The 56,645-nt window shown below is 64.8% G+C and carries 52 protein-coding genes (1 of these 52 cut by a window edge); 23 read left to right on the forward strand and 29 right to left on the reverse strand.

The genetic code is table 11. From position 1 onward, the window contains the following. Positions 1 to 149 precede the first annotated feature (149 nt). The 4 genes from MTX21_RS23170 to MTX21_RS23185 all read left to right on the forward strand — a co-directional run bounded on the left by MTX21_RS23170 (position 150) and on the right by MTX21_RS23185 (position 5,137). Complete coding sequence (locus MTX21_RS23170; RefSeq protein WP_280966988.1) at positions 150 to 2,291, forward strand: methyl-accepting chemotaxis protein; 2,142 nt, start codon at positions 150 to 152, stop codon at positions 2,289 to 2,291. Between the two features lie 503 nt (positions 2,292 to 2,794). Next, positions 2,795 to 3,208, forward strand: coding sequence for an ABC transporter substrate-binding protein (locus MTX21_RS23175; RefSeq protein WP_280966989.1), 414 nt, complete (start codon positions 2,795 to 2,797; stop codon positions 3,206 to 3,208). After that, entirely contained in the window at positions 3,172 to 3,837 is a 666-nt protein-coding gene (locus tag MTX21_RS23180; protein ID WP_280971141.1) for an ABC transporter substrate-binding protein, read from the forward strand. Before MTX21_RS23175 ends, MTX21_RS23180 begins: the two co-directional genes overlap by 37 nt. 238 nt (positions 3,838 to 4,075) lie before the next feature. Next, positions 4,076 to 5,137: an MBL fold metallo-hydrolase gene (locus MTX21_RS23185; protein ID WP_280966990.1), complete on the forward strand. Its 1,062-nt coding sequence runs from the start codon at positions 4,076 to 4,078 to the stop codon at positions 5,135 to 5,137. A 19-nt stretch (positions 5,138 to 5,156) separates the two neighbouring features. Here MTX21_RS23185 and MTX21_RS23190 read toward each other — a convergent pair whose 3' ends face one another. The 5 genes from MTX21_RS23190 to MTX21_RS23210 form a co-directional block, all read right to left on the reverse strand. Beyond that, complete coding sequence (locus tag MTX21_RS23190) at positions 5,157 to 5,309, reverse strand: hypothetical protein (RefSeq protein ID WP_280966991.1); 153 nt, start codon at positions 5,307 to 5,309, stop codon at positions 5,157 to 5,159. Between the two features lie 140 nt (positions 5,310 to 5,449). Continuing rightward, on the reverse strand, positions 5,450 to 5,881 hold the full coding sequence (aroQ, locus tag MTX21_RS23195) for a type II 3-dehydroquinate dehydratase (RefSeq protein WP_280966992.1): 432 nt from the start codon (positions 5,879 to 5,881) through the stop codon (positions 5,450 to 5,452). A gap of 19 nt (positions 5,882 to 5,900) precedes the next feature. Then, positions 5,901 to 7,181, reverse strand: coding sequence for a TRAP transporter large permease subunit (locus tag MTX21_RS23200; RefSeq protein ID WP_280966993.1), 1,281 nt, complete (start codon positions 7,179 to 7,181; stop codon positions 5,901 to 5,903). Continuing rightward, a complete protein-coding gene (locus MTX21_RS23205; protein ID WP_280966994.1) occupies positions 7,178 to 7,726 on the reverse strand; it encodes a TRAP transporter small permease in 549 nt (182 codons plus the stop codon). Before MTX21_RS23205 ends, MTX21_RS23200 begins: the two co-directional genes overlap by 4 nt. Before the next feature lie 25 nt (positions 7,727 to 7,751). Then, positions 7,752 to 8,780, reverse strand: coding sequence for a TRAP transporter substrate-binding protein (locus tag MTX21_RS23210; protein WP_280966995.1), 1,029 nt, complete (start codon positions 8,778 to 8,780; stop codon positions 7,752 to 7,754). Positions 8,781 to 8,939: 159 nt separating this feature from the next. On the opposite strand from MTX21_RS23210, the gene MTX21_RS23215 reads away from it, so the two are divergent. The 3 genes from MTX21_RS23215 (at position 8,940) to MTX21_RS23225 (ending at position 15,026) form a co-directional block, all read left to right on the forward strand. Further along, positions 8,940 to 9,671: a GntR family transcriptional regulator gene (locus tag MTX21_RS23215; RefSeq protein WP_280966996.1), complete on the forward strand. Its 732-nt coding sequence runs from the start codon at positions 8,940 to 8,942 to the stop codon at positions 9,669 to 9,671. Between the two features lie 180 nt (positions 9,672 to 9,851). Then, positions 9,852 to 11,081 (forward strand): 5-aminolevulinate synthase, encoded by a 1,230-nt coding sequence (gene hemA, locus MTX21_RS23220; RefSeq protein ID WP_280966997.1) that lies wholly within the window; start codon positions 9,852 to 9,854, stop codon positions 11,079 to 11,081. A 435-nt stretch (positions 11,082 to 11,516) separates the two neighbouring features. Next, on the forward strand, positions 11,517 to 15,026 hold the full coding sequence (locus MTX21_RS23225) for a PAS domain-containing hybrid sensor histidine kinase/response regulator (protein ID WP_280966998.1): 3,510 nt from the start codon (positions 11,517 to 11,519) through the stop codon (positions 15,024 to 15,026). 47 nt (positions 15,027 to 15,073) lie between these two features. Here the strand turns inward: MTX21_RS23225 and MTX21_RS23230 are convergent, their stop codons facing one another. Then, complete coding sequence (locus tag MTX21_RS23230; protein WP_280966999.1) at positions 15,074 to 15,745, reverse strand: response regulator transcription factor; 672 nt, start codon at positions 15,743 to 15,745, stop codon at positions 15,074 to 15,076. A gap of 328 nt (positions 15,746 to 16,073) precedes the next feature. Here MTX21_RS23230 and MTX21_RS23235 point away from each other — a divergent pair, with 328 nt between their 5' ends. After that, positions 16,074 to 17,663: an MFS transporter gene (locus tag MTX21_RS23235; RefSeq protein ID WP_280971142.1), complete on the forward strand. Its 1,590-nt coding sequence runs from the start codon at positions 16,074 to 16,076 to the stop codon at positions 17,661 to 17,663. A 71-nt stretch (positions 17,664 to 17,734) separates the two neighbouring features. On the opposite strand, the gene MTX21_RS23240 is transcribed toward MTX21_RS23235, so the two are convergent. Together MTX21_RS23240 and MTX21_RS23245 are read right to left on the reverse strand one after the other, a co-directional pair. Continuing rightward, the gene (locus tag MTX21_RS23240) at positions 17,735 to 18,208 is read right to left on the reverse strand and encodes a secondary thiamine-phosphate synthase enzyme YjbQ (protein ID WP_280967000.1); all 474 of its coding nucleotides are present in this window, start codon (positions 18,206 to 18,208) and stop codon (positions 17,735 to 17,737) included. A gap of 146 nt (positions 18,209 to 18,354) precedes the next feature. Next, positions 18,355 to 18,891, reverse strand: a complete 537-nt coding sequence (locus MTX21_RS23245) for a hypothetical protein (RefSeq protein WP_280967001.1) — start codon at positions 18,889 to 18,891, stop codon at positions 18,355 to 18,357. Between the two features lie 359 nt (positions 18,892 to 19,250). On the opposite strand from MTX21_RS23245, the gene MTX21_RS23250 reads away from it, so the two are divergent. The 5 genes from MTX21_RS23250 to MTX21_RS23270 all read left to right on the forward strand — a co-directional run bounded on the left by MTX21_RS23250 (position 19,251) and on the right by MTX21_RS23270 (position 21,885). Further along, positions 19,251 to 19,625 carry an AtpZ/AtpI family protein gene (locus MTX21_RS23250; protein ID WP_280967002.1) on the forward strand — a complete coding sequence of 125 codons (375 nt, stop codon included), beginning with the start codon at positions 19,251 to 19,253 and terminating at the stop codon, positions 19,623 to 19,625. Positions 19,626 to 19,733: 108 nt separating this feature from the next. Then, the gene (locus tag MTX21_RS23255) at positions 19,734 to 20,483 is read left to right on the forward strand and encodes a F0F1 ATP synthase subunit A (protein WP_280967003.1); all 750 of its coding nucleotides are present in this window, start codon (positions 19,734 to 19,736) and stop codon (positions 20,481 to 20,483) included. Positions 20,484 to 20,536: 53 nt separating this feature from the next. After that, on the forward strand, positions 20,537 to 20,767 hold the full coding sequence (locus MTX21_RS23260) for a F0F1 ATP synthase subunit C (protein WP_007599451.1): 231 nt from the start codon (positions 20,537 to 20,539) through the stop codon (positions 20,765 to 20,767). A gap of 60 nt (positions 20,768 to 20,827) precedes the next feature. Next, complete coding sequence (locus MTX21_RS23265) at positions 20,828 to 21,394, forward strand: F0F1 ATP synthase subunit B (protein ID WP_280967007.1); 567 nt, start codon at positions 20,828 to 20,830, stop codon at positions 21,392 to 21,394. A gap of 5 nt (positions 21,395 to 21,399) precedes the next feature. After that, complete coding sequence (locus MTX21_RS23270) at positions 21,400 to 21,885, forward strand: ATP F0F1 synthase subunit B (RefSeq protein WP_280967008.1); 486 nt, start codon at positions 21,400 to 21,402, stop codon at positions 21,883 to 21,885. A gap of 212 nt (positions 21,886 to 22,097) precedes the next feature. On the opposite strand, the gene MTX21_RS23275 is transcribed toward MTX21_RS23270, so the two are convergent. From MTX21_RS23275 to MTX21_RS23295, 5 genes are all read right to left on the reverse strand, one after another. Then, entirely contained in the window at positions 22,098 to 22,754 is a 657-nt protein-coding gene (locus tag MTX21_RS23275; RefSeq protein WP_280967009.1) for a hypothetical protein, read from the reverse strand. Positions 22,755 to 22,895: 141 nt separating this feature from the next. After that, a complete protein-coding gene (locus MTX21_RS23280; RefSeq protein ID WP_280967011.1) occupies positions 22,896 to 23,483 on the reverse strand; it encodes a GNAT family protein in 588 nt (195 codons plus the stop codon). A 40-nt stretch (positions 23,484 to 23,523) separates the two neighbouring features. Then, positions 23,524 to 24,813: a pitrilysin family protein gene (locus tag MTX21_RS23285; RefSeq protein WP_280967012.1), complete on the reverse strand. Its 1,290-nt coding sequence runs from the start codon at positions 24,811 to 24,813 to the stop codon at positions 23,524 to 23,526. Beyond that, positions 24,810 to 26,228, reverse strand: a complete 1,419-nt coding sequence (gene thrC, locus MTX21_RS23290; RefSeq protein ID WP_280967013.1) for a threonine synthase — start codon at positions 26,226 to 26,228, stop codon at positions 24,810 to 24,812. The genes MTX21_RS23285 and thrC overlap by 4 nt, the downstream gene beginning before the upstream one ends. Positions 26,229 to 26,682: 454 nt before the next feature. Further along, entirely contained in the window at positions 26,683 to 27,327 is a 645-nt protein-coding gene (locus MTX21_RS23295; protein ID WP_280967014.1) for a response regulator transcription factor, read from the reverse strand. Positions 27,328 to 27,411: 84 nt separating this feature from the next. Here MTX21_RS23295 and MTX21_RS23300 point away from each other — a divergent pair, with 84 nt between their 5' ends. Further along, on the forward strand, positions 27,412 to 28,755 hold the full coding sequence (locus MTX21_RS23300; RefSeq protein ID WP_280967015.1) for a histidine kinase: 1,344 nt from the start codon (positions 27,412 to 27,414) through the stop codon (positions 28,753 to 28,755). Positions 28,756 to 28,852: 97 nt separating this feature from the next. Here the strand turns inward: MTX21_RS23300 and MTX21_RS23305 are convergent, their stop codons facing one another. The 9 genes from MTX21_RS23305 to coxB all read right to left on the reverse strand — a co-directional run bounded on the left by MTX21_RS23305 (position 28,853) and on the right by coxB (position 35,918). Continuing rightward, the gene (locus tag MTX21_RS23305; protein ID WP_280967016.1) at positions 28,853 to 29,218 is read right to left on the reverse strand and encodes a nuclear transport factor 2 family protein; all 366 of its coding nucleotides are present in this window, start codon (positions 29,216 to 29,218) and stop codon (positions 28,853 to 28,855) included. Between the two features lie 124 nt (positions 29,219 to 29,342). Further along, the gene (locus MTX21_RS23310; RefSeq protein ID WP_280967017.1) at positions 29,343 to 30,095 is read right to left on the reverse strand and encodes an SURF1 family protein; all 753 of its coding nucleotides are present in this window, start codon (positions 30,093 to 30,095) and stop codon (positions 29,343 to 29,345) included. Then, a complete protein-coding gene (locus tag MTX21_RS23315; protein ID WP_280967018.1) occupies positions 30,092 to 30,493 on the reverse strand; it encodes a DUF983 domain-containing protein in 402 nt (133 codons plus the stop codon). Before MTX21_RS23315 ends, MTX21_RS23310 begins: the two co-directional genes overlap by 4 nt. 100 nt (positions 30,494 to 30,593) lie before the next feature. Next, positions 30,594 to 31,490: a cytochrome c oxidase subunit 3 gene (locus MTX21_RS23320; protein WP_280967019.1), complete on the reverse strand. Its 897-nt coding sequence runs from the start codon at positions 31,488 to 31,490 to the stop codon at positions 30,594 to 30,596. A 78-nt stretch (positions 31,491 to 31,568) separates the two neighbouring features. Beyond that, positions 31,569 to 32,201 (reverse strand): cytochrome c oxidase assembly protein, encoded by a 633-nt coding sequence (locus MTX21_RS23325; RefSeq protein ID WP_280967020.1) that lies wholly within the window; start codon positions 32,199 to 32,201, stop codon positions 31,569 to 31,571. A 5-nt stretch (positions 32,202 to 32,206) separates the two neighbouring features. Beyond that, positions 32,207 to 32,371 carry a CoxF protein gene (locus MTX21_RS23330; protein ID WP_280967021.1) on the reverse strand — a complete coding sequence of 55 codons (165 nt, stop codon included), beginning with the start codon at positions 32,369 to 32,371 and terminating at the stop codon, positions 32,207 to 32,209. 7 nt (positions 32,372 to 32,378) lie between these two features. Then, complete coding sequence (locus MTX21_RS23335; protein WP_280967022.1) at positions 32,379 to 33,323, reverse strand: heme o synthase; 945 nt, start codon at positions 33,321 to 33,323, stop codon at positions 32,379 to 32,381. A 61-nt stretch (positions 33,324 to 33,384) separates the two neighbouring features. Further along, entirely contained in the window at positions 33,385 to 34,998 is a 1,614-nt protein-coding gene (gene ctaD, locus MTX21_RS23340; RefSeq protein ID WP_280967023.1) for a cytochrome c oxidase subunit I, read from the reverse strand. Between the two features lie 80 nt (positions 34,999 to 35,078). Beyond that, positions 35,079 to 35,918, reverse strand: a complete 840-nt coding sequence (gene coxB / locus MTX21_RS23345; protein WP_280967025.1) for a cytochrome c oxidase subunit II — start codon at positions 35,916 to 35,918, stop codon at positions 35,079 to 35,081. Between the two features lie 440 nt (positions 35,919 to 36,358). On the opposite strand from coxB, the gene MTX21_RS23350 reads away from it, so the two are divergent. The 4 genes from MTX21_RS23350 to MTX21_RS23365 all read left to right on the forward strand — a co-directional run bounded on the left by MTX21_RS23350 (position 36,359) and on the right by MTX21_RS23365 (position 39,895). Continuing rightward, a complete protein-coding gene (locus MTX21_RS23350) occupies positions 36,359 to 36,892 on the forward strand; it encodes an invasion associated locus B family protein (RefSeq protein ID WP_280967026.1) in 534 nt (177 codons plus the stop codon). Between the two features lie 111 nt (positions 36,893 to 37,003). After that, positions 37,004 to 38,431, forward strand: a complete 1,428-nt coding sequence (tldD, locus tag MTX21_RS23355; protein ID WP_280967027.1) for a metalloprotease TldD — start codon at positions 37,004 to 37,006, stop codon at positions 38,429 to 38,431. Beyond that, positions 38,428 to 39,222: a signal peptidase I gene (lepB, locus tag MTX21_RS23360; protein ID WP_280967028.1), complete on the forward strand. Its 795-nt coding sequence runs from the start codon at positions 38,428 to 38,430 to the stop codon at positions 39,220 to 39,222. The genes tldD and lepB overlap by 4 nt, the downstream gene beginning before the upstream one ends. Positions 39,223 to 39,328: 106 nt before the next feature. Beyond that, the gene (locus tag MTX21_RS23365) at positions 39,329 to 39,895 is read left to right on the forward strand and encodes a nucleotidyltransferase family protein (protein WP_280967029.1); all 567 of its coding nucleotides are present in this window, start codon (positions 39,329 to 39,331) and stop codon (positions 39,893 to 39,895) included. A gap of 227 nt (positions 39,896 to 40,122) precedes the next feature. Here MTX21_RS23365 and MTX21_RS23370 read toward each other — a convergent pair whose 3' ends face one another. From MTX21_RS23370 to MTX21_RS23380, 3 genes are all read right to left on the reverse strand, one after another. Continuing rightward, positions 40,123 to 40,686 carry a PAN domain-containing protein gene (locus MTX21_RS23370; protein ID WP_280967030.1) on the reverse strand — a complete coding sequence of 188 codons (564 nt, stop codon included), beginning with the start codon at positions 40,684 to 40,686 and terminating at the stop codon, positions 40,123 to 40,125. A gap of 187 nt (positions 40,687 to 40,873) precedes the next feature. Beyond that, positions 40,874 to 42,244 carry a glutamate--cysteine ligase gene (locus MTX21_RS23375; RefSeq protein WP_280967032.1) on the reverse strand — a complete coding sequence of 457 codons (1,371 nt, stop codon included), beginning with the start codon at positions 42,242 to 42,244 and terminating at the stop codon, positions 40,874 to 40,876. A 98-nt stretch (positions 42,245 to 42,342) separates the two neighbouring features. Continuing rightward, positions 42,343 to 42,831 carry a MarR family winged helix-turn-helix transcriptional regulator gene (locus tag MTX21_RS23380; protein WP_280971143.1) on the reverse strand — a complete coding sequence of 163 codons (489 nt, stop codon included), beginning with the start codon at positions 42,829 to 42,831 and terminating at the stop codon, positions 42,343 to 42,345. A 126-nt stretch (positions 42,832 to 42,957) separates the two neighbouring features. Between MTX21_RS23380 and gstA the strand changes: the two genes are divergently transcribed. Together gstA and MTX21_RS23390 are read left to right on the forward strand one after the other, a co-directional pair. After that, positions 42,958 to 43,572 (forward strand): glutathione transferase GstA, encoded by a 615-nt coding sequence (gene gstA, locus MTX21_RS23385; RefSeq protein ID WP_280967033.1) that lies wholly within the window; start codon positions 42,958 to 42,960, stop codon positions 43,570 to 43,572. A 256-nt stretch (positions 43,573 to 43,828) separates the two neighbouring features. Continuing rightward, the gene (locus MTX21_RS23390; RefSeq protein WP_280967034.1) at positions 43,829 to 44,137 is read left to right on the forward strand and encodes a hypothetical protein; all 309 of its coding nucleotides are present in this window, start codon (positions 43,829 to 43,831) and stop codon (positions 44,135 to 44,137) included. A gap of 613 nt (positions 44,138 to 44,750) precedes the next feature. Here MTX21_RS23390 and MTX21_RS23395 read toward each other — a convergent pair. From MTX21_RS23395 to MTX21_RS23410, 4 genes are all read right to left on the reverse strand, one after another. Next, positions 44,751 to 46,961 (reverse strand): FAD-dependent oxidoreductase, encoded by a 2,211-nt coding sequence (locus MTX21_RS23395; RefSeq protein ID WP_280967036.1) that lies wholly within the window; start codon positions 46,959 to 46,961, stop codon positions 44,751 to 44,753. 203 nt (positions 46,962 to 47,164) lie between these two features. Continuing rightward, complete coding sequence (locus MTX21_RS23400; RefSeq protein WP_280967037.1) at positions 47,165 to 48,373, reverse strand: acetyl-CoA C-acetyltransferase; 1,209 nt, start codon at positions 48,371 to 48,373, stop codon at positions 47,165 to 47,167. Positions 48,374 to 48,430: 57 nt separating this feature from the next. Beyond that, entirely contained in the window at positions 48,431 to 50,221 is a 1,791-nt protein-coding gene (locus MTX21_RS23405) for an acyl-CoA dehydrogenase C-terminal domain-containing protein (protein WP_280967038.1), read from the reverse strand. Between the two features lie 105 nt (positions 50,222 to 50,326). Next, positions 50,327 to 50,722 (reverse strand): nuclear transport factor 2 family protein, encoded by a 396-nt coding sequence (locus tag MTX21_RS23410; protein ID WP_280967040.1) that lies wholly within the window; start codon positions 50,720 to 50,722, stop codon positions 50,327 to 50,329. Positions 50,723 to 50,904: 182 nt separating this feature from the next. On the opposite strand from MTX21_RS23410, the gene MTX21_RS23415 reads away from it, so the two are divergent. From MTX21_RS23415 to MTX21_RS23425, 3 genes are all read left to right on the forward strand, one after another. After that, positions 50,905 to 51,495 (forward strand): PadR family transcriptional regulator, encoded by a 591-nt coding sequence (locus MTX21_RS23415; protein WP_280967041.1) that lies wholly within the window; start codon positions 50,905 to 50,907, stop codon positions 51,493 to 51,495. A gap of 390 nt (positions 51,496 to 51,885) precedes the next feature. Then, positions 51,886 to 55,251, forward strand: a complete 3,366-nt coding sequence (locus tag MTX21_RS23420; RefSeq protein ID WP_280967042.1) for a hypothetical protein — start codon at positions 51,886 to 51,888, stop codon at positions 55,249 to 55,251. Positions 55,252 to 55,756: 505 nt separating this feature from the next. Next, positions 55,757 to 56,645 carry the 5' portion of a sulfite exporter TauE/SafE family protein gene (locus MTX21_RS23425; RefSeq protein ID WP_280967043.1) on the forward strand. It continues 29 nt past the right edge of the window, so 889 of the gene's 918 nt are visible here — the first part of the coding sequence; its start codon is at positions 55,757 to 55,759; the stop codon falls past the right edge of the window.

The raw sequence follows: 56,645 nt of genomic DNA on the forward strand, positions 1-56,645 counted from the left end.
GAGGGGCCGGCATGCTTGCCGGCCCCTCTTTTTTCATTCTGCCTTTTTCGCTCTGCGGAACGCGCGCAAGCAATTGGGCAAATTGCGATTTCTTAACCGGCCCCGACGATACTGCGCCCTGAAAACAAGAAAGAGTTGGGGGAATATCGATGGCGATCCGTCTGGGCCTTGGCCGTTTCCGGCCTCGTTTCTCGTTGCCGAAATGGGGCGTGCGCGGCAGCCTGTTCGCGGCCTTCGCGGTGATCGCAGGCATGGGCCTGGTGATCTCGGCCGGTGCCGGCCTCGTGCTGCAAAATCTCGGCGGACGCATGACCGAGCTGAGCGGACGGGACATTCCGCGTCTAGCCGCAAGCCTGCAATTGTCGGCACTGAGCGCTGGCCTCGCCGCACAGGGACCGGCGCTGCTTGCAGCTCAAAGCGAGGACGCCCTGAACGAGCACACCAGGAAGCTCAGGGAATTGCAGGAGCAGACGCAGCAGAAGCTTGGCGAGATCATCGAGCTCGGCGCCGACAAGACCGTCGTCTCCGGGCTCAGCGAGACCATCAAGAGCATCAACGAGGCGGCCCAGAGCCTGGCCAAGGCCGCCCGCGAGCGGCTGGATATCGCCGCCCTCCATGACAAGCAATATGACGCGCTGCGCAGCGCGCAGAGCGCGTTCGTCGGCGCGGCCAGTCCGGCGATGCTGAACGCCCAGACCCAGGTCAACGCCATTCTCGGATCGGCCAACCTCTCCGCCGAAGATGCCACCGAAGCCGCACAGACCGTCGGCCAGCTCGGCAACGTCGTCGCCAGCGGCAATCTCGTCGCCGCCGACATGAGCGCGGCGCTGTCGGCGAACACGAGCGACAAGCTCGACGACATCCAGAAGGAATTCAAGACGGCACAGGGACGCTTGCGGTCCAACCTCGATCTGTTGCCGAACAACGAGGGCACCAAGATGCTGCGCGAGACGGCGGAAAAGCTGCTCGCGCTCGGCACCGGCAAGACCGGGGTGTTCAACCTGCGTGAGAAGGAGCTCGACTCCATCGACTACGGCCAGACCATTCTGGACGAGACGCGCAAGCTCAATGTCGGCCTCGGCATCAGCGTGCAGCAGCTCGTCGACGCCGTGCAGAAGGAGACCAACGCGTCGACCTTCCAAGCCCGCCAGCAGATCTCGCTCGCCACGTCAGCCATGCTGGCGCTCGGCGCACTGACGCTGGTCGGCTCGGCACTGTTCGTCTGGCTCTATGTCGGGCGCAACATTCTGCGCCGGATCGGCTCGCTGCAGCGCGCGATGGAGCTGCTCTCGGCCGGCGATCTCGACGCAGACATCGCCCGCGCGAAGCATGATGACGAGATCGGCACGATGACCGACACGCTCCAGGTGTTCCGCCAGAGCATGATCGAGGCCCGCGCACTGTCGAGCGAGCAGGACAAGGACCGCGTCGCCAAGGCCGAGCGCGCCGCGCGCATGGAGGCGAAGATCGCCGAGTTCGAGGGCATGGTACGCACCGCGCTCGACAATCTCGCGCAATCGGCCAATTCGATGCAGGCGACCGCGCAGAGCATGTCGAATACGGCCGACCAGTCCAACGCGCTGGTCAGCGCGGTGGCCTCGGCCGCCGAGGAGACCTCGGTCAACGTGCAGACCGTGTCGGCCGGGACCGAGCAGCTCTCATCCTCGATTCAGGAGATCAGCCGCCAGGTGGTCACCTCGGCCGAGATCGCCAAGAAGGCGGTCAGCGAAGCCGGCGCCACCGACACCACCGTGCAGAGCCTCGCCGACAGCGCGAGCCGCATCAGCGTCGTGGTCGACCTGATCCAGACCATCGCCTCGCAGACCAATCTGCTCGCGCTCAACGCCACCATCGAGGCGGCGCGCGCCGGTGAAGCCGGCCGCGGCTTCGCCGTGGTCGCCTCGGAGGTCAAGAGTCTGGCGAGCCAGACCGCGAAGGCGACGGAGGAAATCCGCACCCAGATCGTGAGCATGCAGGAAGTCACGACGTCGGCGGTCGGCGCTATCCGTGGCATCGGTCAGACCATCGGCGAGATCAACGATGTGACCACGGCGATCGCCGCGGCCGTCGAACAGCAAGGCGCGGCAACCCGCGAGATCGCCCGCAACATCCAGCATGCGGCCGGCGGCACCAGCGAGGTCTCCAGCAACATCATCGGCGTCTCCACCGCCTCCGCCGAAGCCGGCGTTGCCGCCGGCGAAGTGCTGAGCGCCTCCGACGCGCTCCGCCGCGAGGCCGACACGCTGCGCTCGGAGATCGACGCGTTCCTCAACAACATGCGGGCGGCCTGATTGTCATTCCGGGGCGGCGCGAGAGCCCCGAACCCCATTGCGCAAATTGCGCAATGGGGGATCTCGCACCTCCGGATTTCCCGGGTTCGCGCTCGCGCGCACCCCGGAATGACTTCTGAGTAGTTCGCCCGGCCTTGCATGCAGAGCGGCGGACCCATGCTGTCCCTCCGAAGCCGCGGCGCGATCCGCTGATGCGATCTGCTGCGCGCAGGTTTGATTTGTTGGCAGCAAGAAAAATCGGAACGGGATCGGCGCGCCTCGATTGTCCAGATGACGTCCGGTCGAGGAGGCGGCGCTCGCCATCAAACTGTGGGTTCCCCAGCCGTCCAAAGGACGCTCCAGCGTCAAGACAAGACGGCGCGCGAAACGCGACCTCGCTGTCGGACGGGCGAAACGCCGCATGGCAAGCGCCTGTCACGCAGCCTCGGGGGCGTAGCGCAGAGGCACATTATGAATGAAGCCTTCCCTTGTGAGCGCCGGGTAACGCCAGTGGAGCGGCTGTCATGAAGATTGCCGTTGCCGCGCCGCTGTCCGGACCTGCTGCCGCTCTCGGGCGTGAGATGGCGCAGGCCGCCCGGATGGCCGTCGAGGACTCGGCACGGGACCAGCCTGAAATCGGCATCGACATCATCGACGATCGCGGCGACGAGGAGACCGGCGTCGAGATTGCCCGCTCCCTGGTCGCAGACGAGTCGATCGTGGCGCTGCTCGGCCACTACAACAGCAACATCACGCTGCGGGCAGCGCCGCTTTACGACACCGGCCTGCCTCTGATCGCGCCGATCGTGTCCAATCCGACGCTCACCGATTCCGGCTGGCGTAACGTGTTCCGTTCACCAACCGCGATGACGCGACGGCCGCCGCGATCGCGCAACATCTCATCGCCACCGGCAAGCGGCGGGCTTGCGTCGTGGTGAGCGGAACGACCTACGGAACGAGCATGGGTCACGAATTCGCGCGCGCCTTCGACGGGCTCGGCGGCAAGACCCTGTCGTGTCACCGCGTCGAGGAGGGAGAGACGAAGTTCGAAGCGCTGGTCGAGCAACTGCCGCGCGGCATTGACATACTCTTCTATGGCGGCACGTTCGAGGGTGCACCGCTGCTGCGCACGATGCGGACGCGCGGCAGGGACGTGCTGCTTGCCACTGGAGACGGCTGCTGGGATCGCGTCAATTTCCTCGAGCCTGCCGGAGCCGCCGCCGAAGCGGGAGAAGGCGTGCTCGTTCTCTCTGCCTGCCCCGAGATCGGCCGCGTGCAGGGATCGCGCGAATTCGCCGCCCGCTATGAGCAGAGATTCGGTCAGATCGGCAACTATGCGGTCAACGCCTACGACGCAGCAAAGCTGCTCATCTCGGCGATCCGAACTGTGGGCCGCCGGGCCGACCGGGCTTCGGTTGGTGACGCAATTCGGCACACCGAATGGCGAGGCATCGCCTATCCGGAGCCTGTCAGGTGGGATGAGAAGGGCGACAATGTCAGCGCAGTCACCGCTCTCCACGTGGTGAAGAATCACCGGTTCAGCCAGGTCGCACTGATCCCGCGCTAAGTCGCGGACAGCCTTTTGATTGCGCCGTAATGCTATAGCGTCGAGGAGCCAACGGTCGGCGCCAAGCCTGCGCGAAGACAGGTCCGCGCAACCCGGGGCCTTTCGCACGGGTTTTACCGGATTTCGCTGTGCTTCATCCGGGCCGCGGAAAAATCCGGCCCCGGAATGACGGCTATGCACGCCGCTTCGCGGCGTTTTTCGGCTGGCGCGGCGGCGCCAGTGGGTTTAAGCCGATAGCATGCATTCGAAGACCGACATCGTGCAGTCCTCGGCCGAGGCCCTGCGCTATCCCTGGGAGCAGCATCCCGGCCCCGAAGAGGTCGTTGAGGTGAAGCCCGGCGTGTTGTGGGTGCGGCTCAAGTTGCCGTTCCGTCTCAACCACGTGAACATCTACCTCATCGCCGACGGCGATGGTTACGCGATGGTGGATTCCGGCTTCGGCAACGAGGAGACGATCGAGGCCTGGACAAAGCTGTTCGACGGCCCGCTGAAGGGCGTCCACATCACGCGGCTTATCGTGACCCATTCGCATCCCGACCATGTCGGGCTCGCTGGCTGGATCGTCGAGCGGTTCACCTGCCCGCTGGTGATGTCGCAGGTGGAATACCTGCAGTCGGTCTACCACCAGAACCGCGGCACCGAGGAGCGGCGCAATGCGCAGCGGCTGTTCTTCCGCCGTCACGGCATGGACGAGTCGCTCACCGAGAAGCTGCTCGGCCGCGGCCAGGATTATCTCAAGCGAGTCTCGGTGCTGCCGCCGTCCTACCGCCGCATCTCGCATGGCGACGAGGTCGTGATCGGCACGCGCCGCTTCAAGGTGGTCACGGGCGGCGGGCACGCGCTCGACCAGGTGATGCTCTACTGCGCCGACGACAAGCTGTTCCTTTCCGCCGATCAGGTGCTGAGCAAGATTTCGCCGAATGTCAGCGTCTGGGCGGTCGAGCCGGACCAGAACTCGCTCGGCGAATATCTGGCCTCGCTGGCGAGCCTCACCACGACGCTGCCCTATGACGTGCTGGTGCTGCCTGGCCACGGCGTGCCGTTCTACGGCCTGAAGACCCGAATCAAGCAGCTCGCCGACCACCATGAGGAGCGCTGCCGGCTGATCGCCGAAGCTTGCCGCGAGGTACCGCAGACCTCGCGGGCATTGGTGCCCGTGGTGTTCAACAAGCACGTGCTTGACGAGCACCAGATGGGCTTCGCCGCCGGCGAACTGGTCGCCCACGTCAACTACATGCTGGTCGAAGGCCGCCTGACCGCAGAAGAGAAGGACGGCGTGTTGCGCTTCAGAACAACCTGAAGCGCAGGTCTTCATTGCCTCACTTTGCAGCGGCGATCGCGCCGCGAAGCTGGGTGCTGACCGTCAGCTCGCCGATCTTCCTGCCCATGTCCTTCCCGGCTTCGGTCGAAAAGCGATAGTGGAATCCGGCATAGATGCGCGAAGTTGCGATCTCGTCGCTATAGTCCTGCAATCGCGTCCATTTGCGGGTACAGCCTCAGCTCACGGGGGACTGGATCAGGACAGCCGTTTCATACCAGACCGGAGAGCTGATGGAGCGCTTCGTCGACGGCATGCGGAAGGCAGGCCTGACCTAAAGTCCTTCCGGGCGGCTCACTTCATCTGCGCGATCGTGTGCATGGCCGCGATATAGCCGTAGGGGCCCAGACCGCAGATCACGCCGGTCGCCACGAACGAGATCTTCGAGTGTCGGTGATATTCGTCGCGGGCGTGGATGTTGGAGATGTGCACCTCTAGCACCGGGCCCTCGAACACCTTGATCGCATCCATGATCGCGACCGAGGTGAAGGAGAAGCCGGCCGGATTGATGATGATGGCGTCCGCATCCTGCCGCGCCGACTGGATCAGGTCGACGATGACGCCTTCATGGTTGGACTGGTGGAAGGCGAGGCTGAGCCCGAGCTTTGCGGCATTCTGCTCGCAGCTCGCCTTGATCTGATCGAGCGTCGTCGTGCCGTAAATATGCGGCTCACGGATACCCAGCAGATTCAAATTGGGACCGTTGAGGATCATCACGCGCTTCATGGTCAGGTCCTTTCGAAAACTATCCGCCGAACCACTTTGCCGGGCCGGTGACGAGAACGGGAAACAGCGTCAACAAGCCTAGCACGGCGAGCTGCGCGATCATGAAGGGCCAGACGCCGCGGATCAGGTCGTCCATCGAGATGCGGGAGACACCGCAGACCACGTTGAGCACGACGCCGACCGGCGGCGTGATCAGCCCGATGGCGTTGTTGATGATGAAGAGCACGCCGAAATACACCGGGTCGATGCCGGCCTGCTTGACGATCGGCATCAGGATCGGCGTCAGGATCAGAATCGTCGGCGTCATGTCGAGCGCGGTCCCGACGATCACGACGATGATCATCAGCACGATGGTGAGGAGGGTCTGGTTGCCGGCGAACGGCTTTACGAGCGCGACGATCTGATCGGAGATCTCGGCGACCGTGATCAGCCAGGACGAGACCAGCGCGGCGGCGACCAGGAACATCACGACAGCGGTGGTCTGCGCCGTGCTGACCAGCAGCGCCGGGAGTTGCGACGGCTTGAGCTCGCGATAGACCCCCATAGCTACCACGAGCGAATAGACCGCGACCACGACGGCGGCCTCCGTCGGCGTAAAGATGCCGAAACGCAGGCCGAAGATGATGATCATCGGCAGCATCAAGGCCCAGAATCCGTCGATCAGCGCGCGCCAGATCTCAGCAAAACTCTTGCGCGGCAGGCGCGCAGGGGCTTCCTTGCGCACCACCCACCACCAGGCGAGGCAGAGCCCGACGCCGAGCATGCCGCCCGGCACGATGCCGGCGAGGAAAAGCTTCGAGATCGAGACGTTGGCGGCGACGCCGAAGATGACGAAGCCGATCGACGGCGGGATCACCGGCGCGATGATCCCACCCGCCGCGACGAGCCCGGCCGCACTGGCGCGATTGTGGCCGGCGGCGGCCATCATCGGTACCAGCAGTGCACCGAGCGCCGCGGCGTCCGCGACCGCCGAGCCCGAGAGCGAGGCCAGGATGCAGGAGGTGAGGATCGCGACATAGCCGAGGCCGCCGGGGAAATGGCCGACCAGCGCGATCGCGAAGTTCAGGATGCGCCGTGCCAGCCCTCCGGTGTTCATGACCTCACCGGCGAGGATGAAGAACGGCACCGCCATCAGCGGAAAGGAATCGACGCCGTTGACGACGTTCTGCGCGACGATCTGGGAATCGAAGGTGCCGAGATAGGTCATCAACGCGACGCCGCAGATGATCAGCGCGAACGCGATCGGCATGCCGATCGCCATGGCGGCGAGCAGCGAGAAGGTGAACACGGCAACGGTCATGCCTGAAGCTTTCCGCCCGCGGCGTCAGCGGAATGTGTCAGTTCCTCGGATTCGCTGACCGCGACGAGATCGGCGTCCGCGATCTGTCCTGTGACGAGCCGGTAAAGCTCGTGGACGATGATCACGCAGGAGGAGGCGCCGAACACGATGCCAGCGGCATAGAACAGCCCGACAGACAGCCCCGAAGCCGGCGCCACCGTGTCCCAGTTCAGCACCGTCTGTTTCCATGACCCTTCCGTCAGCAGCACGGAGGCATAGAGCATCAGCGCGTGGCTGAGGCCGTAGCAGATCCGGCGTCCGAACGGCGGCAACGCCTTGACGAGGCTGTCGACACCGAGATGGGCGCGCTGCCTCAGGCCGATGATCGCGCCCAGGAACACCATCCAGACGAACAGCCAACGCGACAACTCTTCCGAGATGGTGATGCCGGAGTTGAAGCCGTAGCGCAGCAGCACGTTGCCGAACACCAGCACGACCATGACTGCGAGCAGCACCGCGATCACCGCGCGCAGCAGCCGGAAATAGACATCGACTATCGTTTTCATGATCGCTGGCCTGCGGCGAGACGGCTTACGGCTTCAGCGCGTGCACGCGGTCGAGCTCGCTGTTGAACAGCTTGACGATCGCCGGATCATAGTCGGCGGAGAATTTTTCCGCGATCGGCTTGGTCTTGTCGCGCATGCGGGCCAGCTCGGCGGGCGCGATCTCGTTGATCTCCATGCCCTTGGCCTTGAGCTCATCGATCGCCGCCTTGGCCTGCTCGCGGCTAACCTTGCGCTGATAGTCGCGGGCCTCGATCGCGGCGTCCTGCAGGATCTTCTGCTCGTCGCTGGAGAGCTGGTCCCAGAACTTCTTGCTGATCAGGATGATGTTGGTCGAATAGGTGTGATTGGTGACGCTGAGATATTTCTGCACCTCGAAGAACTTGTTGGAGAGGATGACCGAGAACGGATTCTCCTGGCCATCGACGGTACGCGTCTCGAGCGCGCTGTAGAGCTCGGAGAAGCTCATCGGCACCGGGTTGGCGTTGAAGGCCTTGAAGGTCTCGAGATAGACGGGGTTCGGGATCACGCGGATCTTGATGCCGTCGAGATCCTCGCCCTTGGTGATCGGCCGCCGGCTGTTGGTGACGTTGCGGAAACCGAGATCCCAATAGGCGAGGCCGACGAGCCCCTTCTCCGGCAGCTTTGCCAGGAGTGCCGCGCCGAGCGGACCATCCAGCAGGGCGTCAGCCTGCTGCGGCGTCGAGACGATGAAAGGAAAATCGATCAGGCCAAAATCCTTGACGATGCCGACCAGCGAGGTCGTCGCCGGCGACTGCATCTCCTGGGTACCGGCGCGCAGCGCGGACTGCTGCTGCATCTCGCTGCCGAGCTGATTGGCCGGATATTCGCGCACCTTGATCTTGCCGCCGCTCTTGGCGGCGACGATCTCGGCGAATTTCTGCACGCCCTTGCTGACGGGATGATCGGTGTTGTTCAGGTGCCCCCAGCGGATGGTGCGCTCCTGGATGTTCTGAGCCGAGGCCGCTCCCATCGTGCCAAATGCGATCGCGCCGATCGCCACCACCCAAGCCAAACCTTCGAACCGAACGCGCATCGCCGCCTCCCCTGCTGACCTTTTCTTTAGGGGCGGGACCATACTTGTATGACAAAATATAAATCAACTGATATTTTTCATATTATCATATGATATAGGAAACGCTTGATAAAGATACGAAATTTGACGAAGAGCACGTTCGACGCGCTAGGATGAGGCATGCAGGACCTATCTCCCGATACGAGCGCCGAGACGGTGGGCGACAGCGCCTACCGCCGGATCCGCACCGACCTGATCTTTGGCAAGCTGACGCCGGGTCAGAAGCTGAAGCTGGAGCGGATGAGCGGCGCCTATGGCACCAGCATCTCCACCCTGCGTGAGACGCTGAACCGGCTGTGCTCGGAAGGGCTCGTCGTGGCCGAAGGCCAGCGCGGCTTCGAGGTGGCCCCGATCTCGGCGACCGAATTCCAGGAGATCGCGGAGCTGCGCGAGCTGCTCGAAGGCCACATGATCGAAAAGTCCTTCGCGGCCGGCGATCTCGACTGGGAGGCCCGCATCGTCTCCGCCCATCACAAGCTTGCGGCGATGGAGCGGATGCTGCTGTCAGGCGAAAAATCCGATGCCGAGAGCTGGAAGCAGTGTGATTTCCAGTTTCACCGCGCCCTCGTTGCGGCCTGCGGATCGAAGGTGCTGCTCGACGCCCATGCCGCGGTCTATGACCGCTATCTGCGCTACCAGATGATCGCCGTCGTGTTCCGCGGCGAGATGGCGGCCGCCGAGCATCGCGAGCTAAAGGAGCTCGCCCTGCAGCGCGACGCCAAAGGCGCAGCCAAGGTACTGCACACCCACATCCATGATTGCGTGGTGCACGCGCTGCGCAATTCGGATTGGTTGAAGCCGGCAACCAAGGAAGCGCGCGCCGAGCCGCGCAAGCGGGCCAAGGCCGGCTAGACCGGCAGCAACCAATTGCCGCGAACGGGCTTGATCGGGATCAAGCCCGTTCCTTCGCCGATAGGGCATTTTGCCCAAATGCCCCGCAGGCCCAAATGTGGGATAGCGCATGGACATTAGAGCTGGAAAAGCTCTAAGAAGATGCGGCCCCTTTGGTCAGGTTCCGTTGCAGGTTTGCCGATGGATTACAGCCAGTTCTTCGATTCCGCCCTCGATCGTCTCCATGCCGAGCGGCGCTATCGCGTGTTCGCCGACCTCGAGCGCATGGCCGGCCGGTTCCCACATGCGGTGTGGCACTCGCCGAAGGGCAAGCGCGAGGTCGTGATCTGGTGCTCCAACGACTATCTCGGCATGGGCCAGCACCCGAAGGTGGTCGGCGCCATGGTCGAGACCGCGACCCGGGTCGGCACCGGCGCCGGCGGCACCCGCAACATCGCCGGCACCCATCATCCGTTGGTGCAGCTCGAGGCCGAGCTCGCCGATCTCCATGGCAAGGAAGCCGCGCTGCTGTTCACCTCGGGCTATGTCTCGAACCAGACCGGCATCGCAACCATCGCAAAACTCATTCCGAACTGCCTGATCCTGTCGGACGAGCTCAACCACAATTCGATGATCGAGGGCATCCGCCAGTCCGGGTGCGAGCGGATCGTATTTCGCCACAACGACCTCGCCGATCTCGAGGAGCTTCTGAAGGCGGCGGGTCCGAACCGGCCGAAGCTGATCGCCTGCGAGAGCCTCTATTCGATGGACGGCGATGTCGCTCCGCTCGCCAAGATCTGCGATCTCGCCGAGAAGTACGGCGCGATGACCTATGTCGACGAAGTCCACGCCGTCGGCATGTACGGCCCGCGCGGTGGCGGCATCGCCGAGCGTGACGGCGTCATGCACCGCATCGACATCCTCGAAGGCACACTGGCCAAGGCATTCGGCTGCCTCGGCGGCTACATCGCCGCCAACGGCCAGATCATCGACGCGGTGCGCTCCTACGCGCCGGGCTTCATCTTCACCACCGCGCTGCCGCCGGCGATCTGCTCGGCCGCGACCGCTGCAATCAAGCATCTGAAGACCTCGAGCTGGGAGCGCGAGCGCCACCAGGACCGCGCCGCCCGCGTCAAGGCGATCCTCAATGCCGCCGGCCTGCCGGTGATGTCGAGCGACACCCATATCGTGCCGCTGTTCGTCGGCGACCCCGAGAAATGCAAGCAGGCCTCCGACCTCTTGCTCGAGCAGCATGGCATCTACATCCAGCCGATCAATTATCCGACGGTCGCCAAGGGCACCGAACGGCTGCGCATCACGCCCTCGCCCTATCACGACGACGGCCTGATCGATCAGCTCGCCGAAGCCCTGCTGCAAGTGTGGGACCGCCTCGGCCTGCCGCTCAAGCAGAAGTCGCTGGCGGCGGAGTAGGGTTTCTTTCGCCGCTCCCAAATCCAACTCGTACCGCCCCCGGGGCCACCCCCCTCCCCAGCCCTCCCCGGCAAGGGGGGAGGGAGCGCAGCGGTGCTTGCAGCATGGACCGAGAGCACATGCGCAAGTCCTACAATCAAACCCGTTTGGTCGCCTAGCCGAGCTAACTGCCTCGCAAGCTTTGCTGCCGCTCGCTCCATTCCCGCCGTTCCCTCCCCCCTTGCGGGGGAGGGTCAGGGAGGGGGTGCCGCACGGGGACTCTCTCCGTATTCGCGCGGACGCCGCGCGCATGGCAGCGCGGCGTGGCTTAACGACGATGATAGTTCCTAAGCTCCTCGGGCATTTCGCTGTCGCTTGCTGGCGCTTAACGCGCTAAATTTGCTTGGAAAATGAGATCAGGCGCGAAGTTTCGCGCCCAGGGAGAGCGCGCTCGCCATGCTGCACGACTGGGGCGTGATCGCTGCCGCCTTCGGCTATATCGGCTTCCTGTTCCTGGTGGCGAGCCATGGCGACCGCCGCTCGCCGGCCAAGCCCGGCCGTGCCTCCGGGCTGATCTATCCGCTGTCGCTGGCGATCTACTGCACCTCCTGGACCTTCTTCGGCTCGGTCGGGTTCGCCACCCGCACCTCGACCGACTTCCTCGCGATCTATGTCGGCCCGGTGCTGATGATCGGGCTCGGCACCGGCATCCTGCGCCGTGTGATCCAGCTCGCCAAAGCCCACAACATCACCTCGACCGCCGACTTCATCGGCGCGCGCTACGGCAAGAGCCAGGCGGTGGCCGCGACCGTGGCGCTGATCGCGATCATCGGCTCGGTGCCCTACATCGCGCTCCAGCTCAAGGCGGTGGCCTCTTCGCTGCAGACGATCCTCAGCGAGGACCAGGCTTTCTCCCACATCCCGATCCTCGGCGACATGGCGCTGATGGTGACCTTGGCGATGGCGGCTTTCGCCGTGCTGTTCGGCACGCGGCAGACCGACGCCACCGAGCACCAGCACGGCCTGATGCTCGCGGTCGCGACCGAATCCATCATCAAGCTGGTCGCCTTCCTCGCCGCCGGCATCTTCGTCACCTTCTGGATGTTCTCGCCGCACGAGCTGATCGAGCGTGCCATGAAGACACCGGAGGCGGTGCGCGCGATCAACTATTCGCCCTCGATCGGCAATTTCCTCACCATGACGCTGCTGTCGTTCTGCGCGATCATGCTGCTGCCGCGCCAGTTCCACGTCAGCGTGGTGGAGAATTCCTCCGATGCCGAGGTCGGCCGCGCGCGCTGGTTGTTTCCACTCTACCTCGTCGCCATCAACCTGTTCGTGATCCCGATCGCGCTCGCCGGCCTCGTCAGCTTCCCGTTCGGCGCCGTCGATTCCGACATGTATGTGCTGGCGCTGCCGATGGAGGGCGGCGCTGAGCTGCTCAGCGTCGCCATCTTCGTCGGCGGCCTGTCGGCGGCGACCGCGATGGTCATCGTCGAATGTGTCGCGCTCTCGATCATGGTCTCGAACGACCTCGTGGTGCCGCTGGTGCTGCAGCGACGGCCCGAGGGTCGCACCGGCGGCGCCGATTTCAGCGACTTCCTGCTGCGCTCGCGGCGGCTTGCGATCTTCGCCATCATGGTGATGGCCTATTTCTATTATCGCGCGCTCGGCAATACCCAGCTCGCGGCGATCGGCCTGCTCTCCTTTGCCGCGATCACCCAGCTCGCGCCCAGCTTCTTCGGCGGACTGCTGTGGCGGCGAGCGACCGCGCGCGGCGCGATCGGCGGCATGCTGGTCGGCTTCGCGGTGTGGGTCTACACGCTGTTCCTGCCGAGCTTCATGGACTCCTCGACCGCGGGCATCCTGCTGCTGCTGCACGGCCCATTCGGAATCGAGGCGTTGCGGCCGCAGGCGCTGTTCGGCGCCGATCTGCCGCCACTGCTGCACGGCGTCGCCTGGTCGCTGTCGCTCAACATCCTCACCTATGTGGTACTGTCGCTGGCGCGGCGGCCGACCTCGATCGAGCTCGTTCAGGCCGATCTGTTCGTGCCCAACACGCTCGCCCCGATCGCCCCGAACTTCCGCCGCTGGCGCACCACCATCACGGTGCAGGACATCCAAGCCACGGTGGCGCAATATCTCGGGCCCGACCGCGCGCGGCAATCCTTCGAGGCCTTCGCGGCGCGGCGCAACATGCGGCTGGAGCCTACGGCGCCCGCCGATTTCGAGCTGTTGCAGCACGCCGAGCACCTGATTGCCTCCTCGATCGGGGCAGCGTCGTCCCGGCTCGTGATGTCGCTCTTGCTGCGCAAGCGGACGGTCTCGGCCAAAGCCGCGCTAAAACTGCTCGACGATTCCCATGCGGCGCTGCACTTCAACCGCGAGATCCTGCAGACCGCGCTCAACCACGTGCGCCAGGGCATCGCGGTGTTCGACGCTGACCTGCAACTGATCTGCTCCAACCGCCAGTTCGGCGATCTGCTCAACGTGCCGCCGCATTTCATCCAGTTCGGCACGCCCTTGCGCGAGATCCTGGAATTCATGGGCGCGAGCAATCCCACCGATCCGGCGGAGCGCGACGCCCTGCTGGAGCTACGGCTTGCGGCCTACACCACCGACAGCGAGCCGTACCTGGAGCGCCTGCCCGACCGGCACATGGTGATCGAGGTCCTGACCAACCGCATGCCCGGCGGCGGTTTCGTCATCACCTTCACCGATGTCACGCCCACCTTCGAGGCGGCCGAGGCGCTGGAGCGCGCCAATGCGACGCTGGAGAAGCGCGTGCGCGACCGCACCGAGGAGCTGACCCGGCTGAACTCGGAGCTGGCGCTGGCCAAGAGCACCGCGGAAGACGCCAACATCTCCAAGACGCGGTTCCTGGCCGCCGCGAGCCACGACATTCTGCAGCCGCTGAACGCAGCACGGCTCTATGTCACGAGCCTGGTCGAGCGCCAGCACAACGGCGAAGAGACCCGGCTGGTCGAGAACATCGACGAATCGCTGCAGGCGATCGAGGAGATCCTCGGCGCGCTCCTGGACATCTCGCGGCTCGATGCCGGCGCTATGACAACCTCGATCTCGAGTTTCAAGATGGCTGACCTGATGCGCTCGCTGGAGATCGAGTTCGCGCCGATCGCACGCGCCAAGGGACTGGAGCTTGCCTTCGTGCCATGCTCGCTGCCGGTGCAGTCGGACCGGCTCCTGCTGCGGCGCCTGCTGCAGAACCTGATCTCCAACGCGATCAAATACACGCCGCGCGGGCGCGTGCTGGTCGGCTGCCGCCGCCGCGGCGAACAGCTCAAGATCTACGTCTACGACACCGGCGTCGGCATCCCCGCCGTCAAGCGCGGCGAGATCTTCAAGGAATTCCATCGCCTCGAACAGGGCGCGCGAATTGCGCGCGGCCTGGGGCTGGGGCTGTCGATCGTCGAGCGGCTGGCCCGCGTGCTCAAGCACGGCATCGCCATCGATGCCAATGCCAGCGGCGGCTCGGCGTTCTCGGTGACCGTGCCGACGGCGAAGGCCGTGACCCACACCGCGGCCGTGACCAGCGCGACGCCGCTGGCGCGCAGGCCGATCTCGGGCGCGCTGATCGTCTGTATCGAGAACGACGCGGCGATCCTAGACGGCATGCGCACGCTGCTGAAGGCCTGGGACGCCGAGGTCATCGCAGTCGCCGATCCGGAAGCCGCGATCGCGGCGATCGAAACCGCCGGCCGCCGCATCACCGGCCTCCTGGTCGACTATCATCTCGACCGCGGCAACGGCATCGCCGCCATCCGCGAGATCCGCCGCCGCTTCGGCAACGCCATTCCCGCGATCCTGATCACCGCCGACCGCAGCCCCGCCGTGCAGGTGGCCGCGCGCGAGGAGCATATCGCAGTGCTGAATAAGCCGCTGAAGCCGGCCTCGCTCCGCGCCCTGCTCGGGCAGTGGCGCACGCAGCAGATGGTGGCGGCGGAGTAAGGTCATTCCGGGGCGCGAAGCGAACCCAGAATGACGGAGCAAAGGCTCTACCCCGTCGGGGTGCCCTGCTTCCACTGGCCGCCGGCGATCTTGGCGGCGGCGATTACGGCCTGCGTGCGGCTCTCGACGCCGAGCTTTTGCAGGATCGCTGAGACATGCGCCTTGATGGTCGCCTCGGAGACGCCGAGCTCGTAGGCGATCTGCTTGTTGAGCAATCCTTCCGACAGCATCATCAGGACCCGCACCTGCTGCGGGGTCAGCGTCACCAGGCGGTCGCGCAGGCGGGTCATATCGGGATCGGCCACGGCCGACAGATCGGTGTCGGCTGGGACCCAGACATCGCCGTCCATGATCTTGAGGATGGCATCGCGCAGCGTCTCGACACCGAAACGCTTCGGGATGAAGCCGGAGGCGCCGAAATCGAGCGAGCGGCGGATCGTGGCACTGTCATCGGAAGCCGAAACGATCACCACCGGGATCGCCGGGTATTGCGCGCGCAGATAAATCAGGCCGGAAAAGCCCGAGATCCCGGGCATCGAGAGGTCGAGCAGGATCAGGTCGACGTCCTGCGTCTGCTCCAAGAGCTTGGTCAGATCCTCGAATGATCCTGCCTCATCGATCCTGGCCGAGGTCAGGACGCCCGCCACGGCCTGCCGTAGGGCATCGCGGAACAGGGGATGATCATCGGCAATGACGAGATGGGTGGAGGGAGCGTTCATCGATCTCTTGCTGTGGTTCGACGGGCCAGTAAGCCGGACCGGCGCCTTGGTCAATTCTTTCCCGGCCGGCCGTGGCATGCAAGTGCACATTATCCCTTTGCTGCAAAGGGGTTAATTCGCAAGGCACGGTACCCGGCGGCGGCGGCGTCAGGTGGATGTCAGTGCGCAAGGCCGAAAGTCGTATTGGGGCGGGTTTCACGCCGATGTTACTTAAGAGCAAGGCCCGCGGTATCCGGCCGAGTCCGGAAACCAGGGCGCACCAACCTATTGGGGAGCGAAACTGATGACGATGGCTGCGACCGCGGGCGCCGACGTCCGCACGCGAGGCATGACAGCGGAGGAGCGAAAAGTCATTTTCGCTTCCTCACTTGGCACTGTCTTCGAGTGGTACGACTTCTACATCTACGGCACGCTTGGTGCCTTCCTCGCGAAATACTTCTTCTCGAACGTCCCGCCCAATGTCGGCTTCATCTTCGCGCTGCTCGCCTTTGCGGCCGGCTTTGCGGTCCGCCCCTTCGGCGCGCTGATCTTCGGTCGCCTCGGCGACATGATCGGCCGCAAATACACCTTCCTCGTCACCATGACGCTCATGGGTGTCGGCACCTTCTTTATCGGTCTGTTGCCGGGGTATGCAACCTGGGGCATCGCCGCGCCGATCGTGCTGATTGCCCTGCGCTTGATCCAGGGCCTCGCACTCGGCGGCGAATATGGCGGTGCAGCGACTTACGTAGCCGAACATGCGCCGCAGAACCGGCGTGGCTATTACACCTCGTGGATTCAGACCACCGCGACACTCGGTCTGTTCCTGGCACTGCTGTTGATCCTTGGCATCCGCACCGCCATGGGTGAGGAAGCTTTCGGCGATTGGGGCTGGCGCATTCCCTTCCTGCTCTCCGGCCTTCTGCTGGCGATCTCGATCTGGATCCGCTTGAGCCTGAACGAATCGCCGGTGTTCCAGCGCATGAAGGAGGAGGGCAAGACCTCGAAGCGTCCACTGACGGAAGCCTTCGGAGAGTGGAACAACGCCAAGATCGCGATCCTGGCGCTGCTTGGCGCGACCGCGGGTGAAGCGGTGGTGTGGTATGGCGGACAGTTCTACGCGCTGTTCTTCCTCACCCAGACCCTGAAGGTACCGGCCGTGCCGGCGCAGATCATGATCGTGGTTGCGCTCGCTCTGGGTACGCCCTTCTTCATCATCTTCGGCATGCTGTCCGACAAGATCGGCCGCAAGCCGATCATCCTAGCGGGCTTCCTGCTAGCGATGGTGACCTACTTCCCGATCTTCAAGGGCATCACCCACTTCGCCAATCCGAAGCTGGAGGCGGCGCTGTCTGCATCCCCGGTGACGGTGATCGCCGATCCCGCCGAGTGTTCGTTCCAGTTCAAGGCCACCGGCACCGAAAAGTTCACCACCGGCTGCGACATTGCCAAAGCCGCGCTGGTGAACTTGTCAGTGAACTACCAGACCCAGGACCCGCCGAAGGGCACGGCGGCCACGGTCAAGATCGGCGAGCAGACCCTCACTGCGACCTCGGCGGATTTCGCCAAGGCCCTGCCCGCAGCGATCAAGGCACACGGCTATCCGGCTTCAGCCGATCCGAACGAGATCAACTATGTCATGACGACGGTCCTGCTCTGGATCCTGGTGATCTACGTGACGCTGGTCTACGCGCCGATCGCCGCATGGCTGGTGGAACTGTTCCCGAGCCGCATCCGCTATAGCGGCATGTCGCTGCCCTACCACATCGGCAATGGCTGGTTCGGAGGCTTCCTGCCGGCGACCGTGTTTGCGATCGTGGCCGCGACCGGAAACATCTATTCCGGGCTGTGGTACCCCGTTGCGATCGCCGCAATGAGCCTTGTCGTCGGCTTCCTGTTCCTGCCGGAGACCAAGGACGTCGACATCAAGCAAATCTAGTCGCCGATCAGCCGGACCTACGCTCCGGCTGTCTGAAACGAGCGGCCGCGGGATTCCCGCGGCCGTTTTGTTTATGAAGTCGCGCCGATGAATTGCAGCACCACCTCGCGCCGGTGCGGCTGCTTGCGATGCTCGATGAGATAAATGGCCTGCCACGTCCCGAGTGCGAGCTTGCCGTTCAGGACCGGCACGTTGAGCGAGGTCTGCGTCAGCATCGTCTTGATGTGCGCCGGCATGTCGTCCGGCCCCTCGGTGTCATGGGTCCAGGGCGCGTTCTCCGGCGCGAGCCGCGCCAGCGCGGTGGTGAGATCGACGAGCACGGAAGGATCGGCGTTTTCCTGGATCGTCAGCGAGGCCGAGGTGTGACGGATGAACAATGTCAGTGCGCCGGTCCCGGCGCGGGCCTCCGTGACGAACTTCGCCGCCTCGCCGGTGAGATCGGTGAAGCCGCGGCTCTGCGTCTGCACCGTCAGCAGCGACGAGGTGATGGTGGAGGCCTCTACCGTGGATGGCGCGGAGCGCGTCAGCGATCTTGCTGATGTCATGAACGACTCTCGTTACGTCGTCCTGGCGAAAGCCAGGACCCATTACCCAAAATGCCCGTGATGGCGAAAGGTGGCGACGCGCACCGAGAAAAACACAGAGGCCGTGGAGGTCCTGGCTTTCGCCAGGACGACATCGACAAAGCCTGTCAAATCTTTCCCGACACGTCCTTCTGCACGCGGTTGGCCATCTCGATCAGCCGCCGCCAGGCCCGTTCCAGGAACGACATCACGCGATCCATGTCCTGGTCGCTCGGCAGCGGGATCTCGATCCGGCGGTCGCCTTCGGCGACCTTCGGGGAAGCCTTCTTCAACTGATCGGATTTCGGCAGCGCCTCGTCGACCTTGCCCGACACGGTCGGCCCAGTCGCGAGCTCCGCCTTCAACTTCTCGACCTCAACCTGGAGGCGGCCGATCTCGGCATCAAGCGCGGAACGTTCGTCGGGTACCGCGTAGCAGGCCCAGCCGGCGCCATTCTTGGTGCATGTCGAAACCGTGCCGGTGCGGGTGTCGAGCCGCAGCACGCCCTCTGGGATCGGCGTCATCGCGTAACGGCCGTTTTCAGCGTCGGGCGCGGACTGCGCGGCCGCCTGGCCGCCGATCGCAACCACCGCGGCGATCGCCGCCGCCAAGGAGCGTGCTCTCGAGACCCATGTTCTCAACAATGACGTCGCTGCTGGTTTCATCGTACTGCTCCGCCACGACGCGCTTGTGGACACTTGCAATTCTACACCCGCGCGGACGAAGGCGCACGGCTTCGCCGCGGAAAACGCGCCTTTGGAATCAACCGGCGCAGCAGCCGGTTTGATCCCGGAAATGGCGGCCGTATCGGCGGATCGCAAAGAGACCTGCTGCGGTGCGGCGTCACGCTGTGTGCAGCGCTGGCGCGCGCGGCGATATCACCAAATAAATCAATGATATAACAGAACACGACGCAATCGTGACTTGGCTTGACTTGATTATGTGCCATCAGTATGGTCCGCGCGGCTTTTGAGGGTGTTGGGCGTAATTTCCATTCAGCCGCGGCGTTTCGGGTCTTCGTTGCATGACACAGGGCACGGGACACGGCGACAATGGAAATGGCGATAAGTCGCCCGAGGAAGCTGCGCTTTCCGAACGGCTCGGAAGTCTTAGTCAGCGGTTGTCCGAAATTCGCGACCGCAGGATCAAGACCGAGCAACCCGCAGGTGACGGTGGAGACGGAGCGGCCAGAGCCTCGGCGATGGCGCTTGGTTTCCGGCTATCCTCCGAGTTGATCGCCGGCGTCGTTGTCGGAGCGGGGATTGGCTGGGGGTTCGACCGCTTGCTGTCGACGTCGCCTTTCGGGTTTATCGTGTTCACGCTGCTGGGCTTCGTGGCTGGCGTGGTGAACGTGGTGAGGTCGGCGGGGGCGGGTCAAAACAGACGCGGCGGTTCGTAGCCGATCCGGCCAGAGGAATTGATCGTGCCGGCCTCGCCGGTACGGGCCGGCCCGGCCGGCAGACCGAGACCAGCCGGCTTGCCCGGCAGACCGAGAGATGCCGCGCGGATGAAAATCGACCCGATCCACCAGTTCAACATCGAGCCTCTCTTCACGATCGGCCATATCGGCAACCACACGATCGCCTTCACCAATTCGTCGCTCTACATGCTGGTAGCGGTCGCGGTGATCTCGATCCTGATGCTCGCCAGCGGCACGCAGCTCGTTCCCGGACGCCTCCAGTCCGTCGCCGAGATCTCCTACGAATTCGTGGCGTCGACCATCCGCTCGACCGCCGGCGCGGAAGGCATGAAGTTCTTCCCGCTGATCTTCTCGATCTTCATGTTCATCTGCGTCTCGAACCTGGTGGGCATCATTCCCTACACCTTCACGGTCTCGAGCCACCTGGTGGTCACGGCGGCGCTGGCGCTGTTGGTGTTCTTCACTGTCCTGATCTACGGTGTCTACAAGAACGGCCTGAAATTCTTTAAGATTTTCGTTCCCCACGGCGTCCCCGGCTACATCCTGCCGCTGGTGATGTTCATCGAGATCCTGTCGTTCTTCCTGCGGCCGGTCTCCCACAGCGTCCGTCTCTTCGCCAACATGCTGGCCGGTCACATCGCGCTGAAGGTGTTCGCGGGCTTCGTCGCCATGCTCGGCGTCTCGCTCGGCGCCATCGGCTGGATCGGCGGCGTGCTGCCGCTGGCGCTCACCGTCGCGCTCACCGCGCTGGAGCTCCTGGTCGCGTTCCTCCAGGCCTATGTGTTCGCGATCCTGACCTGCATCTACCTGAACGACGCCATTCATCCGGGACACTGAGCGGTCCGGGGAATTTCCACCCACAACCCAATCTTTCTTCCAAGGAGTCTAAAATGGATCCGGCAGCAGCAAAACTTATCGGCGCGGGCATCGCGTGCATCGGCATGGGCGGTGCGGGCGTCGGCGTGGGCGTGATCTTCGGCAACTACCTCGCCGCAGCGGTGCGCAACCCGTCGGCCGCCCAGGGCCAGTTCGGCAACCTGATCTTCGGCTTCGCCGTGACCGAAGCGCTCGGCATCTTCTCGCTGCTGATCGCGCTGCTTCTGCTGTTCGTTCCGCTCTGAGGACGTTCTCGCGCCGCTCGAAACCTCGGGCGGCGCGCTTGAAAGCAACAGGAGAAACCCATGGCTGAGAGTCATGGCGGGGCAAAAGGCCCGGAGGCCAATGCCCACACCGAGGCCGATGGCGGTCACCACGGCGGCGGCTTCCCGCCGTTCGAAAGCAGCACCTTTGCTTCGCAACTGGTGTCGCTGGCGATCTTCTTCGTCCTGCTTTACGTAATCGTGTCCAAGCTCGCCTTGCCGCGTGTCGGCGGCGTGATCGAGGCGCGTCAGAACAAGATCGAGGGCGATCTCGCCGAAGCTCAAAAGCTGAGGGATCAGTCCGACGCAGCGCTGAAGGCCTATGAGGCCGAGCTCGCTTCGGCACGGTCCAAGGCACAAGCGATCGGCAACGAGACCCGCGAGAAGCTGAACGCACAGGCGGAAGCCGAGCGCAAGTCGCTGGAACAGCAATTGGCCGCGAAGCTTGCAGAGGCGGAGAAGACCATCGCCTCGACCCGCGCGACCGCCATGAGCAATGTCCGCGGCATCGCAGCCGATGCGGCCGGCACGATCGTGCAGCGGCTCACGGGCATCGTTCCCGACTCGGCGTCGGTCAATGCCGCGGTCGATGCGTCCCTGAAAGGTTAGCCGATATGTTCCTCGAACCTGAGTTTTGGGTCGCCGTCGCGTTCGTGATCCTGATGGTGATTTTCGCCTATCTCGGGATCCACAAGACCCTGCTGACGACGCTCGATCATCGCGCCGCCCGCATCAAGGCCGAGCTCGACGACGCCCAGCGCCTCAAGCTGGAGGCAGCCAAGGTGCTCGCGGACTACAAGGCGCGCAGCGCCACGGCCGAGCGCGAGGCTGCCGACATCGTCGCCAACGCCAAGGCCGAAGCCGAGCGCATCGCGGCCGACGCCAAGGCGAAGATGGAAGACTTCGTCGCCCGCCGCACCAAGACCGCGGAGAGCAAGATCGCGCTCGCCGAGGCTCAGGCGCTGGCCGACGTCCGCGCCGCCGCGGCGGAAGCCGCCGTCCAGGCCGCTTCGACCATCCTGTCGCAGTCGGTCAAGGGCCAGGTCGCCGACGACCTGCTCACCAAGAGCATCACCGAGGTCCGGCAGAAGCTGAACTAAGGGCTTTCGTCTTCACGAATCAAAAAAGCCGGCGCGAAAGCGCCGGCTTTTTTGTTTGATGGCGATGCATCCGCAAATCGGGCGTCATCACCCGCGAAGGCGGGCGATCCTGTATTCCAGAGACGTCTGAGCGATACGCAGACGCCGCGGCGTATTGGATGCCCCGGTCAAGCCGGGACATGACAGTGGAAATTGCGGCGGCTTATTTCTTCTTACTTCTTCTTCCGCCGCGCCTTCGGCTCGGGTGACAGCGCCTGCGGGTCGAAGCCGACATAGAAGATGTAGGAATCGGCGACCGCCGCCGAGGGCACCGGATAGACCATGTCCTCGGCGACGAAGGTGAAGGGCACGCTGCCCCCCTCCGGCAGCTCGACCGTGGTGCGATAGGCTTTCGAGGCGATCACCTTCTCGCCGACCCCGCCCTGCACCACGGCGACGCGCAAGGGCACCTCGATCGTGCTCGGCGCGCCGGCGGGACCGGCGATGACCCGGCCCTGGATGCCGATGCGCGCGGTGATCTCGCCGCCGTTGCGGATGCATTCGCGCGCCATCTTGGTGATCGTGGCCTGGAAGCGCACGTCGTTGCCGACAGCCTGCTTGCCGGGAGCCCCAGCCGCATAGGTGGACGCTCCGGCACGGACGGTGACCTGGGGACAATCGACGTCGTCATCGGCCGGCGGCTGGCCCGGTGCGGGCGCCGGCTTGGTCTCGGCGGGCTCGTCGGACTTGCCCCCGAACAGGCTCTTGAAGCGGTCGGTCAGCGACTGCGCCGCAGCCGGCGAGACGGAAGCGAGCGCAACCGCCAGCGCCAGCGCGATCACCGGCCCCCGGCGCTGCGCAGTCCGCGATGATCGAAGCTCCTTCACCATGAACGCCCGTACTCCATGACAATGCCCCGGCAAGTGGCCGGCTCGCTGCGGGTTATATCGTCAAAATCGGCGAACCCAAGGCAGGAAACAAGCAGGAGAGAAGGCGGCAAGGCCCAGACTTTGGCCGCATGGACGCCCGGCTCAGCCGCGGAAATCCTCGTGCAGTAGGCCGAACAGCAGGTGGTCCTGCCAGATCCCGTTGATGCAGAGATAGCGCCGCGCCAAGCCCTCGCGGGAGAAACCGCACTTCTCCAGCACCCGGATCGACGGCACATTGGTGGGGATGCAGGCGGCCTCGACCCGGTGCAGGTTGAGCTCGCCGAACAGCGTCGGCAGCAGCACCCGCAGCGCCGCCGTCATGTACCCCCGATGGGCATGGGGCTGGCCGACCCAGTAGCCGATGGTGCCGGCCTGGACGATGCCGCGCCGGACATTGGCGAGCGTGATGCCGCCGATCATGGCGCCGTCGAGCTCGCGGAAGATCAGGAAGGGGTAGGAGCGGTCCGCCGCGATATCCTCGGCATAGCGGCGCAGGCGGCGGCGGAAGCCGGAGCGGGTGAGATCGTCCGACGGCCAGATCGGCTCCCAGGGCGTGAGATAGTCGCGGCTGGTTTCGCGCAGATGCGCCCATTGCAGAAAGTCCGACATCTGCGGGGCACGCAGCAAGAGCCCGTTGCCGCGCGGCGCGAGGGCGGCGGGTCCACTGGATGGCAGGCGAAAGAGGGCCATGGTGATGCTTCCCGGGGCGCCGACAGGCCTTGCGCAGCTCCTAGTGGAGCCGCGCCTTGGCGCGCGCCCGGGTCAATCCTTCCGCAAAAGACACCGCCGTGTCCAGACCCCTTCCGCTGCCCAATGCAACCACCGCAGGGCGGCTGCGCGAAAGCAGCGCACGCGCCGCGTCGCGCGTCGATTCGACACTAACGGCGTCGATCCGGGCCACCAGTTCCTGCACCGTCTGCGGCCGCCCATAGGCGAGCACGTGCCGGGCGAGCTGCTCGGCGCGCGAAGAGCAGCTCTCCAGCGCCATCAGGAGGCCGGCCTTCATCTGCGCCTTGGCGCGCGCGACCTCGGCCTCGGTGAGCGTCTCCACCGACTCATTCATGATATCGACGACGACTTCCATCATCTCGGGCGCGTCGGCGGGGTCGGTGCCGGTGTAGAGGCCGAAGAAGCCGGTGTCGGTATAGGGTGCGTGGAACGTGTAGATCGAGTAGCAGAGGCCGCGCTTCTCGCGCACCTCCTGGAACAGCCGCGACGACATTCCGCCGCCGAGAATGTTGGTGAAGACCTGGAGCGAGAACAGCGACGGCTCGGTCTGCTGCACGCCCTCCAGCGCCAGCGTCAGGTGCGCCTGCTCGAGCTCGCGATGCACCACCTTTGCGCCGCCCTGGCCGAACGTCGCCGCCTGCGGCTTCGGGCCCGGTGTCGCCTCAAAGCTCGCAAACCGCGCCTCGACCTCGGCAACGACCCGGCTGTGATCGACGGCGCCGGCGGCCGCCACCACCATGTCCGGCCCGCGGTAATGCGTCGAGAGATAGCCGCGCAGCATGTCGCGGTTGAAGCCGCGCAGCGTCTTCGCGGTGCCGAGCAGCGAGCGGCCCATCGGCTGGTCGGGATAGCAGAGCTCGTTGAGATGCTCGAAGACGACGTCGTCGGGCGTGTCCTGCGCCGCGCCGATCTCCTGGACGATGACGTTCTTTTCGCGCTCGAGCTCCTCCGGCTCGAAGGCGGGATTGGCGAGGATATCGGCGAGCACGTCGAGCGCGAGCGGCACGTCGGCCTTCATCACCCGCGCATAATAGGACGTCGTCTCCGTCGAGGTGCCGGCATTGAGATCGCCGCCGACCGCCTCGATCTCCTCGACGATCTCGCGCGAGGAGCGCCGCGTGGTGCCCTTGAACGCCATGTGCTCGAGCAGGTGCGAGATTCCGTGCTCGTTCGGCTTCTCGTCGCGGCCGCCGACGCGAGCCCAGACGCCGAGCGCAGCGGTCTCGACGTGGGGCATGTTGTCGGTGACGACGGTGAGGCCGGACGCAAGCTTGGAGATCTCGACGCTCATCCGGCTACTCCCTGTTTTGCGGCGCGGCTGACCGACAGCACGAACCGCTCCACCTCGGCCTGATCGTTCTTCACCACCTTCATGTGTTCGGATTTGGTCATCAGACCATCCAGCCAGGCCGGCAGTTGCGGCCGCATGCCGCAGGCCGCCTCCACCGCATCAGGGAATTTGGCCGGATGCGCGGTGGAGAGCACGATGCCTGGCACGGTCGTGTCTGTCGTGTCACGGTCGGCGACCGCCAGCGCCACTGCGGTGTGGGGATCCACGAGCTCGCCGGCCTCGCGCCAGGCGGCACGGATCGCAGCCGCCGTCTCGGTCTCATCGGCGCGGCCCGCGTCGAACTCCTCGCGAATCGCCGCGAGCATGGCGTCGGGCAGGACGAAGCGCCCGGACTGCTTCAGCGAATCCATTAGACGGCGCACCGCGGCGGCATCGCGGCGGCTCGCCTCGAACAGCAGCCGCTCGAAATTCGAGGAGATCTGGATGTCCATCGACGGCGAGGCCGTGGCATGCACCTCGCGCACCTCGTAAATCCCGGTCTTGAGCGTGCGCGCCAGGATGTCGTTGACGTTGGCGGCGATGTGCAGGGTCCTTACCGGCAGACCCATGCGCTTCGCGACGTAGCCGGCAAAGATGTCGCCGAAATTGCCGGTCGGAACGACGAAATCGACCGCGCGCGCCGGCGCGCCGACCGCGACCGCTGAGGTGAAGTAGTAGACCACCTGGGCCACGATGCGCGCCCAGTTGATGGAGTTGACGCCGGATAGCGCGGTCGCATCGCGGAAGCGGTGATTGTTGAACATCCCCTTCACGAGCGCCTGGCAATCGTCGAACGTGCCTTCGATCGCGAGCGCGTGGACATTGGCCGCACCCGTCGTCGTCATCATCCGTTGCTGCACTTCGGAGATGCGCCCGTGCGGGAACAGCACGATGAGATCGACATTCTCCAGTCCCGCAAACGCCTCGACCGCGGCGCCGCCGGTATCGCCCGAGGTCGCGACCACGATGGTGGTGCGCTGGCCGCGCTTGGCGAGCACGTGATCCATCAGCCTCGAGATGAGCTGCATCGCGACGTCCTTGAAGGCGAGCGTCGGACCGTGGAACAGCTCCAGCACGAACTGATGCGGCGACATCTGGCGCAGCGGCACCACCGCCGGATGGCGGAAGGTGGCATAAGCCTCATTGGCCATGCGGCCGAGCTCGGCGTCCGAAATCTCACCGCCGGCGAACGGACGAATCACGTCGACCGCGACCTCCCAATAGGGACGGCCGAAGAAGCCGGCGATCTCATCGGCCGAGAGTTGCGGCCAGGTCACGGGCACATAGAGGCCGCCGTCACGGGCAAGCCCGGTCAGCATCACGTCGCAGAAGCCGAGTTCAGGGGCCTCGCCCCGGGTCGAGATATAACGAGTCAAACCACCCTCCAAAGGCCGGCCCAAGCTTGAACCTGCGCCTTAAGCCTTTGATTTCATGATATTCCTAGTCCTTGAGCCAGAGGCTTAAGGGCACCATAAAGTGTTTTGCCGCCCCGGGAAACCGCTTCCGCCCCGCTTCTTCGTCCACGAAAAAGGGCTGCGGCGATGCCGCAGCCCTCTCTTGGAAGGCCTGTCGTTGATTTGCAGACCCGTTTGCCTCGTCCGGGACGCCTACCCGTTGAATTGATCCCGCGAGCTTTCTTCACCTGTCATCGGACCATCAAGGACAAAAACGACGCGTCAGGACAAATGTTCCGATTTTTCCCGGTGCGCCATCTGATCGCGATCACTGCGAGCAGGCGTAGCGCATGCTCCGGATTTCCATTTCTTCCCGACATGGCGGCCTACCGAACCGCCTGCAGCCCCAAGCAGCGTCCGGTCCCTGCCGGGACGATCAATTCATGCCGATTTCGACGGCGATCCGGATCAGATCGGAATGGTTCTTGGCGCCGAGCTTCTGCTTGAGCAGGGAGGTGGTGTTGGCAACCGTCTTGTAGGAGATGCCGAGCGCCTCGGCGACCTCGACGATCTTGTCGCCGCGGCTGAGCAGGCGGAGAATTTCGAGCTCGCGCGGTGTCATCTGCGAAGCCGGGTTGGCCTTGACCGCGGCGCCCGAGAACGTCACGGCCTCTGCGAGCTGCGGCGAGATGAAATTGTCGCCCGCGACTACCTTGCGCACCGCCTTCAGCAGGATCCTTGGATCGTCGCCCTTTGAGACGTAGCCCTGCGCACCCAGTTCGACCGCCCGTACCACGAAAGCCGGATCGTCGTTCATGCTGAACATGATGACCTTGGCGTCCGGATCGTCCTTGCGGATCCGCCGCATCAGTTCGAAGCCCGATACGTCCGGCAGGCTGATGTCGATGACAATCACGTCAGGACGCTTGCTGACATAAGCGCGGTGGCCGGATTTGGCGTCGCTCGCCTCGTCGACGCGGATCGACTGGTCGGACGCAAACAAGGTCCGGCAACCGGACAGAACCACGGGATGGTCGTCGACGATAAGGACCCTGGTTGCGGTTTTGGCGGTATCTTGCATCGCGCACTCTTGTTTTACCACTCATAGACCGACGGGAACAAATGGAAAGAGAGAAATTCGCCAATACGCGTTAGAATTGACCTAATGTGGCAGCGGCTTTCGTTCAGGACCCAGTTATTCCTCCCGCTCGGCGTGATGTTTATCACGGCGCTGATCATGGGCGGGGTGCTGCTGCACGAATTCGCGACCAGTCAGCTTGCCGACGAGAACGAGCCCGGACGGCGCGCGGCCGTTGTCGTGGCTGCGGCACTAAACGATGCACTGCGCGCCTCCGACAATCCGCGGCGGACGCTCGATGCGTTTGCCCACTCTCTGGGCGCATCCTCCGATATCCAATTCCGCTCTGTGGAAGCAGGTCAAGCGCCCTCCCCGAAGGATGCGTTGCGCGACACGCATAGCATCCCGCAATGGTTCACCGACCTGCTCGCCATTCCCGATGTGAGCGCTGCGTCACCTGTCGAGATCAACGGCAACCATGTCGGCGACATCGTATTCCAACCTGATCTATCGGCAGACATGTTCGAAAAATGGGTCGGCTTCCTGGCACTCACCTGCTTCATCGTCGCGCTGACCGGGCTGACCGGAATTATCGCTTATGGATTCGCTGGATCAGCGCTGCGTCCGCTGCACAATCTCGGCCAGGGCCTGACGCGGATGCGGCGCGGCGAATACGCAAAGCCGATCCCGGTCGGCGGGCCGCCGGAAATCAGGCAAAGCTGCGAGGAAGCCAATGCGCTCGCGCGCACGCTCGAACAGTTGAGCCAGAATAATCGCGAACTGTTGCACCGCCTGGTATCGCTCCAGGATGACGAGCGGCGCGATCTCGCACGCGAGCTGCACGACGAGCTTGGACCACTGCTGTTCGGCATTCGCGCCGGTGCGATCGCATTGCTCGAGACGGCGCCGAACGATGCGGGAAATCTCGGCAATTCGGCGCAACAGGTTGTGCTGTCGGTCGAGGCGCTGCAGCAGGCCAGCCGTCGCATCCTCGACCGGTTGCGGCCGCTCTATATCGAGGATCTCGGCCTTAAGACCAGCGTGCAGACGCTGCTCCAGAATTTCCGCAAGCAGGCGTCGCACGTCGACCTGACGGCAGCGATCGATCCTGCACTCGAGCGGATCGAGGGGCCGCTGGCGCAGACGGTCTATCGCGTGATCCAGGAGGCGCTGACCAACGTTCTGCGCCATGCCAAGGCGAGCAGCGCGCATGTGCAGGCGACCGTCGACGGCGCCGCGCTCGCTATCGAGATTTCCGACGACGGCCGCGGCTTTCCGGCCGACAACGTGTTCGGCCGCGGCCTGACCGGCATGCAGGAGCGGGTGCGCGCGCTTAGCGGATCGCTATCACTGCTGCGCGCCAACGAACGCACCTATGTGCGTTGCCGCCTGCCGGTCGCGACGATGCGGGACAAGCCGGCATCCGGCTAAAGCGCGATGAGATTAGGATAAATCGTCATCGCGCTTTAGGTTATTGTTTGAGCATGATCTTTTCGGAAAACCGCTGCACACTTTTCCGGATCATGCTCTAGCACACGCAGGCGTCGTGCAAGTCCTGCCATGCCGGCGCGCACAGCATTCTCTCGATCTTGCCTTCGGGACTGAAGCGAAACGAGACGCGGATGTGCAATGAGCCCGCGACCGAATATTCGAGATCGACGCCCGGTGGCATCGGCGCGATCTCCTCCAGGGCGAAACCTGCTAACGAGAACGCGTTGAGTTGCGACCGCCAATAGGTTTCGAGCTCGCTGCGGCCGCGATAGCGGCGCGTGTCGTTGCATGTGCATTCGAGCGCGGCATCATCCGCATAGAGGTCGAGCAGCGTCGCAAGGTCGCCCTTCCGGCAGGCATCCACCCAATCGACGACAATTCCCATCTGATCGAAATCGCTCACGTCGAAATCCTGTCTGCCACGGAAAATTGAGGGCGGCTTAGGGCTACCCTCGTGAATATGGGCTGAACAATAAACCCCGGAGAATCCCGGGGTTCCCTCGGGGCATCGCTCCGGGGGTCTAAATTTAGCTCTGCCGCCGTCCCCTCACCCAGACGCCGAAGGCGACCAGCACGGCGCCCGCAAGCGCGAACCAGGTGATGGCGTATTGCAGGTGATCGTCCTTCAGATGCACGTCGAGCGGGCCCGGCCGCGGAATGCCGTTCTGGGGCGCGGGCTGCTCGAGGTCGACATAGAATGGCGCGACCGCGCCCCAGCCGAGCGCGCTGGCGATCGCCAGATGATCGCGCGCGAACCACAGCCGCTTGTCGCGGTTTTCGGCCGGCGTCAGCCAGCCCGGCGCCTCGGGAAAGCGCAAATAGCCGGTGAGCGCGATCGGCTTTCCCGTCACGAGCTTCTTCACCGCGCGGTCCTCGACCGCCCGGTCCTGCATCGTGTTCTCGACGAAGCCCGCATCGATCACGACCGTTTCGCCGCTCGGCAAACGCGCCGGCAGGAACGCCCAGGTACCTGGCCCGGAGGCGTCCTTGCGCACGGCGGAGCCGGACGAGTAGACCATCGCATCCGGCAGCGGCGCGTAGGCCGCGGTGAAGCTGACGCGGCGGAACTCGTCGCTCGCGGCATTCAGCGTGCCCCAATGCGCCGGCGGGGGAAGCGCGATCGGCACGGCCGCGAGCCGTTCCGTCAACGCGGCGATCAATTCATGCTTGGCGACGCGGCGCTGCAACTGCCAGACGCCGAGCGCGATAAGGACCGCCGTCATCAGCAGCGTGAACAGCGCGAAGCCGGCCACGCGAGGCTTGCGCGCAATCCCGTTCATTTCTCGCGGTCGATCAACCGGCCAGGCGCCGCCTTGTGGTGGAATTGCAGGGCGATCAACAGCGACTTCATCGCGCGCAGCGGCAGTAGCGTGGTCGCGAGGATCAGCGGCAGCCACAGCACGGCATGGAGCCAGAATGGCGGCTGATACTTGACCTCGACGACGAGTGCGCAACCGACCACGATCGCGCCGGCCAGCATGATGATGAAGATCGCAGGGCCGTCACCGGAGTCGATGAAGGCATAGTCGAGGCCGCAATGGTCGCAACGCGGGGCGAGCGTCAGGAAGCCCGCATAGAGCTTGCCCTGGCCGCAACGCGGACATTTGCAGGCAAGACCGCGCATCGCACTTTGCAGGACAGTCGTCTGGGACTCGGAGGTGCCGGCCATATCGTTCATGATGAAGGAGCCTATCACAGTTCTGCCGAGACTTCCGGCTGCGTGAAAGCGAAAGGGCGGCCTGCCGGCCGCCCTTTCCAAGGTCGAACGCGTCGCGACTTCAGTGCGCGCCGTGCGCCATGGTCTCGGCGCCGCGTCCCCAGACGTAGATGCAGAGGAACAGGAACAGCCAGACCACGTCGACGAAGTGCCAGTACCAGGCGGCGAACTCGAAGCCGAGGTGCTGCTTCGGCGTGAAGTGGCCGGCATAGGCGCGCGCGAGGCACACGATCAGGAACACGGTGCCGACCAGCACGTGGAAACCGTGGAAGCCGGTCGCCATGAAGAAGGTCGCGCCGTAGACGTTGCCGGCGAACGAGAATGCGGCGTGGCTGTACTCATAGGCCTGCACGCAGGTGAAGGTCGCGCCGAGCAGGATGGTGAGGATCAGGCCGTACTTCAGGCCCTGGCGGTCGTTCTCGAGCAGCGCATGGTGCGCCCAGGTCACCGTCGTGCCGGAGGTCAGCAGGATCAGCGTGTTGAGCAGCGGCAGATGCCAGGGGTCGAAAGTCTCGATGCCGTGCGGCGGCCAGGTGCCCGGCACGCTACAGGCGCCGGCCTGGGTGCCGAGGCCGCAGCCGAACACCGCGTCGCGGGTGGCATGGACGGCATCGGCCGGGAACAGCGCCGCGTTGAAATAGGCCCAGAACCAGGCGACGAAGAACATCACCTCGGAGGCGATGAACAGGATCATGCCGTAGCGGTGGTGGAGCTGCACGACGCGGGTGTGGTCGCCCTTGTACTGGGCTTCCTTGATCACGTCGGCCCACCAGCTCGCCATGGTGTAGAGCACGCCGACGGTGCCGATGCCGAAGATGATCGGCGCGGCCGAGAACATGTGATGCATCCAGCCGATCGCGCCGAACGCCATGACGAAGGCCGAGAGCGAGCCGACCGCCGGCCACGGCGAGGGATCGACCAGATGATAGTCGTGATGCTTGCCTTGCGCTGTGGCCATTACCGTCTGTCTCCTCAATCCCGTGCCTGTCCGGCACTTATCCCCTTAGATTCCAACCCCGGTACGTGCGCCCGGCAATCAGAGATTTCCTTTGCGTTTGTCGTCCTCGCCCGAGGCGAGCGGCTTCACCACCGGCTCGCGCACCGGATAGAACGTGTAGGACAGCGTGATCGTGCTCAGCCCGTCATTGTCGTGATCGCTGACGATCGACGGATCGACGTAGAACACCACGGGCATCTCTCGCTTCTCGCCGGGAGCCATGGTCTGCTCGGTGAAGCAGAAGCAGTTGATCTTCTGGAAATAGGATCCGACCGTCAGCGGCGCGACGTTGTAGGCGGCCTGGCCCGTGGTGGTGCGTGCAGCCTGATTGGTCACGGTGTAGTAGATCGTCGTGACCTGGCCGATATTGACCTCGACCTCGCTCTGCTCAGGCTCGAACTTCCAGGGTAGGCCGGGTGCGACATTGGAGTCGAAGCGCACCGTGATCTTGCGCGCGATTGGCCCCGAGGCCGGCGCCGATGTCGCGACTTGCGTCGTGCCGTTGAAGCCGGTGGCGCGGCAGAACCAGTTGTAGAACGGCACCGCGGCATAGGATGCGCCGACCATCAGCGCGACCACGCCGCCGCAGATCGAGGCGACCAGCGCGTCGCGGCCGAGGCCCTTCGTGGCCCTCCGGCTCTGATCACGCGATATGGTCGGCTTCTGATTCATCTTTCCTACAATGGCCTGACTAGCACCGCCGGTCCCTTGACCATGGTGACGGCGAAGAACAGCACCACGAGCACGCCGAGCGCGAGCGCGATCGCGATCGAGCGATGACGACGGCTCCTCTTTTGCGCCTCGGTGAGGACGATTCCATCTGGATCTGGTTTGTCGGCCATTCCGTTATCATGCGCCCCCTACCATCGGAGCAAGCGCCCGGAAGACGACCTCGGCGAGCAGGGTCGCAAACAGCGCAAACAGATAAAGGATGGAAAAGGCAAACAGCTTGCGGGTCGCGCGCAGCGACTGGCTGCGCTCGCGGCGCATATAGACGTTGATCGCGAGCACCAGCATGCCGACGCCGAGGATCAGCGAGGTGACGCCGTAGATCGCATCGAAATAGCCGAACGCCCAGGGCGCGGCGGCCACTGCAATCAGCACGACGGTGTAGAGCAGGATCTGGAGCCGCGTCGCGTCGGGACCGGCGACGTTCGGCAGCATCGGAATGCCGGCGCGGGCATAATCGTCGGAACGGAACAGCGCCAGCGCCCAGAAGTGCGGCGGGGTCCAGAAGAAGATGATGGCGAACAGCAGCAGCGGCTCGACGTCGACCGTGCCGGTCACGGCGGCCCAGGCCACCACCGGCGGCAGCGCGCCGGCGGCGCCGCCGATCACGATGTTCTGCGCGGTCCAGCGCTTCAACAGGAGCGTGTAGATCACGACGTAGAAGAAGATGGTGAAGGCGAGCAGCGCGCCGGCGATCCAGTTGACGAGGATGCCGAGCGTCATCACCGAGAAGAAGGCCAGCGTCGTGCCGAACGCCATCGCCTCGGGCCGGGTGATGCGGCCGCGCGGGATCGGCCGGTTCGCCGTGCGCGACATCTTGGCGTCGATGTCGCCTTCGAGCGCCATGTTGAGCGCACCGGAGGCGCCGGCGCCGACCGCGATGCAGAGCAGCGAGGTGATCGCGAGCACGGGGTGGAAATGCCCCGGCGCCATCGCCATCCCGACCAGCGCCGTGAAGATCACGAGCGACATCACACGCGGCTTGAGCAGCGCAATATAATCGCCAACCTCCGCCTCGGAGATCCGGGGACCGATATCGATGGCGTTCCGATCGAGGACCGACACGTAAATCTACTCGCTTGATGATCGAGCCGCGGCGCCCATGACAGGCGCCGCGGGAGTTTGCTTACTGCACGCGCGGCAGCACTTCGAACTGGTGGAACGGCGGCGGCGAGGACAGCGTCCACTCCAGCGTAGTCGCGCCCGCACCCCAGGGATTGTTGCCCGCCGGCACCCTCTTCATGAAGGCATCGAGCACGCAGTAGAGGAAGATCAGGACGCCGAAGCCGGAGATGTAGGAGCCGAGCGACGAGACCAGGTTCCAGCCCGCGAACGCGTCGGGATAGTCGACGTAGCGGCGCGGCATGCCCGACAGGCCGAGGAAGTGCTGCGGGAAGAACACCATGTTGACGCCGACGAAGGTGACCCAGAAATGCGCTTTCGCCAGCGTCTCGTTGTACATGTAGCCCGACATCTTCGGGAACCAGTAGTACCAGCCGGCGAAGATCGCGAACACGGCGCCCAGCGACAGCACGTAGTGGAAGTGCGCGACGACGTAGTAGGTGTCCTGAAGCACGCGGTCGACGCCGGCATTCGCCAGCACGACGCCGGTGACGCCGCCGACCGTGAACAGGAAGATGAAGCCGATCGCCCAGATCATCGGAGCGCGGAACTCGATCGAGCCGCCCCACATCGTGGCGATCCAGGAGAAGATCTTCACGCCGGTCGGAACCGCGATCACCATGGTGGCGGCGACGAAATAGGCCTGCGTCGCCGAGGACATGCCGACGGTGTACATGTGGTGTGCCCACACCACGAAGCCGATGCCGCCGATCGCGACCATGGCGTAAGCCATGCCGAGATAACCGAACACGGGCTTGCGCGAGAAGGTGGAGACGATCTGGCTGATCATGCCGAAGCCGGGCAGGATCAGGATGTACACCTCGGGGTGGCCGAAGAACCAGAACAGGTGCTGGAACAGCACGGGGTCGCCGCCGCCATCAGCCGCGAAGAAGGTGGTGCCGAAATTACGGTCGGTGAGCAGCATGGTGATCGCGCCGGCGAGCACCGGCAGCGACAGCAGCAACAGGAACACCGTCACCAGGATCGACCACACGAACAGCGGCATCTTGTGCAGGGTCATGCCCGGCGCGCGCATGTTGAAGATCGTGGTGATGAAGTTGATGGCGCCGAGGATCGACGAGGCACCGGCAAGGTGCAGCGACAGGATCGCGAAGTCGACGGCTGGGCCCGGATGGCCCGACGTCGACAGCGGCGCGTACATGGTCCAGCCGGCGCCGACGCCGTTGGCGCCCGGCTCGCCCTCGACGAAAGTGGAGCACAGCAGCAGCGCGAAGGAGGCCGGCAGCAGCCAGAACGAGATGTTGTTCATGCGCGGGAACGCCATGTCCGGCGCGCCGATCATCAGCGGCACGAACCAGTTGCCGAAGCCGCCGATCATCGCCGGCATGACCATGAAGAAGATCATGATCAGGCCGTGGCTGGTCACGAAGACGTTGTAGGTGTGCGTCTCGTGGAAGATCTGCACGCCCGGATACATCAGCTCGGCGCGAATCGCGATCGACATCGCCGCACCGATGATGCCGGCGATGACCGCGAAGATCAGGTACATCGTGCCGATGTCCTTGTGATTGGTCGAATAGACGTAGCGCCGCCATCCGGTCGGATGGGCGTGCTCGTCATGCGCGTGATCGCCGTGTGCCGCTGCGCTCGTTGCCATTTTCAAATCCTGCCTTGCGTCCCATTCGGACCTTATGCGGTCCCGCCCTTCAAGTCGCTTTCAGTCCCCGCGCCTGACGCTCACTGCGTCGGACCGGCGGCGGAAGCGTAAGTGCTGGTGCCGCCGCTCGCATATTTCTTCTTCGCCGATTCAACCCATGAGGCGAACTCCTGATCGGAGACCACCCGCACCGCGATCGGCATGAAGGCGTGATCCTTGCCGCACAGCTCCGAGCACTGGCCGTAATACACGCCGGTCTTGACGGCCTTGAACCAGGTCTCGTTCAGGCGGCCGGGGATGGCGTCGATCTTGATGCCGAAGGCCGGCACCGCGAAGGAATGGATAACGTCGGCGCCGGTGGTCTGGACGCGAATCACCTTGTTGACCGGCACCACCATCTCGTTGTCGACGCCGAGCAGCCGCGGCTGCTTGTCTTGCGCCATCAGCGAATCGAACTCGAACTTGCCGTTGTCGGGATAGGCATAGGACCAGTACCACTGCTTGCCGGTGGCCTTGATGGTGAGATCCGCCTTCGGCACATCGAGCTGGAGGAACAGGAGGCGGAACGACGGCACCGCGATGCCGACCAGGATCAGCACCGGGACCAGAGTCCAGACCACCTCGATCAGCGTGTTGTGAGTGGTTCGCGACGGCACCGGATTGGCCCTCGCGTTGAACTTGATGACCACGGTCACCAGCAACGCCAGCACGAACAGCGTGATGACGGTGATGAGGACGAACAGGAAGTTGTGGAACCAGACGATGTTGTCCATCACCGGGGAAGCAGAGGCCTGCAGATGCCATTCCCACGGCTCCGGCTGCCCGAGTTCGGCAAATGCCGCACCGCCCGTCGCCAGCGTCAGGCCAGCTACGGCCAATCCCAGCAAGTGCCGGCCCACCCGGCCCATCGACATCCTCATGCCGTTCGCGCTCCCCTTACGAAATCACCCCAAGTGCGCTCCCCTCTTGGTGGGAAACGCTTATTCGATCCGCCCGTCTGACAAACCGCCGCTCAAGAATACCTCTAAGAGGCATTGGGGCCAGATCGCTAGAACGCCGAAATCAAGCCTCTCAAACCATAATTCTTGATCTATCGCAATGCAGTCTTGAGCCCCGTCTGTCAGCCATCACCCGCAAGATATTTCCTAGTAAGATCAGACAAAAATACCGTTTCCCGGGACGCCGCGGCTTGACAGGTAGATTGCCCGCGGTAGGCACTGGGCAACCGCCGCGCCGGAACCTGATTCGGATCAAGGCGAGATGCCGGCGCGGCGCGAGATTTGCTTGGGAAGCGCCTTCAAGCCGCCGTCATTCCCGTATCAGTCGCGAGCGACCCAAGCGAACAGAGGGACCAACCCCGATGGGGCTTTCGACATGCAAGGCAAGGCCGGCTGACCGCCTGAGGACCCTCGCAGCCGTGCTGGGTGCGATCCTCGTCCTCGCCCTGCCCGGTTTCGCCCATGCGCAGGGCGCGGTGCGCTCCGTCCATGGCGACTGGCAGATCCGCTGCGACACCCCGCCGGGTGCCCAGACCGAGCAATGCGCCTTGATCCAGAGCGTGGTCGCCGAAGACCGCTCCAATGCCGGCCTCACCGTGATCGTGCTGAAGACCGCCGACCAGAAGAGCCGGCTGATGCGAGTGGTCGCTCCGCTCGGCGTGCTGTTGCCCTCCGGCCTCGGCCTGAAGCTCGACAACCAGGATGTCGGCCGTGCTGGCTTCGTCCGCTGCCTGCCCAATGGCTGCGTCGCCGAGGTCGTCATGGACGACAAGCTGCTCGGCCAGCTCCGCAGCGCCAAGACCGCTACCTTCATCATTTTCGAAACCCCCGAGGAAGGCATCGGCTTCCCGCTCAGCCTGAACGGGCTGGGTGAGGGATACGACAAGCTGCCGTAGGCGACAGCGAGCGCTCGATTCTATCGTTTCCGTAATGTGACGCCCGGCACCCTCGCGGATCCGGCCTGAAACCATTATCTTGCCTCACATCCCCCGATAATGGACGGACGCATGACCAACCCTGCCACGACCTCCCTGCTCGACCGCGCCAATCTCGATCGCGACCAGGTTCGCAACGAGGTCGCGCGCGGACTTTCGGGCGCCGACGACGGCGAACTGTTCCTGGAATACAGCCAGACCGAAGCGCTGATGTTCGACAATGGGCGGCTCAAGCAGGCGACCTATGACACCTCGCAGGGCTTTGGCTTACGCGCGGTCAAAGATGATGCCGTCGGCTATGCGCATTCCTCGGACGTGTCGCTGCCGGCGCTGATCCGCGCCGCCGACGCGGTCGCGGCCGTGCGTGGCGGCTATTCCGGCAGCTTCGCAAGCCCCCCTCCGCACACCAATGTGCGGCTCTATGGCGACGACAATCCACTGGATGCGCCGGGCTTCGAGACCAAGGTCAAGCTGCTCGCCGAGATCGACGCATATTTGCGCGACAAGGATCCGCGGGTGCGGCAGGTCAGCGTCAGCCTGGGCGCGACCTGGCAGGTCGTTGAGATCCTGCGCCCCGACGGCGAAAGCTATCGCGACATCCGTCCCCTTGTGCGCGTGAACATCTCCGTCGTCGCCGGCCAGGGCGACCGGCAGGAAAGCGGCAGCAAGGGCTATGGCGGCCGCGCCGGGTATGCCGAGTTTATCGAATCCAGGAGCTGGCGCGAAGCCGCCGATGGCGCGCTGCGCGAGGCATTGGTCAATCTGGAATCGATTCCGGCGCCGGCCGGCGAGATGGACGTCGTGCTCGGTGCCGGCTGGCCCGGCGTGATGCTGCATGAAGCGGTCGGCCATGGGCTCGAAGGCGACTTCAACCGCAAGAAGACCTCGGCCTTCGCCGGCCTGATGGGCCAGCAGGTCGCGGCCAAGGGCGTCACCGTGGTCGACGACGGCACCATTGCTTCAAGGCGCGGCTCGCTGTCGATCGACGACGAGGGCACGCCGACCAACCGCACCGTGCTGATCGAGGACGGCATCCTGGTCGGCTACATGCAGGACCGCCAGAACGCCCGTCTCATGAACATGAAGCCGACCGGCAACGGCCGCCGCCAGGGCTATGCCCATGTGCCGATGCCGCGCATGACCAACACTTACATGCTCGCCGGCGACCGCGAGCCGGGCGAAATCATCGCCTCGGTGAAGAACGGCGTGTTCGCCGCCAACTTCGGCGGCGGCCAGGTCGACATCACCTCGGGCAAATACGTGTTCCAGTGCACCGAGGCCTACAGAATCGAGAACGGCAAGATCGGCGCGCCCTTGAAGGGCGCCATGCTGATCGGCAATGGTCCCACCGACCTGCACCGCATCCGCATGATCGGCAACGACCTCGCGCTCGACACCGGTATCGGCACGTGCGGCAAGAACGGCCAGGGCGTGCCGGTCGGCGTCGGACAGCCGACGCTCCTGATGGAACGCATCACGGTCGGAGGCACCGGCGCATGAGTGTTGAGAAAGTGACTGCGACCACCACCGAGCCGAAAAAGAGCAAGCCGAAGACAAGCACCTGGCGCGGGCAGATCATGCAGCTCGCCGGCATCGTCGCCGCCGTATTCATCGCCAAGGGTGCGCTGGCCGAACCGTTCTACGTGCCGTCCGGCTCGATGGAGCCGACGCTGCTGATCGGCGATGCGCTGCTCGCTTCGAAATTCCCCTACGGCTACGGCACGTCGTCGCTGCCGATCCAGATCAACCTGCCGGAGACCGGCCGGGTCTTCGCGGAGACGCCGAAGCTCGGCGACGTCGTGGTGTTCCGCTGGCCCGGCGACCGTTCGCAGGCCTGGGTCAAGCGCGTGGTGGGCCTGCCCGGCGATCGCATCCAGATGCGCCAGGGTCAGCTCTTCATCAACGACCGTCCCGCCGAGCTGAAGCCGGACGGCGTCGGACAGGCCGAGGACGACAATGGCGGCAGCGAGCCCGCCTACCGCTATGTCGAGACCCTGCCGAACGGCGTGTCGCATCTGATCTTCAAGATGCGCGACAACGGCCCGCTCGACAACACGCCGGAGGTGACGGTGCCGCCCGGCCATCTCTTCGTGCTCGGCGACAACCGGGACAATTCCGCCGACAGCCGCGTGCCGCTGCGCTCCGGCGGCGTCGGCCTGCTGCCGATCGACAATCTGGTCGGACGAGCCGACGCGGTGGTCGGCTCCTGGGACCTCGGCATGCGCAGCCAGCCGGTCTGGACCTGGCTCTCCGGCTTCCGCCTCGCGCGGTTCTTCACCGCCGTGCACTGATGCCTCCCCTCATGGTGAGGAGCGCGTCTTCGCGCGTCTCCGGGACGATGCTTTCGCATCGCCTCGAGAACCATGAGGCCCGTGGCCATCCTTCGTGATTGGCATCATGGACGAGGACCGCTTCCTCGCGCTGGCGCTGACGAATCCCATCAACGCTGCGATCGTCGATGATCTGGCCCAGCTCGCGCTGCCGGATGCCTGGCTGGTCTCGGGGTGCCTGGTACAGACGGTATGGAACGTGCTCACGGGCCGCGCGGTTGACCACGGCATCGCCGATTACGACGTGTTCTATTTCGATCCCGATACCTCATGGGAGGCCGAGGACGCGGTGATCCGCACGCTGCATGCGCGGCTTGCGCATCTCGACGTCAAGATCGAGGCCCGCAACCAGGCGCGCGTGCATCTGTGGTACCCCGGCAAGCATGGCCTGCCCTATCCGCCACTGACCTGCTCCACCGACGGCATCGACCGCTTCCTGACGCAGAACACGCAGGTCGGTGTCAGGCGCATCGGCGAGGATTTCGATGTCTATGCACCGCACGGCTTCGACGATGTCGCAAACCTGATCGCACGGCCCAATCGGGGGCCGAATTTTTCGGCCGCGAATTACGCCGTGAAGGCCGCGCGATGGAAGGCGCTATGGCCGGAGCTCACGGTGATTGCGGCGGAGTGAGATATCTCTCCACGTCATGGCCGGGCTTGTCCCGGCCATCCATGCGCGATCGCGATTGAGGGACGACGCGGATGCCCGGGTCAAGCCCCGGGCATGACGAGTGAATATTTGGCGCACGATCCATCCCCATTGTCATTGCGAGCGCAGCGAAGCAATCCAGAGTCCCTCCGCGGCACCAGACTGGATTGCTTCGCTGCGCTCGCAATGACGACAGTAAGAGCTGCGCCCTATCGTACCACGCCCGAGGTGAATCCCGCCTTCCGGCGCGGCGGCTTGATTTCCTTTTTCAGGAAGCAGCGCGCCTCGCGGCCGGTGTAGCCGGGGCGCGCATAGGTGAAGGCGCGGCACTTGTTGTCCGCCGTGCAGGCCGCCTTGCAGGCCTCTACGCCTTCGCCGGCCTTGAGTTCGAAACTGCGCAAATCGCCGCCGGGGCGGTCGATCGACGTCTCCACGCCCTCGATGCGCGGCTCGATGACGCCGGCGCCGCGCACACCGGAGATGCAGCAGTTTTCCGGCACGCGCGGCGGCACGGTGTTCTTGAGCCAGCACACCGCCGAGCCGCCTTCGACGTCGGGATAGCTGAAGCTCCAGGACCGGCAACGGCGGTCGCGCTCGCACAGCAGCGCGCAATCCTCCGGATCGCCCGAGGTGACCGGCGTATTGAAATAGTCGCCGCCGGGCCGGTCGAATGCCGTCTGGGCGCGCGCCGGCATGCACGCAAGCGCAAGCACCAGCGCAACGCATGCCGCGACGCTTGCCATGATGCCCCCAGGCAGGCAGCCCTTCCCCATCCGAACAGCTTTCGAGTTATTGACGACGCTAGCGTTTTTCAGTCGGTCATTTGATCGCCGCAAACCTGTATGGGCGATGAACGGCCTTGAGACCTGCTGTCGCCGGGCCAAAGCGTTTGAGCATGATCCTTTCAGAAAGCCGCTGCACACTTTGCGCTAAGGCGGCTCTTCGGGTCCGGACCATGCTCTAGAAAGCGTAATCCTCGTAGGCCGGTTCCACCGAGCCGTTCCAGGGGCCGTTGAACTTGTCCAGCATCTCCTCGGCCGGCGTCCGGCCGGCATCGATGATGCGATCGAGCGGCTCGAGATGGCGGGTCTCGTCGCGGCCGAGATGGTCGATTCGGCCACGCCGGCGCAGGCCTGCATGTGCCAGAACGAGGCATTCCTTGGCGATCTCGAAGAGATAGCGGTCCCTAATCCGCGCCTTGAAGCCGAAGCGCGGCACGTCGTCGCGCAGCGCCTGGCGCTCATGCGCGCTCCAGTGCTTCACGATGTCCCATGCGGCATCGAGCGACACATCGTCGTAGAGCAGCCCGACCCAGAACGCGGGCAGTGCCGGCAGCCGGTCCCAGGGACCACCGTCCGAGCCGCGCATCTCGAGATATCGCTTCAGCCGCACCTCGGGGAAAATCGTCGAGAGATGGTTGGCCCAGTCCGACAGCGTCGGTCGCTCGCCGGGCAAATTGTTGTTGCGGCCGTCGAACAAGGCGCGGAACGAGGAGCCGGACACGTCGATGTATTCTTCCCCACGCTTGACGAAATACATGGGCACGTCGAGCGCGTAATCGACATAGCGCTCAAACCCCATGCCGTCCTCGAACGCCCACGGCAGCATGCCCGAGCGCGCATTGTCGGTGTCGCGCCAGATCTCGGAGCGGAAGGAGAGATAGCCGTTGGGCTTGCCTTCGGTGAAAGGCGAGTTGGCGAACAGCGCGGTCGCGACCGGCTGCAGCGCCAGCGACACCCGCAGCTTCTTGACCATGTCGGCTTCGGAGGAGAAGTCGAGATTGGTCTGCACCGTGCAGGTCCGGTACATCATGTCGAGGCCGTATTTGCCGACCTTCGGCATGTAGTTGGTCATGATCTTGTAGCGGCCCTTGGGCATCACAGGAATGTCCGCCCGCGACCAGGACGGGGTCATGCCGAGGCCGAGGAAGCCGATGCCGAGCGGCGCTGCGATCTCGCGCACTTGGGCCAGATGCGCCATCAGCTCGGCTTGCGTCTGGTGCACGGTTTCGACCGGCGCACCCGAGAGCTCGAACTGTCCGCCCGGCTCGAGCGAGATCGCGCCGCCGCCGGTGACGTCGTAGAGGCCAATGATGTTGCCTTGCTCCATGATCGGCTCCCAGCCGAGCAGGAGCTTCATGCCTTCGAGCAGCGCGCCGATGCCGCGCGCGCCCTCGTAGGGCACCGGCCGGTGCCCGTCGAGCGTGAACGGCGTTTTCTCATGCTCGGTGCCGAGGCGGAACTCGGACGGGGCCTTGCAGCCGGCCTCGAACCACGTGACGAGCTCGTCGCGCGATTGCAACGGCGTCATATCTATCTGGTCTCGCGCCATATCAAACTCTAATCAAAAGCGCTTCGACCGAACGCGCGCGGGTGACAGGGATGGTCCGCGAACCCATCGGTTGCGCGGCCGTGTTGGTTTGCCGCCGATCATCGCGACGGCGTGCTTTCGTGAACGGGCGGCAGTTTCATCTCGCCGCATGAGCAACCCAGGCGGTCGAGCAGGGCACTGAGCTTGACGGCATCGGTATCGGAGAGTTTCGAGCCGACATATTTCTCGATAGCGGCGGAGTATGCGCCCCACATACGCTTCTGCAACTCGCGGCCCGCTTCAGTGATCTCGACGAACTGGCCGCGTTTGTCGATCTTGCATTCGCGCCGGGAAGCGAGCCCCTCGTCGACCAGACGGTCGATCAGCCGCGAGGTGGAGTATTGCGGGATCAGCATCTGCCGTTCAAGCTCCACCGGCCGGAGCTCGCCGGACGGGGCCCGCGACAGTTCCAGCAGCGCGTCATACCAGGCCAAAGGGGGGAAGCCGGCCTTTTTCAGGTCCTGCTCGACGCAGTCGAGCACACGGCTCTGCACCCGCATCAGACGGATCCAGGCACCAGTTGCCTCGGTCGATGGTTTACGTCTCATGGTCCCGCTCAAACTCGTCGCCCGTTCTTACCCCACTCGATGCACCTGCATCAATCTTGACTATTGGATGCAGGCGCATGTAGGCGTTTCTTTCGCCCCAACCAACCGTCAAGAGGAGGAAATTCCATGAAACTGTATTATTCGCCCGGCGCCTGCTCACTCTCCCCCCACATCGCCCTTCTCGAGGCCGACCTGCCCTATGAGCTGGTCAAGGTCGATATCCGCGCCAAGAAGCTCGAAAATGGTGAGGATTATCTGAAGGTGAATCCGAAAGGCCAAGTTCCCGCGCTGGGCCTCGATAGCGGCGAGATCGTGACCGAAGGCCCGGTCATTGTCCAGATGATCGCCGACCGGGCCTCAAGCAAGGCGCTGGCGCCCGCCCGTGACAGTTCCGAGCGCTACAAACTGCTGGAGTGGCTGAACTTCCTCACCTCCGAGGTGCACAAGAGCTTCGGTCCGCTGTTCTCGCCGGTGCTCGCCGACGACGCCAAGGCCTTCTTCAAGGATCGCGTCATGGGCAAGCTGAAATACATCGACGGCCAGCTCGCCGGTCTCGACTATCTCATGGGCAAGCAGTTCACGGTGGCCGACGGCTACCTCTTCACGATGCTGACCTGGGCCGACAAGATGAAGTTCGACCTCTCGGAGATGCCGAACCTCACCGCCTACAAGGCCCGCATCGCGGCCCGGCCGAAGGTGCAGGAAGCGCTGAAGAAGGAAGGGCTGGCGCAGGCCGCGTGAGGTGCAGCTCGCTTCGAACGCTGAAGGGCCGGACTGACGATCCGGCCCTTTTTATCTTCGCGATCGGGGCGCCTTGAACGATGTGGGACGCTCAGCGCGGACCCGTGCGATCTCACGGCTCCGGATTATCGTACCGCTGCTTAGACTTATGAACTACTGTTCGCCGGATGTGCGATACTGTCTTGCTACTACCCGCCAAGCGGGCAAGCTTTGCGGAATTGGTTGAAGACGACTTGTGCTCTTATTGGGGTTGAACTTGACGATTGCATTCGTCCTGATCGTTGCAAGTGCGTTGGTGGGCGCGGCGACCGGCTTCTTATTCAAGGTCTGGGCGCTGGTCGTGATCTCACCGTTGGTCGCAATCTTTTCTGCAGTCGTTCTTCGATCCCACGGATTCGACCTCGTCGCGGGCGTGACCGTCATTGCCGCCTGTCTTGCCGCCTGTCAGCTCGCTTACCTGGCCGCGACCTATCTGCTGCACGCGCGGGACATATCAGTTCATGACGAGATCGACGGCGAGCCAGGCGAGCAACGCGAGCAGAAAATCCGCGACCAGCACAAGTAAGGCCAGCGCGGCCCAGAACACCGGCCCCTTGCGACGCAGACGTGCACGCCTCTGCTGCGGCACGAGCCGCGGCGAGGACGGAACAGCATAATTCGCAGGCAGCTCAGGATCGATCGCAGTCTTCTGGAGCACCAGAGAGTTCATTGCGGAACACTTTCTTCGTTGATTTTCTTCTTCGTTGATTTTCAACTTGCCGGTGGATCGGCAAGAGTCCCAACAAGGATTGGCAAGCTCATCACCCTGGTTCGGGAGCAAGAGGAGTGCCAAGGCTGAGCAAAAAGAACGACGCCGCTCTAACGCGCATATAAATGTGCGCGACGCCGCAACGTTCCAACCATGCATGCTTTTCTTGATGAGCTGTGTGGCGGGTTCCACAAACTCAGAAAAAGCCACACTTGCGGCAATTGGGACGGGCGGCACTCGGCATCACGCATCATTGCGCCCCAGTGATGTGCTCGCGCACAGAAATGAAAAGGCCGAATCAACGATTCGGCCTTCTTGTTTCACAATCTCGGATGCGTAACTCGCGCGAGCGCGAGATTAGGGCTTGAAGCCCGGATGGAGCGAAACGCAATCCGGGACCTTCGCATGCGCGTGAACGTGTCCCCGCGTCTTAGGCCGCCTTCTTCGGTGCGAACCGACCGTAGAAGGTTTCTCCCTTCGCGGCCATCTCTTCCAGAAGCTTCGGCGGGGTGAAGCGCGAGCCGTATTTGGCTTCGAGCTTACGGCAGAGCTCGACGAACTTCTTCGTGCCCATGAAGTCGATGTAGGACAGCGTGCCGCCGGTGAACGGCGCGAAGCCGAAGCCAAGGATCGAGCCGACATCCGCCTCGCGCGGATCGGTGATGACGTGATCCTCGACAGTGCGCGCGGCCTCCACCGCCTGCACCACCAGGAAGCGCTGCTTCAACTCCTCGACATCGAGCGTATCGGGATCGAGCTGCTTCGGCTGCAGCGCCGAGAGACCCGGCCACAGGCTCTTCTGGCCCTTGCCCTTCTCCGGATAGTCGTAGAAGCCCTTGCTGTTCTTGCGGCCGAGCCGGCCCTGCTTCTCGACCATCTCCACCATCAGCTTCTTCTGATCGGGGTTGATGGCGTTGGGGCCGAGATCGGCTTCGGTCGCCTTCATGATCTTCAGGCCAAGGTCGAGCGCGACTTCGTCCGACAGCGAGAGCGGGCCGACCGGCATGCCGGCCATCTTCGCGCAGTTCTCGATCATCGCCGGCGGCACGCCTTCGAGGAACATCTCGTTGCCTTCAGCGACGTAGCGGCCGACGCAGCGGTTGGCGAAGAAGCCGCGGCTGTCGTTGACCACGATCGGCGTCTTGCCGATGGTGCGGACGTAGTCGAGCGCGGTCGCGAGCGCGACGTCGCCGGTGTTCTTGCCGAGGATGATCTCGACCAGCATCATCTTCTCGACCGGCGAGAAGAGATGGATGCCGACGAACTTGCCCTGGTCCTTGAAGCTTTCGGCAAGCGAGGTGATCGGCAGCGTCGAGGTGTTCGACGCGAAAATCACATCAGACTTCAGGTACTGCTGCGCCTTGGCAAAGGTCTCCGCCTTGACCTTGCGGTCCTCGAACACGGCCTCGATGACAAGGTCGACATCCCCGAGCGCGGCATAGTCGGCCGTCGCCGTGATGCGACCGAGCAGCGCTTCGGCGTCGGCGGGCTTGGCGCGGCCCTTCTTGATCTGATCCTCGATCACCTTCTGCGCGTGCGCCTTGCCCTTGTCGGCGCTCTCCTGGTCGCGATCGATCAGGACGACGTCGAGGCCGGCACGGGCCGAGACGTAGCCGACGCTCGCGCCCATGAAGCCGGCGCCGATCACGGCGATCTTCTTCACCTTGGTCGGCGGCACGTCCTTTGGACGCCGCGCACCCTTGTTCAATTCCTGCATCGACAGGAACAGGCTGCGGATCATCGCGGCCGCTTCCTTCGAGCGCAGCACCGAGGTGAAGTAGCGCGACTCGACGCGCAGCGCCGCGTCGATCGGCAACTGCAGCCCTTCATAGACACAGCTCATGATCGCGCGCGCGGCCGGATAGTTGTCGTAGGTCTCGCGGCGATAGATCGCGTTGCCGGCCGGGAACATCATCATGCCGGCCTTGGAGAACACGGGACCGCCGGGCAGCTTGAAGCCCTTCTCGTCCCAGGGTGCGATCGCCTTGCCGCCGCCCTTGATCCAGTCCTTCGCCGCCTTGATCAGGTCGGCGGCGGGCACGATGGCGTGAATGAGGTTCAGCGCCTTGGCCTTCTCGACGGTGACGGGATCGCCCTTGAGCAGGATGGTCATCGCGTCCTGCGGCGGCACCAGGCGCGGCACGCGCTGCGTGCCGCCGGCGCCGGGGAACAGGCCGACCTTGACCTCGGGCAGGCCGAGCCGTGTCTTGGGATTGTCCGCCGCCACGCGATAGTGGCAGCACAGCGTGATCTCGAAACCGCCGCCGAGCGCGAGGCCGTTGATCGCGGCCGCCCACGGCTTGCCGGAGGTCTCGATTCCGCGCAGCACCTGCGAGAAGCGCCGGCTCTGCTCGAACAGCATCTGGTTCGCGGCGGTCTCGCCATGCTCCTTGAACACCTTGGCGTAGGCCTGGTTCATGCCCTCAAGCATCGACAGATCGGCGCCGGCGCAGAATGCCTCCTTGGCGGAGGTGATGACGACGCCCTTCACCGCGGCGTCGGCTGTGGTCTCCTTGACGATCGCCTCGAGCTCGTTGGTCGAGGTCTCGTCGAGCACGTTCATCGAACGGCCCGGGATATCCCAGGTGACGAGCGCAATGCCGTCTGCGTCGGTCTCTACTTTGAAATTCTTGAAGGCCATGTGGTGCTCCCTCAGTGCCGCAGCCAGTCTTTCGGCGCGGCGGTTGAACTGTGATCTCGTCTTACCCTCTCCCCTTGTGGGAGAGGGTCCGAGCGAAGCGAGGGGGTGAGGGGTCTGCATCCGCGGAGACAGACCCCTCACCCGGCTCGAACCCGCTTCGCGTGTTCGCGCCACCCTCTCCCACAAGGGGAGAGGGTAAGAAATCAGACCCGCTCGATGATCGTCGCGGTGCCCATGCCGCCGCCGATGCACAGCGTCACCAGCGCGGTGGACTTGTTGGTGCGCTCGAGCTCGTCGAGCACGGTGCCCAGGATCATCGCGCCGGTGGCGCCGAGGGGATGGCCGAGCGCGATGGCGCCGCCATTGACGTTGATCTTGGCGTTGTCGATGTCGAAGGCCTGGATGTAGCGCAGCACCACCGAGGCGAAGGCCTCGTTGAGCTCGAACAGGTCGATGTCCGACGTCTTCATGCCCGAGCGCGCAAACAGCTTTTCGGTGACGTCGACCGGGCCGGTCAGCATCATCGCGGGCTCTGAGCCGATATTGGCGAAGGCGCGGATCTTCGCACGCGGCTTCATGCCGTACTTGCTGCCCGCTTCCTTGCTGCCAAGCAGGACCGCGCCGGCGCCGTCGACGATGCCCGAGGAATTGCCGGCGTGATGCACGTAGTTGACGCGCTCGATCTCCGGGTGCGACTGCAGCGCGACGCCATCGAAGCCGCCCATCTGCGCAACCATCGTGAAGGACGGCTGGAGCTGCGCCAGCGACTGCATCGTGGTCGAGGGACGCATGTGCTCGTCCTTGGCCAGGATGGTGAGGCCGTTGATGTCCTTCACCGGCACCACAGACTTGTTGAAGCGGCCTTCGTCCCAGGCCTTGCCGGCGCGCTGCTGGCTCTGCACCGCATAGGCATCGACGTCGTCGCGCGAGAAGCCGTACTTCGTGGCGATCAGGTCGGCCGAGACGCCCTGCGGCATGAAGTAGGCCGGCACCGCCATCGACGGATCCATCGGCCAGGCGCCGCCGGAGGCGCCGATGCCGACGCGGCTCATCGATTCGGCGCCGCCGCCGATCACGAGGTCATGCTGACCACTCATGATCTGCGCGGCGGCGAAATTCACGGCATCGAGGCCGGAGGCGCAGAAGCGGCTGATCTGCACGCCGGGCACGGCCTCGCCGAGGCCGGCCTTCAGCGCCGCAAAGCGCGCGATGTCGCTGCCGGCTTCGCCGACGGGATCGACCACGCCGAGCACCACGTCGTCGACGGAATCCTCCGGCAGGTTGTTGCGCTCCTTCAGCGCCTTCAGCGGCACGGCGGCGAGCGCGAGCGCCGTCACCTCATGCAGCGCGCCGTCCGGCTTGCCGCGGCCGCGCGGGGTGCGAACGTGGTCGTAGATGAATGCCTCAGGCATGACGCCCTCCTGATATGAATTCGGAATCCGACAGTCGTTGGGAGCAGGCAGCGGACGTCAGAACGCTTCCGCCGGCAGCTCCATGATGGTGGCGCAGCCGGACTGGATGCGCGCGAGATTGGCCGCGGTCTCCGGCAGCATCCGCTCCATGAAGAAGCGGCCGGTGACGAGCTTGGTCGACAGATAGGGCGTGGGACCGCCCGCGGCAATCTTGGCCTGGGTCACCTTGGCCATCCGCGCCCACATGTAGCCGAGCGCGACGAAGCCGAAGAGATGCAGATAGTCGGTCGCAGCGGCGCCGGCATTGTCGGGCTTCATCATCGCGTTCTGCATCAGCCAGGTGGTGGCCTGCTGGAGATGGCCGAGCGCGGTCGACAGCGGCGCGACATAGGGCTTCAGCGCCTCGTCGCCGCCATTCTCCTTGGCGAAAGCCATCACCTCGCCGAAGAATGCCATGATGGCGCGGCCGCCGTCGCGTGGCAGCTTGCGGCCGACGAGATCGAGCGCCTGGATGCCGTTGGCGCCTTCGTAGATCATGGCGATGCGCGCATCGCGCACGAACTGCTCCATGCCCTGCTCGGCGATGTAGCCGTGACCGCCGTACATCTGCTGCGCCTGCACCGCGTTGGCGAAGCCGTAATCGGTGAGAAAACCCTTCAGCACCGGCGTCATCAGGCCCATGTGATCGTCGGCGGCCTGGCGGTCCTTGGGGTCTTCGGAGCGATGGGCGACGTCGCTCTTCAGCGCGGTCCAGATCACGAAGGCGCGCGCGGCCTCGTTGAAAGCGCGGATGGACAACAGCGTGCGGCGCACGTCGGGATGCACGATGATCGGATCGGCCGGCTTGTCCGGCGCCTTGGCGCCGGTGAGCGAGCGGCCCTGGATGCGCTCGCGCGCATAGGCGACGGCGTTCTGGTAGGCGACCTCGGACTGTGCAAGGCCCTGCACGGCGACGCCGAGGCGGGCCTCGTTCATCATCACGAACATGCCCTGCATGCCCTTGTTCTCTTCGCCGATCAGCCAGCCGGTGGCGTTGTCGTAGTTCATCACGCAGGTGGAATTGCCGTGGATGCCCATCTTGTGCTCGATTGAGCCGCAGACCACGCCATTGCGCGCGCCGACTGAGCCATCGGCATTGACCAGGAATTTCGGCACCACGAACAGCGAGACACCCTTGATGCCGGCAGGCGCGCCCTCGATGCGGGCGAGCACGAGGTGGATGATGTTGGAGGCTAAGTCGTGCTCCCCGGCCGAGATGAAGATCTTGGTGCCCGTGATCTTGAAGCTGCCGTCGCTCTGGCGCACCGCCTTGGTGCGGAGCATGCCGAGATCGGTACCGCAATGCGGCTCGGTGAGGTTCATGGTGCCGGTCCATTCGCCCGCGACCATCTTCGGCACGTAGGTCTTCTTCTGCTCCGGCGTGCCGTGCACGAGGAGCGCCGCGGTCGCACCCATGGTGAGGCCGCCATACATCGAGAACGCCATGTTGGCGGAGATCTGGAATTCGTTGACCGCCTGGCTCAGCGTCACCGGCAGGCCCTGGCCGCCGAACTCCTGCGGCGCCGACAGGCCGAGCCAGCCGCCCTCGGCGACCTGCTTGAACGCCTCTTTAAATCCCTTCGGCGTGGTGACGCTGCCGTCGTCAGCGCGCTTGCAGCCCTGGAGATCGCCGACGCGGTTGAGCGGCTGCAGCACCTCTTCGGCGAGCTTGGCGGCCTCGCCCAAGATCGCCTCGCGCACGTCGCTCGATGCATCGGAGAAGCCCGGCAGATTGTCGTAGCGGTCGATCTGGAAGACGTCGTTGAGGAGGAAGTTCACGTCTTCGACGGGGGCTTTATAGATCGGCATGGCGTTCTCCCGGCATGGGGCCGTTCAGTGGTGGAATTCTCTTTAATTCCCTGCGGCGCAGTGCTTGCCCGCGAGCTTAGCGGGTTCTGCAACCTCGGGGCAGTGTCATGATTGGGTGGCGAGTTGCTCCGCCATCAGGCGATGCAGCATGTTGATGGCCTTGAGCGGACGCACCATCACCTTGAAATGGGTGATGCGGCCGTCAGCGTCGAAGGTGATGATGTCGACGCCGTTGATCTCGATGCCGTCGATCATGGTCTTGAATTCGAGCACGGCGCCATTGGCACTCTTCCATTCACCGACATAGGTGAAGCCCGGACCGCCGAGCACCTTCTCGGCGCTGGACAGGTATTTGAAGGTGATGTCGCGCCCGCGCTGCGGCGCGTGCACGACCGGGCTTTCGAAGACGGCGTCGGGATGGAGCAGGTCCCAGAGCGCGGCGCGGGCTTCAGCGCGATCTTGGGACTTCATGTAGCCGTACCAAGAGTCGAGGCCGGTCATTGTCAGGTGCCTCCCTTGCCAAAAGGCCATGGCAACAAAAAACGCGAAAACAACCCCATGCAAAGTAGCGCAAAGGCCAACGCCGGCGGGCAACCAGCCTGCGTCATATGCACATTGACGCATATGCATCGATGTGCATAAAGTCAAGTCAATTGGTCGGGACTTCTTAAGGAGCCGATGTCATGGCGCTGGGCGACGCAATCCTCGCATGCCTGACGGAACGTCCGATGACGGGCTACGAGCTCGCCAAGACATTCGACTCCTCGATCGGCTTCTTCTGGAAGGCCGACCACCAGCAGATCTATCGCGAGCTCTCCAAGCTGCGCGACCGCGGCTACATCCAGGGCCGCGAGGTCGTGCAATCCGGCAAGCCCAACAAGCTGATCTATACGCTCGCTCCCGAAGGCAGAACAGCGCTGCGGCACTGGGCCGCGCGGCCGAGCACACCGCCCTCGATCAAGGATGATCTCCTGGTCCGCCTCCACGCGCTCGACAGCGTCGACATCGAGCCCCTGCGCACCGACCTGATGGCGCGCCTGGAGCATCACCGCGACCGCCACGCGAACTATGAGCGGATTCTGCAGAAGCGTTTTCCGGAGGGATCGGCGTCGGGCAGGCTCGACATCGGCAACCTGCTCCTGCTCCGCCTCGGCGCGCGGCACGAGCAGATGGTAGCCGACTTCTGCGAGGAGGCACTCGAGACGCTGTCGGCGATGAGCGGCAAAGCCACAGTGGTGCCGCTGGAGGATGGCAAGCGCGAGGGCAAGGGCTGAGGTCTTAAGCCGCTACGCGACGCCGCCGCCACCACTCCACTGTCATCGCCCGCCTTGTGCGCAATTGCGCACTGGGGCGGGCGATCCAGTATTCCAGAGGCCGCGCAGCTAGAGCCGAGAAGCCGCGGCGTACTGGATGCCCCGCTTTCGCGGGGCATGACACCGGTTGATGTGGCGGGCACAGCGAGTCCCAACGCACCATCTCCAGTTCCCCGCCGCCCAACTTTAAGACACCGGTTCTCCATTCCTTAACCCGTTATTTACCCTGACAGGAAAAAGTCGGTTTTCGAGGCAGACGACCCGCGCCGAATTCGATTGTCTTTGCAACCGGCACGCGTGGGAAGGCTGGAGGCGCCGGGTGGGGCGCCGGAGTCGGAACCGGACAGAGTCATGAATTCGCGCGTATCGTGGAGTGTTGACGGCATCGATCCATCCGTCAGGGAGCGGGCCGAGGCCGCTGCGCGCCGCGCCGGCATGTCACTCAACGATTGGCTGAACTCCACCCTCGGCGACGTTGCCCCGCCGAACTTCCGCGGACCTTACGACCAGCAGCGTCCGCAGGCGCCGAGTCAGGAAAGTCGCGAGGTCGCCGACATCCATCAGCGGCTCGACGCGATCACCCAGCAGATCGAACGGATTTCAAGACCCGCGCCGCGCAGCGACGTCTCGCGCGAGCAGGGCGTTGCGCGCCAACTCAACGACGCGATCTCGCGCCTCGATGCGCGGCTCTCGCAGATCTCGCGCCCTCAACAGCCGCAGCAGCCTCAACCGCCACGCACCCCAGCGGTCGACCCGCGCCAGCGCCAGGCCGATGCGGTCGAACGCGCGGCAGCGCAGGTCTATCGGAGCTCGCCACCCCTGAGCCCCGCCTCGCTCGACGTCGCGGTCGCCGAGATCACGGCGCGACAGAGCGAGCTTGACGGTTTCGTATCGCGGCAGATGCCGCCGCGCGCGGCCCCCTCGATCGCGCCCATGGCTGCGCCCATCGCACCGATGGCGCCGCCGCCACCGCCGGGGCCGGATTTTTCCGCGCTCGAACGCCATCTGCTCAAGATCACCAGCCAGATCGAGTCGCTGCAGCGTCCCGATCACATCGAGCAGTCGATCTCGGCCTTCCGCAACGAGCTCGCGGAGATCCGCCACGCCATCACCGAGGCGATGCCGCGCCGCGCGATCGAATCGATCGAGAACGAGATCCGCTCCTTGCACCGTCGCATCGACGAGACTCGCTCGTCCGGCACCGACGGCCAGATGCTCGCCGGCATCGAACGCGCGCTGTCCGAGATCAAGCAGGTGCTGCGCACGCTGACGCCGGCCGAACAGCTCACCGGCTATGACGAGGCGATCCGCAATCTCGGCGCCAAGCTCGACCTGATCCTGCGCGCCAACGACGATCCGTCGACGGTGCGCCAGCTCGAAGACGCGATCTCGGCTCTGCGCGCCATCGTCTCCAACGTGGCGTCCAACGAGGCGCTGGCACGGCTCTCCGATGACGTGCAGCTCCTGTCGTCCAAGGTCGACCAGATCACCCGCGCCTCCGGCCACAGCGACAGCTTCGCCGTGCTGGAGCAACGCATTGCCGCGCTCACCGCCGCGCTGGAAACGCGCGAGCGGCCGGTCGCGAGCGAGAGCACCGAACATCTGGAAGCCGCGATCCGGGCGCTGTCGGACCGTTTCGACCGCATGCAGGTCGGCGGCGACTCCGCATCGACCTTCGCGCATCTCGAACAGCGCGTCTCGTATCTGCTGGAGCGGATCGAGGCCGCCTCCGATCCGCGCGGCGGCAATTTGAGCCGCGTCGAGGACGGGCTGCACGACATCCTGCGACATCTGGAGCGGCAGCAGGCGACTTACGCTGCGCTTGCCGAAAGCCGCAGCTCGGCGCCGCCGTCCGATTCCGGCATGGTCGAGCTCGTCAAGCGCGAGCTCTCCGACATCCGCTTCAGCCAGGCCGAGACCACCCGCCACACCCAGGATTCGCTCGAGGCCGTGCACAACACGCTCGGCCACGTCGTCGACCGCCTTGCCATGATCGAGGGCGATCTGCGCGCGGTGCGCGCCGCGCCGCCCGCACCGCAGCCGATGCCGATGGCGGCTCCGACGCCGACGGCCGCTGCGATCGAGCCCGCCCCCATGGCGCGCGAGCCGCGGCCGGAAAGCCAGCCCAAATCCGATCCGAAGCCCGAGCTACCGAACCCGGCCGCCGCGCAAGCGGCGCACGCCGCATTTGCGGCTGCACCGCGCGAATTCCATGCCGCCACCCCGGCCGCGCCGCCGGTGCCGATGGCCCCGCCGATTCCGCCGCGCGCGATCAGCGAGATCCTGGAACCGCACACGGTGCCGGCACGCGCCGCAATCGCGCCTGAACTGCCGCCGGATCATCCGCTCGAGCCGGGCACGCGTCCGAACGGGCGCGTCGGCACGCCATCGGAACGCATTGCCGCGTCCGAAAGCGCGATCAGCGAAATTCCCGCCGCGCCGAAGGAGCCGGTGTCATCGTCGAGCTTCATCGCGGCCGCCCGCCGCGCCGCGCAGGCCGCCGCCGCACAGCCCGAGAAGAGCGGCCGCGGCGCCAAGGCGGCCACCGCGGGCCGCGCCAAGGGCAAGGACGGCGCGTCGACGATCACCTCGAAGATCCGTTCGCTGCTGGTCGGCGCGAGCGTGGTCGTGATCGTGCTCGGCACCTTCAAGATGGCAATGAGCCTCCTGGATGGCAGCAGTGCGCCCGCGCCGCAAGCGATGGAGAATACGTCGAGCGCGCCCGCGCCGCAGCCGATGGCCGCTCCGCCGCCGCCCAGCGAGAGCAAGCCTGCCGCTCCCGAGCAGATCACGCCGTCGATGACCTCGCCGACGCCGATCGGCCGGCAATCGCAGAACACTGCCGCCCCAGTGCCCGCGATGGGTTCGGGCAGCACGGCCTCGGTCGAGATTCCGCCCGCGCCTGCTGCCGCGCCGCCCCCGCCCGCGGCGAGCAACGACGTCACCGGCGCGATTCCGATGGCGAGCCGCGCGCGGCTTGGCCTGGTCCAGGTACCGCCGAGCGAGAAACTGCCTGACGGCATCGGCGGTCCCGGCTTGCGCGCCGCCGCGATGAAGGGCGACGCGACCGCGGCCTACGAGATCGGCGTCCGCTTCGCCGAAGGCAAGGGCGTCGCGACGAACTACGACGAAGCCGCCAAATGGTACGACCGCGCGGCGCAGGCCGGCGTGGTGCCTGCGACCTTCCGCCTCGGTACGCTCTACGAAAAGGGCCTCGGCGTGAAGAGGGACGCCGACATCGCCCGCCGCTACTACACGCAGGCCGCCGAGCGCGGCAACGCCAAGGCGATGCACAATCTCGCGGTGCTCGACGCCGACGGCGGCGGACGCGGCGCCAACTACAAGAGCGCGGCACAGTGGTTCCGGAAAGCTGCCGACCGCGGCGTCGCCGACAGCCAGTTCAACCTCGGCATCCTCTATGCCCGCGGCATCGGCGTCGAACAGAACCTCGCCGAGTCCTACAAATGGTTCAGCCTGGCTGCGGCCCAGGGTGACGCGGATGCGGCGGGCAAGCGCGACGACGTCGCCAAACGCCTCGACCCGCAATCGCTCGCGGCCGCCAAGCTCGCGATCCAGACCTTCAGCGCCGAACCGCAGCCCGACGACGCCGTCAACGTCGCCGCGCCCGCAGGCGGCTGGGACAGTGCCGCGCAGGCGAACACCAAGCCTGCGCCGAAGCTGATGGCGGCCAGGCGCTCGGCCTCGGCCGCGCACTGATCCATTCTCGTTCACCGCGGACGCTTCCTTCGCGGTTGAACCACGATCATTGGTAGCACGCTGTCTCCTCTTGTCGTCGCCCGGCTTGACCGGGCGACCCAGTATTCCAGAGACGTCGGCGGGATACGGAGAAGCCGCGGCTTACTGGATGCCCCGATCCCGGCTCCGCCAAGGCTACGTCCGACCACAAGGGTGCTCGGCCGCCGAAGCTTTAGCGAAGGCGGCAAGCCGGGGCATGACAGCGCAGAAGTTGGCCCTCACCTCACTCCGCAGGGGAGAGGCGGTCGGAATCCTCGGCTCGCACCGAATCAGCCAACTCTCAACCCTCAATCCCGATCATTCAGAACGCCTGAGCTCCTGATCCGCCCGCGGCCAAAAACGCCGCAGTTGGGTCGATTCATGGTCCCGTACGGCGACGAATTCGGCTATTGAGGGACGCGGCAATCGTTCCGCCCTCCCGCGAGCATTCCGCGAAATCGATCCGCCTCGCCGGAGCCTGGGACCGATGCAACTCTACCTTCCGATTGCCGATCTTCCGGTCAATGTCTTCCTGGTGCTGGCGATGGGCGCCGCGGTCGGCTTCGTCTCAGGCATGTTCGGCATCGGCGGCGGCTTCCTGATGACGCCGCTTCTGATCTTCATCGGCATCACGCCCGCGGTCGCGGTCGCTTCCGTCGCGAGCCACATCGCGGCCTCCTCGTTTTCCGGCGCGATCACCTATTGGCGGCGACGCGCGATCGATCCCGCCCTTGCGACCGTCCTGCTATGCGGCGGCGTGACCGGCACTGCGCTCGGCGTGTGGACGTTCACCCAGCTTCGCGCGCTCGGCCAGCTCGACCTGATGATCGCTCTGTCCTACGTCGTGCTGCTCACCACGGTCGGCAGCGTGATGTTCTCGGAAGGCCTGCGCGCCCTGATGCGGACGCGGCGCGGTGCCGTGCCGCCGCGGCGGACCCACAACTGGATCCACGGCCTGCCGCTGAAGATGCGGTTCAAGCGCTCGAAGATCTATCTCTCGGTGATCCCGGTGGTGGTCGTCGGCATCGGGATTGGCTTCATCGGCGCCATCATGGGCATCGGCGGCGGCTTCATCCTGGTGCCGATCATGATCTACCTCTTGCGGGTGCCGACCTCGACGGTGATCGGGACCTCGATGATTCTCACCCTCGTCACCATGTTGTTCGCGACCATGCTGCACGCGGTGACCAATCATCTCGTCGACGCCGTGCTGGCGCTGATCCTGATGGTCGGCGGCGTCACCGGCGCGCAGTTCGGCGCCCGCGCCGGCCAGCGCATTCGCGGCGAGCAATTGCGCCTGCTGCTCGGCATCCTGATCCTCTCGGTCGGCATCCGCTTCGCGGTTGAGCTCGTGATCCGGCCCGAGGATCTCTTCA

Source organism: Bradyrhizobium sp. ISRA430 (assembly GCF_029909975.1).
In the GTDB taxonomy this organism is placed as follows: domain Bacteria; phylum Pseudomonadota; class Alphaproteobacteria; order Rhizobiales; family Xanthobacteraceae; genus Bradyrhizobium.

Excerpts from the sequence above, each read along its gene's own strand:
- MTX21_RS23170 (WP_280966988.1), top strand. The coding sequence starts at position 150 with ATGGCGATCCGTCTGGGCCTTGGCCGTTTCCGGCCTCGTTTCTCGTTG.
- MTX21_RS23175 (WP_280966989.1), top strand. The coding sequence starts at position 2,795 with ATGAAGATTGCCGTTGCCGCGCCGCTGTCCGGACCTGCTGCCGCTCTC.
- MTX21_RS23185 (WP_280966990.1), top strand. The coding sequence starts at position 4,076 with ATGCATTCGAAGACCGACATCGTGCAGTCCTCGGCCGAGGCCCTGCGC.
- aroQ (WP_280966992.1), bottom strand. The coding sequence starts at position 5,881 with ATGAAGCGCGTGATGATCCTCAACGGTCCCAATTTGAATCTGCTGGGT.
- MTX21_RS23200 (WP_280966993.1), bottom strand. The coding sequence starts at position 7,181 with ATGACCGTTGCCGTGTTCACCTTCTCGCTGCTCGCCGCCATGGCGATC.
- MTX21_RS23205 (WP_280966994.1), bottom strand. The coding sequence starts at position 7,726 with ATGAAAACGATAGTCGATGTCTATTTCCGGCTGCTGCGCGCGGTGATC.
- MTX21_RS23210 (WP_280966995.1), bottom strand. The coding sequence starts at position 8,780 with ATGCGCGTTCGGTTCGAAGGTTTGGCTTGGGTGGTGGCGATCGGCGCG.
- MTX21_RS23215 (WP_280966996.1), top strand. The coding sequence starts at position 8,940 with ATGCAGGACCTATCTCCCGATACGAGCGCCGAGACGGTGGGCGACAGC.
- hemA (WP_280966997.1), top strand. The coding sequence starts at position 9,852 with ATGGATTACAGCCAGTTCTTCGATTCCGCCCTCGATCGTCTCCATGCC.
- MTX21_RS23225 (WP_280966998.1), top strand. The coding sequence starts at position 11,517 with ATGCTGCACGACTGGGGCGTGATCGCTGCCGCCTTCGGCTATATCGGC.
- MTX21_RS23230 (WP_280966999.1), bottom strand. The coding sequence starts at position 15,745 with ATGAACGCTCCCTCCACCCATCTCGTCATTGCCGATGATCATCCCCTG.
- MTX21_RS23235 (WP_280971142.1), top strand. The coding sequence starts at position 16,074 with ATGACAGCGGAGGAGCGAAAAGTCATTTTCGCTTCCTCACTTGGCACT.
- MTX21_RS23240 (WP_280967000.1), bottom strand. The coding sequence starts at position 18,208 with ATGACATCAGCAAGATCGCTGACGCGCTCCGCGCCATCCACGGTAGAG.
- MTX21_RS23245 (WP_280967001.1), bottom strand. The coding sequence starts at position 18,891 with ATGAAACCAGCAGCGACGTCATTGTTGAGAACATGGGTCTCGAGAGCA.
- MTX21_RS23250 (WP_280967002.1), top strand. The coding sequence starts at position 19,251 with ATGACACAGGGCACGGGACACGGCGACAATGGAAATGGCGATAAGTCG.
- MTX21_RS23255 (WP_280967003.1), top strand. The coding sequence starts at position 19,734 with ATGAAAATCGACCCGATCCACCAGTTCAACATCGAGCCTCTCTTCACG.
- MTX21_RS23260 (WP_007599451.1), top strand. The coding sequence starts at position 20,537 with ATGGATCCGGCAGCAGCAAAACTTATCGGCGCGGGCATCGCGTGCATC.
- MTX21_RS23265 (WP_280967007.1), top strand. The coding sequence starts at position 20,828 with ATGGCTGAGAGTCATGGCGGGGCAAAAGGCCCGGAGGCCAATGCCCAC.
- MTX21_RS23270 (WP_280967008.1), top strand. The coding sequence starts at position 21,400 with ATGTTCCTCGAACCTGAGTTTTGGGTCGCCGTCGCGTTCGTGATCCTG.
- MTX21_RS23275 (WP_280967009.1), bottom strand. The coding sequence starts at position 22,754 with ATGGTGAAGGAGCTTCGATCATCGCGGACTGCGCAGCGCCGGGGGCCG.
- MTX21_RS23280 (WP_280967011.1), bottom strand. The coding sequence starts at position 23,483 with ATGGCCCTCTTTCGCCTGCCATCCAGTGGACCCGCCGCCCTCGCGCCG.
- MTX21_RS23285 (WP_280967012.1), bottom strand. The coding sequence starts at position 24,813 with ATGAGCGTCGAGATCTCCAAGCTTGCGTCCGGCCTCACCGTCGTCACC.
- MTX21_RS23295 (WP_280967014.1), bottom strand. The coding sequence starts at position 27,327 with ATGCAAGATACCGCCAAAACCGCAACCAGGGTCCTTATCGTCGACGAC.
- MTX21_RS23300 (WP_280967015.1), top strand. The coding sequence starts at position 27,412 with ATGTGGCAGCGGCTTTCGTTCAGGACCCAGTTATTCCTCCCGCTCGGC.
- MTX21_RS23310 (WP_280967017.1), bottom strand. The coding sequence starts at position 30,095 with ATGAACGGGATTGCGCGCAAGCCTCGCGTGGCCGGCTTCGCGCTGTTC.
- MTX21_RS23315 (WP_280967018.1), bottom strand. The coding sequence starts at position 30,493 with ATGAACGATATGGCCGGCACCTCCGAGTCCCAGACGACTGTCCTGCAA.
- MTX21_RS23320 (WP_280967019.1), bottom strand. The coding sequence starts at position 31,490 with ATGGCCACAGCGCAAGGCAAGCATCACGACTATCATCTGGTCGATCCC.
- MTX21_RS23325 (WP_280967020.1), bottom strand. The coding sequence starts at position 32,201 with ATGAATCAGAAGCCGACCATATCGCGTGATCAGAGCCGGAGGGCCACG.
- MTX21_RS23330 (WP_280967021.1), bottom strand. The coding sequence starts at position 32,371 with ATGGCCGACAAACCAGATCCAGATGGAATCGTCCTCACCGAGGCGCAA.
- ctaD (WP_280967023.1), bottom strand. The coding sequence starts at position 34,998 with ATGGCAACGAGCGCAGCGGCACACGGCGATCACGCGCATGACGAGCAC.
- coxB (WP_280967025.1), bottom strand. The coding sequence starts at position 35,918 with ATGAGGATGTCGATGGGCCGGGTGGGCCGGCACTTGCTGGGATTGGCC.
- MTX21_RS23350 (WP_280967026.1), top strand. The coding sequence starts at position 36,359 with ATGGGGCTTTCGACATGCAAGGCAAGGCCGGCTGACCGCCTGAGGACC.
- tldD (WP_280967027.1), top strand. The coding sequence starts at position 37,004 with ATGACCAACCCTGCCACGACCTCCCTGCTCGACCGCGCCAATCTCGAT.
- lepB (WP_280967028.1), top strand. The coding sequence starts at position 38,428 with ATGAGTGTTGAGAAAGTGACTGCGACCACCACCGAGCCGAAAAAGAGC.
- MTX21_RS23365 (WP_280967029.1), top strand. The coding sequence starts at position 39,329 with ATGGACGAGGACCGCTTCCTCGCGCTGGCGCTGACGAATCCCATCAAC.
- MTX21_RS23370 (WP_280967030.1), bottom strand. The coding sequence starts at position 40,686 with ATGGGGAAGGGCTGCCTGCCTGGGGGCATCATGGCAAGCGTCGCGGCA.
- MTX21_RS23375 (WP_280967032.1), bottom strand. The coding sequence starts at position 42,244 with ATGGCGCGAGACCAGATAGATATGACGCCGTTGCAATCGCGCGACGAG.
- MTX21_RS23380 (WP_280971143.1), bottom strand. The coding sequence starts at position 42,831 with ATGAGACGTAAACCATCGACCGAGGCAACTGGTGCCTGGATCCGTCTG.
- gstA (WP_280967033.1), top strand. The coding sequence starts at position 42,958 with ATGAAACTGTATTATTCGCCCGGCGCCTGCTCACTCTCCCCCCACATC.
- MTX21_RS23395 (WP_280967036.1), bottom strand. The coding sequence starts at position 46,961 with ATGGCCTTCAAGAATTTCAAAGTAGAGACCGACGCAGACGGCATTGCG.
- MTX21_RS23400 (WP_280967037.1), bottom strand. The coding sequence starts at position 48,373 with ATGCCTGAGGCATTCATCTACGACCACGTTCGCACCCCGCGCGGCCGC.
- MTX21_RS23405 (WP_280967038.1), bottom strand. The coding sequence starts at position 50,221 with ATGCCGATCTATAAAGCCCCCGTCGAAGACGTGAACTTCCTCCTCAAC.
- MTX21_RS23410 (WP_280967040.1), bottom strand. The coding sequence starts at position 50,722 with ATGACCGGCCTCGACTCTTGGTACGGCTACATGAAGTCCCAAGATCGC.
- MTX21_RS23415 (WP_280967041.1), top strand. The coding sequence starts at position 50,905 with ATGGCGCTGGGCGACGCAATCCTCGCATGCCTGACGGAACGTCCGATG.
- MTX21_RS23420 (WP_280967042.1), top strand. The coding sequence starts at position 51,886 with ATGAATTCGCGCGTATCGTGGAGTGTTGACGGCATCGATCCATCCGTC.